This window comes from Pseudomonas rubra (assembly GCF_028656935.1).
Classification (GTDB): Bacteria; Pseudomonadota; Gammaproteobacteria; order Pseudomonadales; family Pseudomonadaceae; genus Aquipseudomonas; species Aquipseudomonas rubra.
In genome coordinates this window covers 1-55,884 of sequence record NZ_JAMDGZ010000054.1, presented here as the reverse complement: position 1 = coordinate 55,884, position 55,884 = coordinate 1, and the positions used below count along the sequence as shown (strand labels likewise).

General features: G+C 62.8%; 47 protein-coding genes and 3 pseudogenes. 29 read left to right on the top strand and 21 right to left on the bottom strand.

The window, feature by feature from the left end; translation table 11 throughout:
- Positions 1-255: 255 nt before the first annotated feature.
- The 10 genes from M5G17_RS22950 to M5G17_RS22905 all read right to left on the bottom strand — a co-directional run bounded on the left by M5G17_RS22950 (position 256) and on the right by M5G17_RS22905 (position 14,008).
- The gene (locus tag M5G17_RS22950) at positions 256-1,608 is read right to left on the bottom strand and encodes an MFS transporter (RefSeq protein WP_273895179.1); all 1,353 of its coding nucleotides are present in this window, start codon (positions 1,606-1,608) and stop codon (positions 256-258) included.
- Positions 1,609-1,669: 61 nt separating this feature from the next.
- The gene (locus tag M5G17_RS22945; RefSeq protein ID WP_273895176.1) at positions 1,670-2,878 is read right to left on the bottom strand and encodes an acyl-CoA dehydrogenase family protein; all 1,209 of its coding nucleotides are present in this window, start codon (positions 2,876-2,878) and stop codon (positions 1,670-1,672) included.
- 26 nt (positions 2,879-2,904) lie between these two features.
- Positions 2,905-4,566: a dipeptide ABC transporter ATP-binding protein gene (locus M5G17_RS22940; RefSeq protein WP_273895175.1), complete on the bottom strand. Its 1,662-nt coding sequence runs from the start codon at positions 4,564-4,566 to the stop codon at positions 2,905-2,907.
- On the bottom strand, positions 4,563-5,453 hold the full coding sequence (locus tag M5G17_RS22935; RefSeq protein WP_273895174.1) for an ABC transporter permease: 891 nt from the start codon (positions 5,451-5,453) through the stop codon (positions 4,563-4,565). Before M5G17_RS22935 ends, M5G17_RS22940 begins: the two co-directional genes overlap by 4 nt.
- 23 nt (positions 5,454-5,476) lie before the next feature.
- Positions 5,477-6,532, bottom strand: coding sequence for an NADP(H)-dependent aldo-keto reductase (locus M5G17_RS22930; protein WP_273895173.1), 1,056 nt, complete (start codon positions 6,530-6,532; stop codon positions 5,477-5,479).
- Between the two features lie 28 nt (positions 6,533-6,560).
- Positions 6,561-7,904: an LLM class flavin-dependent oxidoreductase gene (locus M5G17_RS22925; protein WP_273895172.1), complete on the bottom strand. Its 1,344-nt coding sequence runs from the start codon at positions 7,902-7,904 to the stop codon at positions 6,561-6,563.
- A gap of 21 nt (positions 7,905-7,925) precedes the next feature.
- On the bottom strand, positions 7,926-9,209 hold the full coding sequence (locus M5G17_RS22920) for an acyl-CoA dehydrogenase family protein (protein ID WP_273895171.1): 1,284 nt from the start codon (positions 9,207-9,209) through the stop codon (positions 7,926-7,928).
- 22 nt (positions 9,210-9,231) lie between these two features.
- Positions 9,232-10,164, bottom strand: a complete 933-nt coding sequence (locus M5G17_RS22915; RefSeq protein WP_273895170.1) for an ABC transporter permease — start codon at positions 10,162-10,164, stop codon at positions 9,232-9,234.
- Entirely contained in the window at positions 10,161-11,876 is a 1,716-nt protein-coding gene (locus M5G17_RS22910) for an ABC transporter substrate-binding protein (protein WP_273895169.1), read from the bottom strand. The genes M5G17_RS22915 and M5G17_RS22910 overlap by 4 nt, the downstream gene beginning before the upstream one ends.
- Positions 11,877-11,920: 44 nt before the next feature.
- Positions 11,921-14,008, bottom strand: coding sequence for a TonB-dependent receptor family protein (locus tag M5G17_RS22905; protein WP_273895178.1), 2,088 nt, complete (start codon positions 14,006-14,008; stop codon positions 11,921-11,923).
- Positions 14,009-14,505: 497 nt separating this feature from the next.
- Here M5G17_RS22905 and fdnG point away from each other — a divergent pair, with 497 nt between their 5' ends.
- From fdnG to M5G17_RS22880, 5 genes are all read left to right on the top strand, one after another.
- Positions 14,506-17,556 carry a formate dehydrogenase-N subunit alpha gene (gene fdnG / locus M5G17_RS22900; protein WP_273895168.1) on the top strand — a complete coding sequence of 1,017 codons (3,051 nt, stop codon included), beginning with the start codon at positions 14,506-14,508 and terminating at the stop codon, positions 17,554-17,556.
- A 17-nt stretch (positions 17,557-17,573) separates the two neighbouring features.
- Positions 17,574-18,464: a formate dehydrogenase subunit beta gene (gene fdxH / locus M5G17_RS22895; RefSeq protein WP_273895177.1), complete on the top strand. Its 891-nt coding sequence runs from the start codon at positions 17,574-17,576 to the stop codon at positions 18,462-18,464.
- The gene (locus M5G17_RS22890) at positions 18,461-19,108 is read left to right on the top strand and encodes a formate dehydrogenase subunit gamma (protein ID WP_273895167.1); all 648 of its coding nucleotides are present in this window, start codon (positions 18,461-18,463) and stop codon (positions 19,106-19,108) included. Before fdxH ends, M5G17_RS22890 begins: the two co-directional genes overlap by 4 nt.
- A complete protein-coding gene (gene fdhE / locus M5G17_RS22885; protein ID WP_273895166.1) occupies positions 19,105-20,016 on the top strand; it encodes a formate dehydrogenase accessory protein FdhE in 912 nt (303 codons plus the stop codon). Before M5G17_RS22890 ends, fdhE begins: the two co-directional genes overlap by 4 nt.
- A 124-nt stretch (positions 20,017-20,140) precedes the next feature.
- Positions 20,141-20,368 (top strand): hypothetical protein, encoded by a 228-nt coding sequence (locus tag M5G17_RS22880; RefSeq protein WP_273895165.1) that lies wholly within the window; start codon positions 20,141-20,143, stop codon positions 20,366-20,368.
- Here the strand turns inward: M5G17_RS22880 and M5G17_RS22875 are convergent, their stop codons facing one another.
- Both M5G17_RS22875 and M5G17_RS22870 read right to left on the bottom strand, forming a co-directional pair.
- The gene (locus M5G17_RS22875; RefSeq protein ID WP_273895164.1) at positions 20,369-21,019 is read right to left on the bottom strand and encodes an RES family NAD+ phosphorylase; all 651 of its coding nucleotides are present in this window, start codon (positions 21,017-21,019) and stop codon (positions 20,369-20,371) included.
- Complete coding sequence (locus M5G17_RS22870) at positions 21,012-21,680, bottom strand: antitoxin Xre/MbcA/ParS toxin-binding domain-containing protein (RefSeq protein WP_273895163.1); 669 nt, start codon at positions 21,678-21,680, stop codon at positions 21,012-21,014. Before M5G17_RS22870 ends, M5G17_RS22875 begins: the two co-directional genes overlap by 8 nt.
- 149 nt (positions 21,681-21,829) lie before the next feature.
- Between M5G17_RS22870 and M5G17_RS22865 the strand changes: the two genes are divergently transcribed.
- The 7 genes from M5G17_RS22865 (at position 21,830) to M5G17_RS22835 (ending at position 28,792) form a co-directional block, all read left to right on the top strand.
- A complete protein-coding gene (locus M5G17_RS22865) occupies positions 21,830-22,444 on the top strand; it encodes a LysE family translocator (RefSeq protein WP_273895162.1) in 615 nt (204 codons plus the stop codon).
- 12 nt (positions 22,445-22,456) lie between these two features.
- The gene (locus M5G17_RS22860) at positions 22,457-23,980 is read left to right on the top strand and encodes an FAD-dependent oxidoreductase (RefSeq protein ID WP_273895161.1); all 1,524 of its coding nucleotides are present in this window, start codon (positions 22,457-22,459) and stop codon (positions 23,978-23,980) included.
- Between the two features lie 94 nt (positions 23,981-24,074).
- Positions 24,075-24,317, top strand: coding sequence for a YceK/YidQ family lipoprotein (locus tag M5G17_RS22855; protein WP_273895160.1), 243 nt, complete (start codon positions 24,075-24,077; stop codon positions 24,315-24,317).
- A 1-nt stretch (position 24,318) separates the two neighbouring features.
- Positions 24,319-24,654 carry a hypothetical protein gene (locus M5G17_RS22850; protein WP_273895159.1) on the top strand — a complete coding sequence of 112 codons (336 nt, stop codon included), beginning with the start codon at positions 24,319-24,321 and terminating at the stop codon, positions 24,652-24,654.
- An 82-nt stretch (positions 24,655-24,736) separates the two neighbouring features.
- On the top strand, positions 24,737-26,497 hold the full coding sequence (locus M5G17_RS22845) for a DEAD/DEAH box helicase (RefSeq protein WP_273895158.1): 1,761 nt from the start codon (positions 24,737-24,739) through the stop codon (positions 26,495-26,497).
- Complete coding sequence (locus M5G17_RS22840) at positions 26,494-28,518, top strand: DEAD/DEAH box helicase (RefSeq protein ID WP_273895157.1); 2,025 nt, start codon at positions 26,494-26,496, stop codon at positions 28,516-28,518. The genes M5G17_RS22845 and M5G17_RS22840 overlap by 4 nt, the downstream gene beginning before the upstream one ends.
- 13 nt (positions 28,519-28,531) lie before the next feature.
- Positions 28,532-28,792, top strand: coding sequence for a YceK/YidQ family lipoprotein (locus tag M5G17_RS22835; RefSeq protein WP_273895156.1), 261 nt, complete (start codon positions 28,532-28,534; stop codon positions 28,790-28,792).
- 65 nt (positions 28,793-28,857) lie between these two features.
- Here M5G17_RS22835 and M5G17_RS22830 read toward each other — a convergent pair whose 3' ends face one another.
- Entirely contained in the window at positions 28,858-30,036 is a 1,179-nt protein-coding gene (locus tag M5G17_RS22830) for a sugar transporter (RefSeq protein WP_273895155.1), read from the bottom strand.
- Positions 30,037-30,262: 226 nt separating this feature from the next.
- Here M5G17_RS22830 and M5G17_RS22825 point away from each other — a divergent pair, with 226 nt between their 5' ends.
- From M5G17_RS22825 to M5G17_RS22795, 7 genes are all read left to right on the top strand, one after another.
- Entirely contained in the window at positions 30,263-30,835 is a 573-nt protein-coding gene (locus tag M5G17_RS22825) for an NADAR family protein (RefSeq protein ID WP_273895154.1), read from the top strand.
- A 63-nt stretch (positions 30,836-30,898) separates the two neighbouring features.
- The gene (locus M5G17_RS22820) at positions 30,899-31,123 is read left to right on the top strand and encodes a hypothetical protein (protein WP_130265225.1); all 225 of its coding nucleotides are present in this window, start codon (positions 30,899-30,901) and stop codon (positions 31,121-31,123) included.
- Positions 31,124-31,142: 19 nt separating this feature from the next.
- Positions 31,143-32,642, top strand: a complete 1,500-nt coding sequence (glcD, locus tag M5G17_RS22815) for a glycolate oxidase subunit GlcD (protein WP_273895153.1) — start codon at positions 31,143-31,145, stop codon at positions 32,640-32,642.
- Positions 32,642-33,700 (top strand): glycolate oxidase subunit GlcE, encoded by a 1,059-nt coding sequence (glcE, locus tag M5G17_RS22810; protein ID WP_273895152.1) that lies wholly within the window; start codon positions 32,642-32,644, stop codon positions 33,698-33,700. The genes glcD and glcE overlap by 1 nt, the downstream gene beginning before the upstream one ends.
- 3 nt (positions 33,701-33,703) lie before the next feature.
- Entirely contained in the window at positions 33,704-34,939 is a 1,236-nt protein-coding gene (gene glcF, locus M5G17_RS22805; protein ID WP_273895151.1) for a glycolate oxidase subunit GlcF, read from the top strand.
- Positions 34,940-34,981: 42 nt separating this feature from the next.
- Positions 34,982-35,245 (top strand): PepSY domain-containing protein, encoded by a 264-nt coding sequence (locus M5G17_RS22800; protein WP_273895150.1) that lies wholly within the window; start codon positions 34,982-34,984, stop codon positions 35,243-35,245.
- Between the two features lies 1 nt (position 35,246).
- A complete protein-coding gene (locus tag M5G17_RS22795) occupies positions 35,247-35,774 on the top strand; it encodes a cytochrome b/b6 domain-containing protein (protein ID WP_273895149.1) in 528 nt (175 codons plus the stop codon).
- Between the two features lie 91 nt (positions 35,775-35,865).
- Here M5G17_RS22795 and M5G17_RS22790 read toward each other — a convergent pair whose 3' ends face one another.
- Positions 35,866-36,345, bottom strand: a complete 480-nt coding sequence (locus tag M5G17_RS22790; protein ID WP_273895148.1) for a copper chaperone PCu(A)C — start codon at positions 36,343-36,345, stop codon at positions 35,866-35,868.
- Entirely contained in the window at positions 36,345-36,956 is a 612-nt protein-coding gene (locus tag M5G17_RS22785) for an SCO family protein (protein WP_130265232.1), read from the bottom strand. Before M5G17_RS22785 ends, M5G17_RS22790 begins: the two co-directional genes overlap by 1 nt.
- Before the next feature lie 519 nt (positions 36,957-37,475).
- Here M5G17_RS22785 and M5G17_RS22780 point away from each other — a divergent pair.
- The 5 genes and pseudogenes from M5G17_RS22780 to M5G17_RS27720 all read left to right on the top strand — a co-directional run bounded on the left by M5G17_RS22780 (position 37,476) and on the right by M5G17_RS27720 (position 43,986).
- Positions 37,476-39,419, top strand: a complete 1,944-nt coding sequence (locus tag M5G17_RS22780; protein WP_273895147.1) for an autotransporter outer membrane beta-barrel domain-containing protein — start codon at positions 37,476-37,478, stop codon at positions 39,417-39,419.
- Between the two features lie 87 nt (positions 39,420-39,506).
- Positions 39,507-40,121, top strand: coding sequence for an START domain-containing protein (locus M5G17_RS22775; protein WP_273895146.1), 615 nt, complete (start codon positions 39,507-39,509; stop codon positions 40,119-40,121).
- A 274-nt stretch (positions 40,122-40,395) separates the two neighbouring features.
- Positions 40,396-41,784, top strand: a complete 1,389-nt coding sequence (locus M5G17_RS22770) for an APC family permease (protein ID WP_273895145.1) — start codon at positions 40,396-40,398, stop codon at positions 41,782-41,784.
- Positions 41,785-41,859: 75 nt separating this feature from the next.
- Positions 41,860-43,128 (top strand): annotated as a pseudogene (locus M5G17_RS27725) (cache domain-containing protein); the annotation flags it as partial.
- 102 nt (positions 43,129-43,230) lie between these two features.
- The gene (locus M5G17_RS27720; protein WP_420793364.1) at positions 43,231-43,986 is read left to right on the top strand and encodes a methyl-accepting chemotaxis protein; all 756 of its coding nucleotides are present in this window, start codon (positions 43,231-43,233) and stop codon (positions 43,984-43,986) included.
- 165 nt (positions 43,987-44,151) lie between these two features.
- Here the strand turns inward: M5G17_RS27720 and M5G17_RS22760 are convergent, their stop codons facing one another.
- The 4 genes from M5G17_RS22760 to M5G17_RS22745 form a co-directional block, all read right to left on the bottom strand.
- The gene (locus M5G17_RS22760) at positions 44,152-44,484 is read right to left on the bottom strand and encodes a YdcA family protein (RefSeq protein ID WP_273895143.1); all 333 of its coding nucleotides are present in this window, start codon (positions 44,482-44,484) and stop codon (positions 44,152-44,154) included.
- A 175-nt stretch (positions 44,485-44,659) separates the two neighbouring features.
- The gene (locus M5G17_RS22755; protein WP_273895142.1) at positions 44,660-45,532 is read right to left on the bottom strand and encodes a hypothetical protein; all 873 of its coding nucleotides are present in this window, start codon (positions 45,530-45,532) and stop codon (positions 44,660-44,662) included.
- Positions 45,533-45,550: 18 nt separating this feature from the next.
- On the bottom strand, positions 45,551-45,988 hold the full coding sequence (locus M5G17_RS22750) for a hypothetical protein (RefSeq protein WP_273895141.1): 438 nt from the start codon (positions 45,986-45,988) through the stop codon (positions 45,551-45,553).
- Entirely contained in the window at positions 45,985-46,893 is a 909-nt protein-coding gene (locus M5G17_RS22745) for an Ssp4 family T6SS effector (protein WP_273895140.1), read from the bottom strand. Before M5G17_RS22745 ends, M5G17_RS22750 begins: the two co-directional genes overlap by 4 nt.
- Before the next feature lie 284 nt (positions 46,894-47,177).
- On the opposite strand from M5G17_RS22745, the gene M5G17_RS22740 reads away from it, so the two are divergent.
- Both M5G17_RS22740 and M5G17_RS22735 read left to right on the top strand, forming a co-directional pair.
- Positions 47,178-48,512, top strand: a complete 1,335-nt coding sequence (locus M5G17_RS22740) for a hypothetical protein (protein WP_273895139.1) — start codon at positions 47,178-47,180, stop codon at positions 48,510-48,512.
- Between the two features lie 104 nt (positions 48,513-48,616).
- Positions 48,617-51,864: pseudogene (locus tag M5G17_RS22735) on the top strand (DEAD/DEAH box helicase).
- Positions 51,865-51,927: 63 nt separating this feature from the next.
- Here M5G17_RS22735 and M5G17_RS22730 read toward each other — a convergent pair.
- Positions 51,928-52,215, bottom strand: coding sequence for a DUF3077 domain-containing protein (locus tag M5G17_RS22730; RefSeq protein WP_273895138.1), 288 nt, complete (start codon positions 52,213-52,215; stop codon positions 51,928-51,930).
- Between the two features lie 81 nt (positions 52,216-52,296).
- Positions 52,297-52,524 (bottom strand): hypothetical protein, encoded by a 228-nt coding sequence (locus M5G17_RS22725; protein WP_273895137.1) that lies wholly within the window; start codon positions 52,522-52,524, stop codon positions 52,297-52,299.
- A gap of 373 nt (positions 52,525-52,897) precedes the next feature.
- On the opposite strand from M5G17_RS22725, the gene M5G17_RS22720 reads away from it, so the two are divergent.
- The 3 genes and pseudogenes from M5G17_RS22720 (at position 52,898) to M5G17_RS22710 (ending at position 55,556) form a co-directional block, all read left to right on the top strand.
- Positions 52,898-54,076 carry an HNH endonuclease gene (locus tag M5G17_RS22720; RefSeq protein WP_273895136.1) on the top strand — a complete coding sequence of 393 codons (1,179 nt, stop codon included), beginning with the start codon at positions 52,898-52,900 and terminating at the stop codon, positions 54,074-54,076.
- 275 nt (positions 54,077-54,351) lie between these two features.
- Positions 54,352-55,189 (top strand): annotated as a pseudogene (locus tag M5G17_RS22715) (IS5 family transposase).
- Between the two features lie 76 nt (positions 55,190-55,265).
- Complete coding sequence (locus M5G17_RS22710; RefSeq protein WP_273895135.1) at positions 55,266-55,556, top strand: hypothetical protein; 291 nt, start codon at positions 55,266-55,268, stop codon at positions 55,554-55,556.
- The last annotated feature ends 328 nt before the right edge of the window (positions 55,557-55,884 follow it).

Genomic DNA, 55,884 nt, shown 5'->3' with positions numbered 1-55,884 from the left:
GCCGGCAAGCCGGCTCCCACATTTGTCGCAACGTACCATGGCCTGTAGGTTCGGCGTTGTCAGCCTTGGTGCAAGGCGAGAGTGCGTGTCGAGGCAAGATTGTTTCCACTCTGGATTTTGCCAAAACACTCATAATGGCGCGCCTTGCGCCGAGGCGAACAACGCCGCTCTCACAGGCCATGGGTGGGAGCCGGCTTGCCGGCGATGCGCCGCGCGAGCGGCGCTCGATCTCAAAAGCACTACAAGCCTTAAGGTCTACAGGTATGTCTGTGCGCCGGCATCGGGCGCCAGCCTCAAGAACACCAGCGCCGAGGCCATGCACGCCAGCGCACCCACAGCAATCACCAGGGCGATATCCGCCACCGCCACCTGCTGCTCACCTTTCAAACTCATCAGCAGGCTGAGCAACGAAGCCGCCACCCCCACCGACAAACTCATGGTCAACTGCACCGTCGCCGCCGACAGGCTACTGGCGCGGCTGTGCAGCTCGACGGGCACGTCGGCATAGGTCAGGCCGCCCATGGCGCTGAACTGCAACGAGCGGATCAGGCCGCTGGCGAACAGGATCAACACCACCAGCCAGTACGGCGTGTCGAGGTTGAAACTGGCGCAGGCGCCCAGGCTCAATCCGGTAAACAGCGCATTGCAGCTGAGCGTGCGGCGAAAGCCGAAGCGGCGCAGGATGCGCACGGCCAGCAGTTTGACCACAAAGGCGCCAACGCCACCAGTAAAGGTCAGTAAACCGGCATGCAAGGGGCTCAGGCCAAAGCACAGCTGAAACAGCAGGACCATCAGGAACGGCTGCGCCGCCGTGCCCAGGCGGAACAGGTTGCCTCCCCAGAAACTCAAGGCAAAGCTGCGCACGCGCAAGGGCGAAAAATCCAGCAGCGGCTGGGCGCAGCGGCGGGCATGGCGCACATACAGCACTGCCGTCAGCAAGCCGAGCAGCAACAACAGCAGCACCCAACGCCGCGCCAGCAAGCCATGGCCCAGCGCCTCGAAGCCGAACACCAGTGACGCCAAGGCCACACTGGCCAGCAGCAAGCCGCGCAGGTCCAGGCGTTGCTGGCTGTCGCCGGGATAATCGGGAATGTGCCGCAGCACAAGGTAAACCCCGAGCACGCCGATGGGCAGGTTGACCAGAAAGATCCATTGCCAGGACAACAGCGTCACCAGCAACCCGCCCAGCGGCGGCCCGAGCATCGGCCCCAGCAACGGCGGAATGGTCAGGTAGGACATGTTGCGCAGCAGCTGTTCGCGGGGCGACCAGCGCAGCAGGATCATCAACCCCACCGGCACCATCATCGCCCCCGACGCACCCTGGCACAGCCGCGCCAGGCACAGCTGCAGCAAGGAGCCGGCCAGGGCGCAGGCCAGCGACGACAGGGTGAACAGCACGATGGCGAGAACGAATAACCGCCGAGGCCCGTAGCGGTCCGCCGCCCAGCCGCTGACCGGTACCGCTAACGCCGCCGCGAGCATGTACAACGACACCACCAGGTTCATGCGCACGCTCGGTGCGCCGAACTCCAGGGCCATCTGCGGCAAGGCGGTCATCACCACCGTGGCGTCGATCAACTCCATCAACAGCGCGCAGCCGATGATCATCGGGACCCGCCGCGATTGGCGGATGCTGTCGCCGAGTGCGGGCGTCTGCAGGCTGCTCAAGTCAGAACAGCCCCGAGGTGGGCGGCGGCGTGCCGGTCAGTTGCCAGGCGCCCACTGCGGCGGCTTTCCAGTGCCGTGGGTTGTGGTTGGCAACGGTGCGCGCATTGCGCCAGTGGCGGTCGAGGGTGTGGCTGCGGCCGGGGGTCGAGGCGCCGCCAACATCAAACAGCAGCTCGGCAGCCTTGAGCGCCGACTCGGCGGCAATGTACTGGGCCTGGGCGACATCGATGGCGGCCTGATCGACCAGTTGCGAGTCAAGGCCGGCGGCCCAGGCGCGGTCGATCGAGGCGGCAGCACGCAACACCACCGCCTCGGCGGTGAAGGCGCGGGCGGCGATGTCACCGACGCTGAGCTGCACATAGGGGTCATCCACCGAGCGCGTGGCGCTGCTGTGCTTGATCGGCCGGGCGTGCTCACGGGCAAACAACGTGGCATCGTCCAGGGCATTGCGGGCAATGCCGGCCTGCACCGTGGCCAGAAACAGCTGCAAGAACGGCGTGACGATGGTGCGCTTGCCCTCCTCCACGGTGCGGGTGCGGATCTCGTCGGCGTACACCACGACATCGTCCAGGCGCGTGGTGCCGCTGGCAGTCAGGCGCTGGCCCATGGCGTCGAAATCATCGAGCAGTTCCAGGCCCTTGCGGTCACGCGGCAGTACGAACGACACCGGCTGGTCATGTTCATCCAGGGCCACGGCGCTGACCCAGTCGGCATAGAGGGAACCAGTGCTGTAGTACTTGCTGCCACTGGCGCGATAGTGCTCGCCGTCACGCACGATACGCGCACTGATCGCGCCATTGGCGCCACCCACTTCCCAGCCGGCATTACCCAACACCGCGCCTTGCAGGTAACGGGCGAACCAGCGCTGGCGCTCGGCCTCGGCGCCGTCGGCAGTGGAAGACAACAAACCTTCGATAAAACCAAAGCCGGGGCGCAGCGCCTGGGCGACGTTGGAGTCCACCGAGGCGATACGCAACAACAGGCCGATCACATCGCTGACGCTGCCACCCGGTCCGCCATAGGCCTCGGGGATGCGGCAGGTGTAAAGCCCGGCCTGGGCAATCTGGCGCACGGCTTCATAGGGCAATTGGCGCTCGCGCTCGCGTTGCGCAGCGCCGGCAGCAATCAGTGGCAACAGGTTCTCGGTATTGCCCTTGAGGTCGTCAAGGTTGCGCCGTTCAGCGCGGGGTACTGCGGATAAACCAGGCATGGGCTTTCCTTGAAGGAATCAGGCGATCAGATCGCCAGGCGGAGAAATTCGAAACTGACCCGACGGCCGCTTTCCAACTGCGGGATGGCGTCGAGCAAGGCACGGGTATAGGGGTGTTGCGGGCGGTCGAAGACCTCGCGCACGGCGCCGCTTTCCACCGCCACGCCGTCTTTCATCACCAGCACCTGGTCGCTGACATGGTTGATCACCCCCAGGTCGTGGGAGATGAACAGGCAGGCCAGGCCCAGGCGTTGCTTGAGGTCGTCGAGCAGCTCGAGGATTTGCGCTTGCACCGACACATCCAGCGCCGACACCGGCTCATCGCACACCAGGATCTGCGGCTGCGCAGCCAGGGCGCGGGCGATGGCGATACGTTGCCGCTGGCCGCCCGACAACTCGATCGGGCGTCGCTCCAGCAGTGCTTCGTCCAGGCGCACCAGGTGCAGCAACTCGACCGCCTGCTGGCGCCACTGCGCGCGCGCATGCCCGGCCACCTCCAGCGCCTCGAACAGCACGCGCTGCACGGTGTAGCGTGGGTCGAAGGAACTCAGCGGGTCCTGGAACACCACCTGGATGCTGCGGCGCAGCTGGCGTTTGTCCTGGTCATTGAGCTGCAACCAGGGCCGGCCATTGATCTGGATCTCGCCGCCGTCGGGTGTTTCCAGGCCGAGGATCATCCGCGTCAAGGTGGTCTTGCCCGAGCCCGACTCGCCGACGATCCCTAAGGTGCGTCCCTTGTGCAGCTGCAGCGAGACCTTGTCGACCACGGTGCGCAGCTTGCCGTCCGGGCCCTTGAAGGCCTTGCTCAGTTGCTGCACCTGCAACAGCGGTGCACTGGTTTCCACTACAGGCGTAGCAACGGCGGCCAGTGCCGGCACCTGCGGGCGGCGAAAATGCACCGCCGCCCCGGCCTTGAGCAGGTACTGGGTGTAAGGGTGCTGCGGGTCCTGCAGCACGGCCTCGACACTGCCCTGCTCGACGATCACGCCGTTGTGCATCACCGCCACACGGTTGGCCAGGCGCGAGACCACCGCCAGGTCATGGCTGACGATCAACATCGCCGTGCTGTCGCCGCGCAGCGACTCAAGCAGGCTCAGCACCTGGGCCTGCACCGTGGCATCCAGCGCCGTGGTCGGCTCGTCGGCAATCAGCAGGCGCGGGTTGCAGGCAATCGCCGAGGCGATCAGGGCGCGCTGGCGCAACCCCCCGGAGAGCTGCCAGGGATACTGGCGGGCGCGCAGCTCAGGCTCCGGCACGCCGACGGCGCGCAGCAGTTCCAGCACGCGCGCCTGGCGTTGTTTGGCGTCCAGTTCGGTGTGCAATTGCAGCGGTTCGGCAATCTCCTTGCCCACTGGCCGCAGGGGGTCGAGCGCGCCCAAAGCGTCCTGCATGACGAAACCGATCTGCGCGCCGCGCACCCGGCGCCAGGCATGCTCGTCGAACTGGCGCAGGTCTTGCCCGGCAAAGGCCAGGCGGCTGGCCTGCACCTGTGCATGGGCACCGGTGAGCCCGGCCAGGGTCCGCGAGGTGACGCTCTTGCCCGAGCCGGACTCGCCCACCAGTGCCAGGCATTCGCCCTGGCGCAGGCTGAAGCTGATGCCCTTGAGCACCGGCGCGGCCTGGCCAAAGCGCACCTGCAGGTCGCTGACCTCGATCAGCGGCGCGGGGTGTTGGATAACAGCGTTCATAGGCGTTTACCTTCGTTGCGGCGCAGCAGTTCGCGGCCGATGGCGGTGATCGAGACCACGGTGAGGGTGATCGCCAGCGCCGGCCAGGCCACCAGCCACCAGGCGTTGGCCAGGTAGTTGCGGCCCATGGCAAGCATGCCGCCCCACTCCGGCGCTGGCGGTGGCGCGCCAAAGCCGAGAAAGCTCAGGGCCGCGCCGGCGACGATGGTGCTGCCGATGCCGATGGTGGCGAGAATCAGGATCGGCTTGATCGCATTGGGCAGCACATGCCGCCAGATCACCTGGCGCCGTGCCAGGCCGAGGGTGGTGGCCGCCTCGACATAGCCTGCGTTGCGCACCACCAGGGTTTGCGCGCGCACCAGGCGTGCATAGCGCGGCACGCTGGCAACGCCGACGGCGATGATGGTGTTGACTGCGCCCTGGCCAAAAAAGGTGATGATCACCAGCGCCAGCAGCAGGTCGGGAAACGCCAGCAGCACATCGACCAGGCGCATCACTGCGCCGTCCAGCAGCCGTGGGCCGAGCCCGGCCGCCAGCCCCAGTACGGTGCCCAGCAGCAGCCCCACGGCGGTGGCGCTCAGGCCCAATAGCAGCGACGGGCGCACCGCGTAGACCAGCCGCGCGAGGATGTCGCGGCCGTTCTCGTCGGTGCCCAGCCAGTGCAGGCTGCTGGGCGGCTGGAAGGCCTGGCGGGCACTGGCCTCGAGCGGGTCGGCAGACACCAGCCAGCCCGGCTGCAGCGCCGCCAGCAGCAAGAACACGACGAACAGCGCCGCCAGCAACAGCCCCGGGCGCAAGGCCAGTTGCCGGCGGCTGGCAAAGCGCGCCTGGGCCTGGATCAGGCCACTGGCGGGCAGCACGGCGGTGGTTGAATTGATCGGCGCCATCGGGCACCTCCATGATCTGAACGTTAGGGTGCAGGGTTGGGGATCTGCCGGTGGATCTGCTCGATACGCGCCAGGGCCTCGCTGTCGAGCCTCACCTCAAGGGCGCCGAGGTTGTCGGCCAGTTGCGCAAGGCTGGTCTGCCCGGTCAGTGCGCTGCTGACAAACGGCTTGCTGATCACATAGGCCAGGGCCAGTTGCGCCGGGCTGATCCCCAACTCCTGGGCCAGCGCTACGTAAGCGCCGATGGCCTGATGGGCGCCTGGGCTGTCGTAGCGATTGAAGGTGCGGTACACCGACGACAAGCGCGAACCTTGCGGCAAGGCGCCGTTGAGGTACTTGCCGGTCAGCGCGCCGAAGGCCAGCGGCGAATAGGCCAGCAAGCCGATGTTGTCGCGCTGGCTGAACTCCGACAGGCCACCCTCGTACAGACGATTGAGCAGGCTGTAGGGGTTCTGGATGCTGACGATGCGCGGCAGGTTCTGCTCACGCGCCTGGCGCAGGAACTCGGCCACGCCCCACGGGGTTTCGTTGGACACGCCAATGTGGCGAATCTTGCCGGCGGCCACCTGTTCGGCCAGCACCTGCAAGGTTTCGGCGATGCTCACGGTCTCGCGGTCATCGGCGACATAGGGGTATTCACGCTGGCCGAATATATTGGTGGTGCGGTCCGGCCAGTGCAGTTGGTAGAGGTCCAGGTAATCGGTTTGTAGGCGCTTGAGGCTGCCGTCCAGGGCGGCGACGATATTGGCCCGATCGTGGCGCGTACGGCCCTCGCGAATATGCGCCCCGGCCCCCGGTTGGCGAGCCGGGCCGATGATCTTGCTGGCCAGCACCACCTCGGCGCGCCGCCCGCTTTTCGCCAGCCAACTGCCGATAAAGCGCTCGGTGCTGCCCCAGGTTTCTGCCTGGGTGGGTGTGGGGTACATCTCGGCGCTGTCGATCAGGTTGATGCCGGCGGCCAGGGCCGCGTCGAGCTGGCGATGGGCATCGCTTTCGCTGTTCTGGTGGCCCCAGGTCATGCTGCCCAATCCCAGCACGCTGACCTGGATGTCGCTGTGGCCCAATGGACGTTTGATCATGCTTGCTTCCTCTGGAAAGTGAAACGCGTCAAACCGCTGCAGCGGCGCGCTGGTATTGGCTGGCCGGGTACGGCAGGCCGAGGTGGTCGCGCAGGGTGCTGCCCTGGTATTCGTGGCGGAACACCCCGCGCTTTTGCAGCAGCGGCACCACCTCGTCGACGAACACCTCGACGCCTGAGGGGAACATGTCCGGCATGATGTTGAAGCCGTCGGCGGCACCGGCGCGGAACCAGTGTTCGAGGGTGTCGGCGACCTGTTCCGGGGTGCCGACGATCAGCCGGTGGCCGACCAGGATGCGGCGCGACAGCTCACGGATTGTCAGGTTCTCGCGCCGCGCCAGGTTCAGCTGGGCTTCGAGAAAGCCGTGGGAGCCGCGCTCGAACTCCGCCACCGGGCCGATCCGTTCCCAGGGCAAGGGTGCATCCAGCTCCAGTTCGCTGACCGCCAGGCCCACCCGCGCTGCGACCTGGTTGATCAGCCCTGCTTCGCCGTAATAGGCGTTGAGTTGATCAAAGCGCGCCTGGGCCTCGGCTTCGCTGCTGCCGATCACCGTCGACAGCCCCGGCATGATTTTCAGGTGCTCGGGGTTGCGCCCCCACTGGCGGGCACGCTGCTTCATCTCCTGGTAGAAGGCCTGGCCGTCGACCAGGGTGGTCTGGGTGGTAAAGATCGCATCGGCATAGCGCGAACCGAGGGCCTTACCGCCTTCGGAAGACCCGGCCTGGACCAACACCGGCCGGCCCTGGGGCGAGCGCGGCAGGTTGAGCGGGCCCTTGACCGAGAAGTGCGCACCGACAAAATCGATGGCGTGGACCTTGGCCGGGTCGGCAAAGCGCCCGCGCTGGGCGTCGCCAATCACCGCGTCATCTTCCCAGCTGTCCCAGAGCTTGAGGGTGACGTCGATGAACTCATCGGCGCGGGCATAGCGGTCAACGTGGCGCGGTGCTCCGGCCAGGCCGAAATTCTGCGCAGCAGCATCCCCCGCATTGGTCACCACGTTCCAGGCCGCCCGGCCGCCGCTGATATGGTCCAGCGAGCTGAAGCGCCGGGCCAGGTTATAGGGGTCGTTGTAGCTGCTCGACGCGGTGGCGATCACGCCGATATGGCGGGTCGCCAAGGCCACGGCGGTGAGCAGCACGGTCGGCTCCAGGCGCGCGGCCGGGTGTTCGGCGATATCGCCGAACAGCGCCGGGCCGTCGGCGAGGAAGATCGCATCGAGCTTGCCGCGCTCGGCAATGCGCGCGATGTTGCTGTAATACGCAGGGTCCAGGTAAGCATTGGCCGGCACCTCGGCCTGGCGCCAGGCGCCGGAATGGGCGCCGAAGCCGAGGATGTTCATGCCGATGCTCATGTGTTGTGCAGGCTGGCTCATGGCAACTCCTAAAGGTGAGGGTCAGACCGCGCTGGCTTCGTCGCGGGCGCTGTTGTCCTGGGCGTGCAACTGGCGCCAGGCGGCGCCGGGGCTGACGCCGTTGAGGTAGTAATTGCCCAGCGCCTGTTCGCGGTAGATCGCCGGGTTGTGCGAGGCCAGGGTGCGGGCATTGCGCCAATGCCGGTCGAGGCGCCGGGCTTGGCTGGTGGCCGAGGCGCCGCCGACTTCAAACAGCAAGCTGGTGGCTTGGAGCACCTGCTCCAGGATGATCTGCTGAGCCTGGTAGGTGCGGATGTCGGCCTCGACGTAGTGGTCTTCACCGACCGTGCCGTCGAGCTCGGCCTCATGCACCCTCTGCAGCACCTGGGCGACGTCGAGCACCAGGGCCTGGGCGGCGTAGGCCAGGCTCGACAGGCGGCCGATCACCCGCTGCACCAGCGCATCGTCCTTGGGGCTGGACTGGCCCGGTACGCCAAAAGCGCGGGTACGGCCCTGGACGAAGGCCACCGCATCGCGCTGCACCGCGCGGGCGATGCCGGCCAGGGTTGCCAGGTGATACAGCTGATAGAACGCCGACAGGTAGGATTCGGCGCGCAACTCGCCGGGCTTGAAGCGCCGCAGCACCTGCTCCGGCGGCACTGCGACGTCGGCAAAACGGGTGGTGCCGCTGCCGCTCAGGCGCTGACCGAAACCGTCCCAGTCATCCTCCAGGCTGACCCCAGGCGCGGTGGTCGGCACCACCACGCTGACAAAGTCCTCGTCGAGCATGGCCACCGCCGCCACCCAATCGGCGTAAATGGCGCCGGTGCAGTAGTACTTCTCGCCTTGCAGCAGCCAGCCGGCCTCCGGCGCCTGCGGGTCGGCCGGGCTGAGGCGTACCGAGTTGCCGGTGGTGTCGGTGCGTTCGGCCATGGCCGCGCCCCACAGCTGCCCCGCCACCACCTTACCCAGCCAATGGCGCTGGGACGCGGCATCGCCACTGGACAAGCGCCCTTCGACAAAACCGAAGTGGGCGCGGAAGATCTGCGGCAGATTGGAGTCAGCTTCGGCCAGGTCGATCAGCAGGCGAAACAGCACCGGCAGGCTGACTTGGGCGCCATCCAACGCCTGGGGTACACGCAAGGCGCCGAAGCCTGCCTCGCGCAGCCAGTTGACCGGCTCATGGGCCAGTTCGCGGTGTTGTTCACGGCTGATCGCACCGTCGGCAATACGGGCAAAGAGTGGGGCAAAGCGCGCCTGCAAGTGCGCGTAGTCCTGGCCTGCGCTGCTGGCGGCCAGAGGGGTTGGCAGATCATGGGCACTCATGGCTTGTCCTTGAAAATCGGGTTCATACGCTGGTGCTGCGTGGGTCGACCCAGTGGTTGATCAGGTCGACGAGAAAGTTGACGACCACATAAATCGCCGCCGCCAGCAGGGTGATGCCCAGCAGCAAGGGCATGTCCTTGGTCACGGCGGCGTCGAGCATCAAGCGGCCGATGCCCTGGCGGGCGAACAGCATCTCGATGATCACCGCACCGCCCAGCAGGCTGGCGAAGACAAAACCCGACAGCGTCACCAGCGGCACCAGGGCGTGGCGCAAGGCATGCTTGAGGCGCACACCGGTTTCCGACATGCCGCGGGCCCTGGCCATGGCGATAAAGGGCTGTTCGAGAATCTCCTCCAGCGCCTGGCGCAACACCTGGCTGAGCACCGCAGCAATCGGCAGGGCCAGGGCCAGGCTCGGCAAGATCAGCGCCTGCCAACTGTTGGAGCCGGACGGCGGCAGCAGGTGCCAGCCGAACGAGAACAGCAGCAACAGGACGATGCCGATCACGAACGACGGCGCCGACGACAGCACCAGCTCGCTGCCGGACACCAGCGAGCGCACCCAGCGCGCCCGGTTGGCGGTGAGCACGGCGCAGGCCACCGCCAGCAGGATTGCCAGCAAGGCGGCGGCCAGCGACAGTTGCACCGTGGCGCCCAGTTGGCTGCTGATCACCTGCAGCACCGGAATGCGCAAGCGGTACGACTCGCCCAGATCGCCCTGGGCCAGGCGCCCAAGGTACTGGCCGTATTGCACCCACAACGGCTGGTCGAGGCCGTATTCGGCACGCACCTGGGCGATCAGCTCGGCGCTGGGCATGGCATCCGGGCCGCCGAGAATCGCCAGGGCCGGGTCGCCGGCACTGAGGTTGATGGCCAAGAAGGTCAGGGTCGCCGCGCCCCAAAGCACGCCGATGCCGGCCAGCAGGCGCCAGGCCAATCGCTGCAAAGTCATCATGTGCCCTCCGGGTCGAGCCAGACGCTGGTGAAGAACGGGGTGTTGTGCGAGGTATCGAAAATCAGCCCCTTGACCTGCTTGCGGTAAGCCAGCAGCACATGGCTTTCGAACACCGGCACCGCTGGAATGGTTTGCGCCAGGCGCTGTTGGGCGATGCGGTAGAGGCCGGTCAGCGCCTGCGGGTCGGTGGTCTGCCGGGCAGCGCTGAGCACCCGATCAAGCTCGCCATCGCGAAAGCGCCCGGCGTTCTGGCCGATCAGCTTGGCGGTGCTGATCGCCTGGCTGTGGTAGAGGATGAACAGGCCATCGGGGGTGTTGGTGTGCCAGTAGCCGCCGCCGATCACCTGAAAGTCGCTGGCGTAGCGGCGCTGGGTGACCTGGGCCAGGGGCAGCAGGTCGATGTCGAGCTGCAGGCCGATCTTCTTCAGGCCCGCCTGGATGGCCACGGCAATGCTGCTCGGGTAGGCGGCGGTTTCGTAGGTCAGCAGGTGCGCGGCCAGGCGCTGGCCGCTCTTGACCCGGTAACCCTGGGCGTCGCGTTCGCTCCAGCCGGCCTGGTCGAGAATACGGTTGGCCTCGGCCACATCAAAAGCCAGCTCGTCCTTGAACGCCGGGTCGTAGTAGCGGGTGTTGGCGGCCAGGAAATCGCCCTTGGCCAGGTACTCGCCAAAGCCGGTGATCCAGGCCAGGCCGTCACGGTCGATAGCCTTGGCCACGGCGCGGCGCACCTGCACATCGTCAAAGGGAAAACGCTCGACGTTGAAGGTCAGGCTGCGAAACGGGTTGGCCTTGCGGATGCGGCTGTGCATCTGCAAATCCGGATTGGCGCGGATGGCCCGGGCATTCTGGGTGGGTGCATCGACGGTGAAGTCCGACTGGCCGGATTCCAGGGTACTGAAGCGAATCATCGGCTCGGGGACGATGCTCAGTTCCAGGCGGTCGAGGTAGGCCTCGCCCTGGTGCCGGGTGACCGCAGGTGCCCAGTTGTAGCCCTTGCGCTTGACGAAATTGGCACCCTGGTCGCGGGTGTAGCTTTCCAGCACGAAGGGCCCGGAGCCGATCGGGTGTTCGGCGATGGACTTCGGCGCTTCGAGGATCTGCCGTGGCGAGATCATACTCAACCAGGATTGCGCCAGCACATCGAGGAACGGCGAATAAGGCTCGCGCAGGTGCGCCTCGAAGGTGTACTCATCAACGATACGCCCGTCCACATAGGGGGCGATGTAGGCGGCGGCCAGCGGCGATTTGGTTGCCGGGTCGCGCATGTGTTCAAGGTTGACCTGCAGGGCGCGGGCGTTGAATTTCTCACCATCGCTGAAGGTCACGTCATCGCGCAGATGAAAGGTGTAGGTCTTGCCGTCGTCAGAAATCTCCCAGGACTTGGCCAGCCACGGCGAGATATTGCCCTGCTCGTCCTGGTACAGCAGGCAGTCGAACAGAATGCGCCCCAGCCACTGCACATTGCCGTGGGAAATCGAATGCACGTCGAGGGTGGTGGTGTCCGACGCCGTGGACACCCGCAGGGTGCCGCCGGGCTTGCCCGGGGCAGCCTCGTAATAGTCTTGCGCGGCGTAACTCAAGGTGCCGTTGGCCAGCGTGCCGTCGATGCCACTGCTGCCCTGCCCCGCAGCCGGCTCCACCGGCTTGCAGGCGCCCAGGGCCAGCAACGCACCAAGCATGGCGGGCGGGCCCAGCCTTGCGATTCGTCTCATGCAGTTCTCCTGCAGGTGCCGCGCGAACGGCACCCGCCCCTGGCTCAGAAGTTGTAGGCAATACCGGTGTAGGCACCGAAGCCGTCACCCGGGTACAGCGCCGCAGTGTCCTGGCCCTTGGCGTCGTAGCTGGGCGCCAGGGCGGTGACGTAGTCCTTGTCGGTGAGGTTCTTCAGGTCCAGGTACACCTGCCAGGTCTTGTTCGGCGCGTCGTAACCCAGGCGTGCACCCCACAGGGTGTAGGACGGGGCGTAGAAGCTGTTGGCGTAGTCCACTGCCGTGCTCGACGCCGAGCGCACATTGACCCCGGCGTAGAAACCGTTGGCGTACTGGTAGAACAGCTCGCCCTGGTAGACGTGCTTGGGCAGGCCCGGCAGCTCGTTCTTGGCGAACAACGGGTCGTTGCGGTAGTGGAAGTCGTTGAGCGTGTAGGCCTGGCGCCAGCTCAGCACATCACCGTTATCGCGCTGCCAGAGCTTGGTGGTCAGCCCCGCCTCGATGCCCTGGTGAATGGTCGGGCTGGCGTTGGAGGTCGAGACCACCGCCGCCGAGGTGGTGGTGGCCGGGAGGATTTCGACGTTGAGCAGCTCGTCCTTGATCCAGGATTTGTACAGGGTCAGGCTGCCATCGAAGATCTCCGAGCGCCCGCGAATACCCAGCTCGACGGTGTTGGCGCTTTGCGGCACCAGGGTCTTGGCGAAGTTGGTGGTGACTCCGGAGCCTGAACTCGACCAGGAGCTGGGCGGGTCGATCGAGCGGCTGACGTTACCGAACACTTGCACGTCCGGGGTCAGGTAGTAGCGCAGGCCGAGCCGTGGCGCCAGCTTCCACTCGTCATAGCGGTAGTGGCTGGGGATACCGCTGGTGTTGGCCCGGTCGCTGAAGCTGACGTCGACGTTGCGCTTGACCTCGATGGCCGACAGGCCGGTGGACAGGTACAGGTTGTCGCTCAGGCCCAGGTCGTTGCCCAGCGACAACACATGGTCGAAGGAGCCATCGTACTCGACCTGTTTCTGCAACCGGCCCAGGTCCTTGTCGCCGTTGTAGGTGCGCACCCCGGAGCGGATGTGCTGGGTGCTGTTCCAACCCAGGGTGGTGGTGCTTGGCAGGCCGAACAACTGGTCGCTGCGGGTGTACTTGAGCGAGTAATTGATGTCGCGCCAGTCCCAGTAGTTGGGGTTGACCGTACTCTTCTTGCTGAGGATCTGCGGATAGTTGTGATAGACCAGGCCGGCCACCAGGGTCGAGTCGTCGTCGAAGGTGTAGGTGGTCTTGCTGCCGACCCAGGTCGAGCCTTCCTTGGTCGAGTCACCACGGGTGGCGCGGGTGCTGGGGTTGGTCTGCGACGAGTTCTTCTTCAGTTGCGCCAGGGTCAGGGCCCCGGAGTTCTCGTGGTATTCCTCGCGGTAGCGGATGTACAGGCGGGTTTCCAGCTTGGGGTTGAAGCGGTAGCCAAAATTGGTCACCACGCCCTTGGCCTTGGTGAAGGTGAAGTCCTGGTAACCGTCGCGCTTGGAGTTATCGACGCTGACGAAATAGTCGGCGTTGCCGGCCACGCCACCGGTGCTCAGGGTCTGTTTCTGCCAACCGAAGCTGCCGCCTTCGAGCTTGATGCGGTTGCCCGGCGCAGTCAGCCCGGAGTTGGTCACGAAATTGATCGCCCCACCCAGGGACAACGCGCCGTACTCGAAGGCGTTGGCGCCGCGCAGCACTTCGGTGTAGTTCAGGCCCTGGGTGTCGAGCAGTTCATAGGGCGTGCCGCCAGCGCCGGTCAGGGCCAGGCCGTCGAAGAGGAACTTGGTGCCTTCACGAAAGTAACCCGGCGAGGTGTTGGCGCCTGAACCCCGGATGGAAATCTTGATGGCATCGTTGCCGCCGGCAGCCTGGGCATACACCCCCGGCTGATAAGCCAGGGTGTCTTCCAGGGTGGCCGAACGGCCCTTCTCCACCTCGGCCTGCTGGACCAGCCCGGTGCCGCCAGGGATCTCGTCCAGTTGCGCCTGCGCAGCTTCTACCGGGGTGGCTTTGGCGGCCTGGACGGTGACCGTCTCCAGGCGTTGTTCAGTTTGTTTGGCATCATCGGCCTGGGCCAGCGGTGCCAGGCTCAACAGGGCTGCGCCGACGCTGGCCAGCTTCCAGTCCCTGCCTACTACTTTGGTCGAATAATTGGATAAAACGGCTGTTTCCCGAGGCACGAAATTCAAGGTCTTGCTCCCCACCTGATTGAAAAATAGGCGAGTTTCTATTGGTATAGTCAATCTCGAGGGAAGCTATTGCAGCCTCCGTGCCAACCTGAAAAACCCCTGTATCTCCTGTGCTTGACGCCTCGCCGAGGTTTAAACAATTGTTCGAAATCCAGGCATCTGTGGAACTGCTGTTGCCTGGCAAACAGTTGATCATGCACCCGCCACTGATAGATACGCTCGATAGACCTATCAACAAGGTCGATTAGTCCCACATTCCGTAGGGGAATACACTAGCGCGCATACGTCCGCTAAAACCCTGCGTCAGACAGGGACCTGCGACACACCGTGCTTACACACCCCAGCCAACTGCGCTTGCGACGCCTTGTTGCCGGGCATGCCTATGCCCGCAGCTTTGTGCAGCCGATAAGAATGAGGAGATACCCATGGGACTTGGCAGACGACAGTTCTTCAAGCTCTGTACCGCCGGCGTCGCCACCGCCACCTGCGCAAGCCTCGGCTTTGCCCCCGGCGTGGCCCAGGCGACCCAGTCGCGCCAGTACAAGCTGCTGCGCGCCAAGGAAACCCGCAACAACTGCACCTATTGCTCGGTCGGTTGCGGGATTCTCATGTACAGCCTGGGCGATGGTGCAAAGAACGCCAAGGCGCGCATCTTCCATATCGAAGGCGACCCCGATCACCCGGTCAGCCGCGGCTCGCTGTGCCCCAAGGGCGCCGGCCTGGTCGACTACGTGCACAGTGAACAGCGCCTGCTCCATCCCGAGTACCGCGCGCCGGGCTCGGACACATGGCAGCGCATCAGCTGGGAGCACGCCATCGAGCGCATCGCCCGGTTGATGAAGGATGACCGCGACGCCAACTTCATCGAGAAGAACGCCAAGGGCACTACGGTCAACCGCTGGCTCAGCACCGGCATGCTCTGCTCCTCGGCGGCCAGCAGCGAAACCGGCTCGCTCGACCAGCGCTTCACCCGCGCCCTGGGCATCCTCGGCACCGACAGCCAGGCGCGGGTCTGCCATGCGCCGACGGTTGCCGCGCTGGCGCCGACCTTTGGCCGTGGCGCCATGACCAACAACTGGGTCGACATCAAGAACGCCAACGTCGTGCTGATCATGGGCGGCAACCCGGCCGAGGCACACCCGGTAGGCTTCAAGTGGGTGATCGAGGCGAAGATCCGCAACGGCGCCAAGGTCATCGTCGTCGACCCGCGCTTCAACCGCAGCGCCGCAGTGGCCGACATCTACTCGCCGATCCGCGCCGGCTCCGACGTGACCTTCCTGATGGGCGTGGTCAACTACCTGATCAGCCACGACAAGATCCAGCACGAGTACGTGCGCCACTACACCAACGCCAGCCTGATCGTGCGCGAGGACTACCACTTCGACGACGGCCTGTTCAGCGGCTACGACGAAAAAAAGCGCAGTTACGACCGCAGCTCCTGGAGCTACGAGCTCGACAGCAAGGGCTACGCCAAGCGCGACCTGACGTTGCAACACCCGCGCTGCGTGTGGAACCTGCTCAAGGCCCACGTCAGCCGCTACACCCCGGAGATGGTCACCAACGTCTGCGGCACGCCCAAGGACGACTTCCTCAATATTTGCGCGATCCTCGGCGAAACCAGCGCCCCGGACAAGACCGCGACCTTCCTCTACGCCCTGGGCTGGACCCACCACACCAACGGCGCGCAGATGATCCGTGGCTCGGGGATGATCCAACTGCTGCTGGGCAACATCGGCATGGCCGGTGGCGGGGTCAACGCCCTGCGCGGCCACTCCAACATCCAGGGCTACACCGACCTGGGCCTGTTGTCGCTGCGCCTGCCCGGTTACATGAACCTGCCGTCCGACGAGCAGACCACCCTGGCCAGCTACCTCAAGCAGACCACGCCGACAGCGCTGCTGGAAGATCAGGTCAACTACTACAAGCACACGCCGAAATTCTTCGTTAGCCTGATGAAAAGCCTGTGGGGCGACAAGGCCACCAAGGCCAACGACTGGGGTTTTGACTGGCTGCCCAAGTGGGACGACAGCTACGACGTGCTCAACTACAGCAACCGCATGTACGAGGGCAAGGTCAACGGCTACATCGCCCAGGGCTTCAACCCGGTGGCGGCCTTCCCCGACAAGAACAAGGCCCAGGCGGCACTGGCCAAACTCAAGTTCCTGGTGATCATCGACCCGCTGGCCACCGAGACCTCGAGCTTCTGGCAGAACCACGGCGAGCAGCACGATGTCGACACCGCCGCGATCCAGACCGAAGTGTTCCGCCTGCCCTCTTCGTGCTTTGCCGAAGAAGACGGCTCGATCGTCAACTCCGGGCGCTGGCTGCAATGGCACTGGGCCGGTGCGGCGCCGCCCGGCGAGGCCTGGCACGACGGCAAGATCCTCGGCCACCTGTTCCTGAAAATCCGCGAGCTGTACGAAAAGGAAGGCGGCGCCAACCCGGCACCGATCCTCAACATGGCCTGGGACTACGCCGACCCGCTGGACCCCAAGCCCGAAGAAGTGGCCAAGGAGTCCAACGGCCGCGCCCTGGCTGACCTGCACGACGAGCAAGGCAAGCTGATCCTGCGCAAGGGCCAGTTGCTCAGCGACTTCTCGCAACTGCGCGATGACGGCAGCACCCAGTGCTTCAACTGGATCTTCGCCGGCTCCTGGACCGAACAAGGCAACCAGATGGCCCGTCGCGACAACGCCGACAGCGGCCTGGGCTGCACCCCGGGCTGGGCCTGGGCCTGGCCGCAGAACCGGCGCATCCTCTACAACCGCGCATCAGCCGACCCGCAGGGCCAGCCGTGGGACCCCAAACGCAAGCTGATCGGCTGGGACGGCGAACGCTGGAGCGGCGTCGATGTGCCCGACTTTGCCGTCAGCGCCGCCCCTGGCGGCAAGGTCAACCCGTTCATCATGCTGCCTGAAGGCCTGGGCCGGCTGTTCTCGGTCGGCGCGATGAACGACGGGCCGTTCCCCGAACACTACGAGCCGACCGAAAGCCCGCTGGCAAGCAACCCGCTGCACCCGAACGTGACCTACAGCCCGACCGCACGGCTGTACGAAAACGATCGCCAGCGCATGGGTAACCGCGAAGAGTTCCCCTACGTGGCGACCACCTACTCGATCACCGAGCTGTTCCGCCACTGGACCAAACACGCGCGCCTGAACGCCATCGTCCAGCCCGAGCAGTTCGTCGAGGTCGGCGAGAAGCTGGCGGCCGAAAAAGGCATCGTCCAGGGCGATATGGTCAAGGTCAGCACCAAGCGTGGCTACATCAAGGCCAAGGCGGTGGTGACCAAGCGCATCCGCCGCCTGGCCGTCGATGGCCAGGACGTCGACACCATCGGCATCCCCTGCCATTGGGGTTATGAAGGCAGCACGCGCAAGGGCTTTCTGGCCAACACCCTGACCCCGGGAGTCGGCGAGTCGAACACCCATACGCCGGAGTACAAGGCGTTTCTCGTGAACATTGAAAAGGTCTGAGGGCGAACACCATGTCCATGCAATCCCAAGACATCGTCCGCCGCTCGGCCACCAACGTGCTGACCCCGGCGCCACACACCCGCGATCACCAGGCCGAAGTGGCCAAGCTGATCGACGTGAGCATCTGCATCGGCTGCAAGGCCTGCCAGGTGGCCTGCAACGAATGGAACGACCTGCGTGATGAGGTCGGCCATAACGTTGGCGTGTACGACAACCCGGCCGACCTGTCGGCCGAGACCTGGACGCTGATGCGTTTTGATGAAGTCGAAGACGAAAGCGGCAAGCTCGAATGGCTGATCCGCAAGGACGGCTGCATGCACTGCGCCGACCCCGGCTGCCTGAAAGCCTGCCCGCAACCGGGGGCGATCATCCAGTACGCCAACGGCATCGTCGACTTTCAGTCCGAGCACTGCATCGGCTGCGGCTACTGCATCGCCGGCTGCCCGTTCGATGTGCCGCGCATCAGCCAGAAAGACAACAAGGCCTACAAATGCACGCTGTGCGTCGACCGGGTTTCGGTCGGCCAGGAGCCGGCCTGCGTCAAAACCTGCCCGACCGGGGCAATCAACTTCGGCAGCAAAGCGGACATGCTGCACCAGGCCGGCGAACGGGTCAGCGAACTGCAAGGCCGCGGCTTTGCCGGGGCCGGCATCTACGACCCGCAAGGCGTCGGCGGGACCCACGTGGTCTACGTGCTGCAGCACGCCGACAAACCGCAGCTGTACCACAAGCTGCCCACCGACCCGCGCATCAGCAACGCCATCCAGGGCTGGAAAGGCTGGATGAAACCGGTGGCCGCGGCGGCGTTCTTCGCCACCCTGGCCGGCACCCTGTTCCACTACATCGGCGTCGGCCCCAATGAAGTCGACGAACAGGATGAGAAGATCGAAGAGGATACCCACGCATGAACAAGGACAAACTGATCCTGCGCACGCGCTTCATCGAACGCGCCAGCCACTGGTTCATGGTGATCTGCTTCTTCGCCGTGGCGCTGTCGGGGCTGTCGTGGTTCTTCCCCTCGCTCAACGGCCTGAATGCAGTGTTCGGCACCCCGCAGCTGGCGCGCATCCTTCATCCGTTTTTCGGTGTGGTGGTGTTTTTGCTGCTGATGTTCCTGTTCGTGCGCTTCGTGCGCTACAACCTGCCCGAGCGCGAAGACCTGCAGTGGTTCAAGAACCTCAAACAGGTGCTGGCCGGCCAGCATGAACCGGCGCTGAACATCGGCAAATACAACGCCGGTCAGAAGATCCTGTTCTGGGGCATCATGGGCCTGATCAGCCTGCTGCTGCTCAGCGGCGTGGTGATCTGGCGGCCGTACTTCGCGCCGCTGTTCAGCATCCCGACCATCCGTATCGGCCTGCTGGTGCACGCGCTGGCCGGGATCAGCCTGATCCTGCTGATCATCGGCCATGCGTACCTGGCGTTCTGGGTCAAAGGCTCGATCCGCGGCATGGTCACCGGCTACGTCAGCCGCCGCTGGGCCAAGACCCACCACGACCGCTGGTACCGCCAACTCAACAGCAAGCAAAGCAAAGCCGGGAGCGACAAATGAGCAGCATCCAGATGACCCCGGTGCAGACGCCCAGTGGCGGCGTCAACGAGATCGTCGCGGTGCTGCTGCCGTCGCTCAAGGACCGCTACCGCAAACGTGCCGCACGTCTGCGCCAACTGGCCGATGGGCATGCCATGGGCGATTACCTGGGCTTTTGTGCCAGCATCGCTGATGCCCAGCAGCAACTGCTGGCTACGCTACCGCTGCCTGAGGCGCTGGCAGCCGGACTGGCTGCGCGTTTGAGCGAAGGCCGGCCGCCGCTGGCGAGCGCCGAGTACCCGCGCGACGGGTACTGGCAGCAGTTGCTCAGCGGCTTGATCGATGCGCTTTACAGCGACGCCAACCCGACCGTGCGCAGCACCCTGGACACCTTGCGCGGCTACTCGGCGGCGCAGCTGGAAGTACTGGCCAGTGCCCTGCTCGCCGCTGACTATGAGCAGGTCGACAGCGGCCAGGCGCTGTTTCTCTGGAGCGCGCTGGCGTTGTACTTCACCCAACTGGCCAATGCCCTGCCCGCCTCGGCCAGGGCCGGCCTGGGCGAACAGCGCCAGCATTGCCCGGTGTGCGCCAGCGCGCCGGTGGCCAGTGTGATCATGACCGGCGCCCAGTCCGGGCTGCGTTACCTGCATTGCGGCCTGTGCGAAAGCCGTTGGCACATGGTTCGGGTAAAATGCAGCAACTGCGAAGCCACCGGCGCCCTGGACTACTGGTCGCTGGAACGGCAGGATGCGCCGATCAAGGCCGAGAGCTGCAACGACTGCCACAGCTACCTGAAAGTGTTGTACCCGGAAAAGGACCGCGACCAGGACGTACTGGCCGATGACCTGGCTTCCCTGGCGCTGGACGCCGAGGTGGAGCGCGAGGGGTATGGGCGCAGTGCTGTCAGTCCGTTTCTGTTCCCTGGCTGACAGCATCGCTGGCAAGCCAGCTCCCACAGTGGTTAGGTGCGCACCTTACCTGTGGGAGCTGGCTTGCCAGCGATGGGCTGCACAGCAGTCCTCTCTCAGGCACCATCCCATCAAGAGACTCCCCATGGGCATCAAGAAATCCTCCACCGAACTCAAACGCGACCTCAAAGGCGTCGCCAGCAACCTGGAACGCACCGCCGGTGAAATCAGCAAACTGGCCGAACGCATCGACGGTGTCGACGTGGTCGCCGTGCTGCACCTGATGAATCGCCTGTACAAGGACTCCGACAAGCTCAAGGCCTACGCCGACGAGATCAAGGTCGGGCGCATCGTGCGCGGCAAGGCCGAGTAATCAGCCCACGCGCCCGGCAACCAGCAGCACCCCGATCTGCTCGGCCAGGTGCAGCAGCTCGGCGTACGCGCCGCTGTCGTGCAGCACGCTGCGCGATTGGCCCTGGGGCCTGAGCATTGTCCCCGTCAGCCGATCGCCAAACAGCATCATTGCCCGTGCGCTGTCATCCTGTCGTGAAGTCCAGCACAGGCCCTGCACCCCAGGGTTCTGCCGGTAAATCGCCTCGGCCCACAGGCGGGTCTGCGGGTATTGGTCCTTCTCGGTATCGATCAACTGGTTGCGCGGCACCCCGAGCTTGCGCAACGCCTTGCTGCCCAGGTCCACCAACAGCAGGTCCTGCGCACTGAGCAGCACCGAGTGCAACTGCCCGTGCAACTTGAGCGTGTCGCAGGTCTTGAGGCCGGCGGCAAAAGGCACGTCGTGGAACACCGTTTCCAGCGCCGCACAATCAAAGCTGGTGCCACCGTACAAGGTCGGGATCGGCTGGCCGCGGGCATCCCTGATCGGGCTGAAACGGGCATTGCCCTTAAGCCCGGGGTTGAACTGGCCGGGGCCGTACTGATCCAGGTGAACACGGTGGATCGGCGTACCCTTTGCCCAGGTCAGGGTCGATAACTGCAGCACACCGGCAGGCGCCGGTGTATCAACCATGAGCGATGCCCTGCAGTTCGTCTTCGGCGGCGGCCAGCACCTGCTCCGGCGCACTGCCGAGCAGATCGAGCGGGCGCTTGCCACCCAGGAAACTGTTGGCCGACATGAACCAGTAGCCCAGGCCCCAGCTGTCCTTGGCCTCGGCAAAGCGCGCCAGCACCGGCGCCATGGCCTTGAGCGGCCGGTAACCGGCATCCAGGCCGTAAGCCGGGAAGTAATCGACACCATGGTGGCGCAGGGCGAAGATCGCCCCTTCGCGCTTCCATTTGTTCGGTTGGGCGCTGGGGTTGCTCGGGCTGAAACCTGCCAGCCCGGCAATCTGCGCGGCAGTCAACCAGTCGCCGCTCTGCAGCACCGCCGTGCGCGCCTGGGCCAGCATCGCTGCCTCCTTGAGCGCATTGGGCGTTGGCGGCGCCTTGGGCACCAGGGCTTCGACGATGGACTCAAGGGCTTGCTGCTGTTGCCGGCCCATCAGGCTTTTGACGAAACCGGCAACGCTGGCGAAGGTCGCAGCAATGGCATCGACCTCGCCCGGGCTGGCATCGGCCAGGGCAACCGCCACCACCTGCTCGGCCTGTTGGCGGCTCTGGCGCTTGCGCACATCCTTGGGCGAACCGGCCAGGGCGGCCAGCGCTGGGCGCTGATCGGAAGCACGGCGCATACAACCCCCTTTCGATTAGATCGGATATCTGTATTTTATAGTAATCCAGATAACCCATGAGCACCAGCCGTGTGCCGACGAGCGACTAGCAAAACCTGCCAATGCTCTTACACTTGCTCTGAATGATTGACGAGCGGGAGCCTGTCGCGATGCCGAGCCTGGATTTTCTCATTACGTCACTGATCGTCGTGCTGATTCCCGGCAGCGGCGTGATCCTGACCATCTCCACTGCCCTGGTGGCCGGCAAGCGCGCGAGCCTCTACACCGCGTTGGGCTGCACGGCGGGGATCGTCCCGCACCTGCTGGCCTCTGTCCTGGGCCTGTCGGCGATCCTGCACACCAGCGCCCTGGCCTTCCAGGGCCTGAAGTTCGTCGGCGTCGCTTACCTGCTGTACCTGGCCTACGCCACCTGGCGTGACCGCTCGGCCTTCGCCGTCGACAGCAACAGCGCGGTCGGTAGCCCTGGCAGCCTGATCCTGCGGGCCTGCCTGTTGAACATCCTCAATCCGAAGCTGACGATTTTCTTCCTGGCGTTTTTGCCGCAGTTCATCAGCGCCAAGGGCGGCTCGGTAACCGGGCAGATGCTCAGCCTGAGCACGGTGTTCATGCTCATGACCTTCGTCGTGTTTGTGCTGTATGGCCTGCTGGCCAACCTGTTCCGTCGCGCGGTGATTGAATCGCCGCAGGTACAGAACTGGCTGCGCCGCAGTTTTGCTGCCTCTTTTGCCGGCCTGGGCCTGAATCTGGCGTTCGCCCAGCGCTGAGGAGCGCCTGCGATGAACCGCTGTGACGTGCTGATCATCGGCGCCGGCCCCACCGGGTTGGTACTGGCCCTGTGGTTGAGCAAGCTGGGTATCAAAGTGCGCATCATCGACAAGACCGCTGGCCCTGGCACTACCTCACGGGCCCTGGCGGTGCAAGCACGGACCCTGGAGCTGTATCGCCAACTGGACCTGACCGAGGCGATTCTCGAGCAGGGCCACCAAGTGCCGGCGGCCAATTTGTGGGTCAAGGGCGAAGCCGCCGCGCGCCTGCCATTCAGCGCCATTGGCAGCGACCTTACGCCCTACCCGTTCCTGCACATCTACCCGCAGGACCAGCACGAGCAACTGTTGATCGAACGCCTGCTGGGCTTTGGCGTTGCCGTCGAACGGCAAACCGAGCTGCTCGACTTCAGCCAGGACGCCGAGGGTGTCACTGCTCGCCTGCGCCATGCCGATGGCGTCGAGCAAGTGTGCGCAGCCGACTACCTGGCCGGTTGCGACGGCGCCCGTTCGACGGTGCGCAAGGCTCTGGGCATTGGCTTTCCAGGCGGCACCTACGAGCAGCTGTTCTATGTCGCCGATGTCGACGGCGCGGGCCCGACGTTCAATGGCGAACTGCATGTGGACCTCGACGAGGCGGACTTTCTCGCCGTGTTCCCGCTGGCGGGCAGTGGCCGCACGCGGTTGATCGGAACGGTGCGCGACGCGCGGGCCGAACACCCGGAGCACTTGAGTTTCGAGGATGTCAGCCGCCGCGCCATGGAGCACCTGAAGGTCGAGATCACCCGGGTCAACTGGTTCTCCACCTACCGCGTCCACCACCGCGTGGCCGAGCAGTTCAGCCGCGGCCGCGCCTTGCTGCTGGGTGACGCCGCCCACGTGCACAGCCCGGCCGGTGGCCAGGGCATGAACACCGGCATCGGCGACGCCATCAACCTGGCCTGGAAACTGGCGGCGGTGTTGCAGGGTTCGGCCACCCAGACCTTGCTCGACACCTATGAAATCGAGCGCAGCGCCTTCGCCCGGCGCCTGGTGTCGACCACCGACCAAGTGTTCAATTTCATCACCGCCGATGGCCGCCTGGCGACCCTGGTGCGCACACGGGTGGCGCCACTGTTGATCCCGCGGGTGGCCGCATTCAAGGCCGCGCGGGAGTTGCTGTTTCGCACCGTCTCGCAAATCACCCTGAACTACCGCGACATGCCCTTGAGCGTCGGCTGCGCCGGCCAGGTGCATGGCGGCGAACGTATGCCCTGGGTCAGCGACGGCGGCCACGACAACTACGCGGGGCTGGCGCGCATGTGCTGGCAGGTACAGGTCTACGGCGCCGCCAGCGGCAGCCTGGTGGCCTGGTGTGCCGAACGCGGCATGCCGCTGGAGGTCTTCGAATGGCGCGACACCCATGCAAGCTCCGGCTTGCAGCTCGATGGCGTGTACTTGCTGCGGCCGGACAGCTACGTCGCCCTGGCCCAGGTCGGTGCCGGGCCGCAGGTGCTGGAAGATTACTTCAGCGCACGCGGGATGCACGGGTACTAGCCTGATTGTGCGAGAATGCGCGCTCGTCTCGAATGTTTATCTGCTAAGGAATGGCATCATCAAACTCCCCAGCGTTTTTCTCCTGGCCTCGACCTTGCTCCTGACCAGCTGCGGCACCCTGATCGCACGCACCCCCAACGGCCACAGCAGTGCTGACTACTACAAAGGCACCCAGGCCAACTTCCAGTTGCTGACCATGCATGGCTCCACGGGTTATGACGGCTACGCCACCGTGTTCTGCTGGGTGACCATCGTCTGCCCGGTGTTTGCCATTGCCACCCTGCCAGCGGACATGGTGGTCGACACCGCCCTGCTGCCTGTTGATGCGATGAACTGAAATGCCGCAACTCGAATACAGCCGCGTGGCGTTTCTGAACATCTACATCAATGACTTCAGCATCTATATCGGCGCGCCCTTGATGGTGCTGACAGTGTTCGACTGGATGCCCAAAGGCATTGCCGCAACCTACATGCTGGTGGTTTTCGGCCTGTGCTTTCTGAGCTTTCCACTGGCGATGCTGGTGCGCTGCCCGCTGTGCAACGCGGCGATGCTGCACCTGTACAAAGACGAACCCGGCACCGCACTGTCACGCCGGGTCGGCTTTAGCGAAGTGCGCGGGTTGAAGAAGGTACGTTGCCTGAAGTGCGACGGGCTGCTGAAGATTCGCGATTGATTCGCGGGGTGGGTGGGCTTGCCCCGGCTCGCCTCGAAACACACATTATGTGACACTTACCCGCAAACTCAAGAATGTGCGGATGCAGACCATGGATGGAACACCTTGCGGGTCAGCCCCTTCAGAGCTGATGCAGTTTCTGTATGACTTCGTCGAGGCGGAGAAACAGGCAAACCTGGCACAGCTACTTCAAGTATGGGCCCAACCACTGGCAGGAAAGCTTGCAAAGGGTTGGACGCAAGGATTCACTCGGCTTGAACGTGGCCCCTGCGGCGATGAGATCTGGGCGTACACTGATCAAAGCGAGTCGCGCTTTCGAATCAATGACCTCCTGCTTTTACATAGCGGACAAGCTGATCAGGAGCGCCTGTGCGGACAACTGAAGTTTGTCGCCGAAGAAGACGGCCGCTGGCTGCTGAAGGGAAAATTTGCAAGTCTACTCTGGGAGCTTTACCACTCTGGTCCCTGTTATGCCGACCCGGACGGCATTGACCTTTCCGACTATTACCTGCGTGCCCTGGATGAGATCAACACCTCCCCAAGGGGTCGGCAGCGTATTTTGCCGCTGCTGGTAACCGAGCCTGCAATCAACTTCATTACGCAGGACATCAAGGACGGCGAAGCTTTCGCTAAAGCGCATGGCTGCAATGATCGCCAGGCTGAGGCGGTTGGCATGGCTCTGGGCGCCGAGCACATCGCCTGTATTCAGGGACCGCCGGGGACCGGGAAAACCCGGGCATTGGCGCTGATTGCCGAACGCTTGGTGGCGCGTGGCGAGCGTGTGCTAATGACCTCGCACACGCACATGGCGATCAACAATGCGTTGAACAAGATCGCTGCACGTGGTGTACCTACGGTAAAGGTTGCCGGGTCCAGGGAAGGCCTGGCCGCTAACGTTTCGTATGTCGAAGACCTGGCCAACTGGGAGGACCTCCCGGTCGACGGTGGCTATGTTGTCGGCGCTACGCCCTTTGCCACCTGCAGTCGACTTGAAGCCTATAGCTTTGACACCGTCATCTTTGATGAAGCCAGCCAGATCACGCTGCCTTTGGCCCTGATGGCCATGCGCAAAGGCAACTGCTACATTTTCATTGGCGACCAGAAACAGTTACCCCCGGTGATGTTGTCGCGCTCGGTGCTTGCCGACGACTCGCTGTCGATCTTCAGCAGGCTCACCTCGCAGCGGGCCGAACATACGGTGATGCTCGACCAGACCTACCGGATGAATCAATGGCTGACCGACTGGCCCAGCAGGATGTACTACAAACAGCGGCTCATGGCAGCAGGCTCCAACCAACAACGGCAGTTGCAACTGCGGGATGTGCCTGAGCGCTTCGCAGAGATTTTTGACCCACAGGCGAGTGTGGTCTTCATTCCCACAGGGGATCGGACGGCAAAAACACGCAACCCTGTTGATGCTCAATGGGTTTGTGACATCTGCCAGGCAGCCCACGCCAGTGGCTTGCCTCTGGCGCAGATAGGTATCGTGACACCCTACCGCGCCCAGGGCCGTGCGATTCAACAACTGTTGATCAAACAGTTCGGCCGTGAATCGGCGAAGCAGGTCGTGGCCGATACCGTCGAGCGCATGCAGGGACAGGAACGGGAGCTGATCATCTTGTCCATGGCCAGCGGTGATGAGGTCTTCATCGGCGCTGTGGCGGAGTTTCTCTTCCAACCCGAACGGTTGAACGTATCGATTACCCGGGCCATGACCAAACTGATCATTATCGGTCCGCACCTGCGTGCTGAGCCCGTCCATGCCCGCGAGGAAGTCCAGGCATGGTTCGCCCAGTATCAATCGCTGGTTGACCACGCCCGGCTGGTAAGGCTGACCCCATGACCACCTACATTCCCGAATGGGCCAATGTTACCGGGCGTCAGATGCAACTAAAGCGCGTTTTCAACAAACTGGATGACAGCTTCGTTCTGCGAAAATGCATCGCACCCGACGTGTGGGTCCCTGACTTTTTCCTGCATCGCAACGGCTGCTGCTGGCTGGCCATCGTGGTTTGCAATGCGGATTTCGAAAGCCTCTCCCCCGACCAACTGATCGAACCGGCGGGGCTTGCAGACTTTTCTACCCTGGCGAACAACCTGCGGGCTCTGGACGGCCTGCTCGACAACGCACCCGCGATAAGCAAGCTCATGCTGATGTGGGGCTGCACGGCAGAGCAGACTGCGCGGCTGGCCAAGGCTTACCCGCAGAACATCGCCGGCATTCGCTTGATGTCCCGGCAAACGTTCATGGACGAAGGTGAGCAGCACCTGCCGAAAATACTCGTCAACCAACCCGATGAGCTTCAGCAAGCCTGGCTCGGACGACTGTTCCCGGAAACTGAAATTCCGGCGCAGTGCACGACCCGACGCAGCTTGCGTCGCGACAACAGCGCCAAGACACTGCCCTACTTCCTCGATACCCAACAGGAGTGGGCAGCCAAGCTTGACCTGGACTTGCCCGAGGAGCAGTCGCAAACAGCCACAGACTGCTCGATTCGCCTGGTCAATGGCGTCGCGGGCAGTGGCAAGACCCTGATCGCGGTCAGCCGTGCGCTGCTCCTGGCCAGGACCCACCCCGAGCAACAGGTATTGATGCTGATCCACAACAAGCCTGTGGTGGTCGATCTCAATCAACGGCTCAAACAGGTCTATGGACGTATTCCGAAAAACCTTCGAATCATGAGAGCCTTTGCCTGGTTCAGGGAGCAATGGGTCCGACAAAACAATAGTCAGCCGGCGATGGCTGCCAATAGGGAAGTGGCTGAACTGATTGCCGAGGCGCGTAAACGCTGGCCACAAATCAAGCCCGACAACAAGCAACTGCAAGACGAGCTGGATTTCATCAATGATGCAATGATCACTAGCCAAACGCATTATCTCGAAGTAGACCGGGCCGGTCAGGGCTTTGCCCTGCGCGCCGCAGAGCGCGTACAGCTCTGGGAACTGTTCGAGATGGTCAAGCAGGGCCTTGCTAGCAAAGGCAAGCGTCTGTGGAGTTCGCTGCCGCGAGATATCACCCTGGCACCCCAGGATGGCACGCTGAACCTCTACCGACACATTCTCATCGACGAAGCACAATTCTTCGCACCGTCCTGGTTCCAAGTCGTCAAACGCTCGCTTGAGCCACTGCAAGGTAGCCTGTTCCTGTGTGCCGATCCCAACCAGGGTTTCATGAAAAGCCGGCTGAGCTGGAAGCGTGTCGGCCTGGATGTCGCTGGCAAGACGAAAAAACTGCGCCGTTCCTACCGCACAACCCAACGAATCCTGGAGGCGGCCAACCAGGTACTGGTGGAGTACACCGACGCTGACGCAGAAGATTTTCTGACACCCGACTTCGAGGGCATGACACCAGGACACCCCCCTCTGCTGGTCATTTCCGATTCGCCGCAAGATGCTGTATCACAACTTTGTAACGAAATTAGGGAGAGCTCGAACCAACTGGCCGTCCCCCTATCCAGTATGTTGGTGGTGTACGGGCTGGGGGTCAACGAACGACTTCTGGAAACACGCCTGGGCCAAGCACTGGGCACGGAGCGCTTGTGGAACCTGAGTACAGGCCAAACCACGCCCCATGCCCAGGCGGCGGATTACTTGCGCCTGGCCCGACTCGACACGGCCACGGGACTTGAGGCCAACACGGTTTTCCTGGTCGGCCTTGAGCCATTGCTTGCAAGCGGCTTCGAAAATGCAGCGGGTAGCGCAGGCAACGCCCAGGCAATCGAAGAAAGCGCGCGAAAGCTCTACATGGCCATGACACGGGCCGGGCAACGCCTGATCATGGTCAACTCGCAACCGATCCCGGCGACATTGGCCAGACTGTTTGAACAGCCCCATACGGTCGTTGCTAAGGAATGGCATCATTAGAATCTTCACGTCTTTGCTCCTGGCCTCGACCCTGACCCTGGCCAGTTGCGGCACTTTTCTCGCCCGTGGCATCAGTAACTACAGCAACCACGATTACTACACAGGCACCCAGACCAACATCGAGCTACTGACCTCGCACAATAGAGAAGGTTACGACGCTTACGCCACTGTGGTCTGCTGGGTGACCATCGTCTGCCCGGCAGTTGCCATTGTTACCTTGCCGGTGGATATGGTGGTCGACACCGCCCTGCTGCCCGTTGATGCGATGAACTGAGCTGTCACGCCGGGTAGGCTTTAGCAAAGTGCGCGAGCTGAAGATTCGCGATTGATCGCAAGGCCTCATCGCGGGGCAAGCCCGCTCCCACGGCTGGTCACCGCGCACAGCAGCAGCCCGGCCAGGGCCAGAGAGCCACCGACAAAGCCGATGTTGCCCAGGCCCATGTGCACGCTGACCAGGCTGCCGATCAACGCGCCGGCGCCAATGCCGATGTTGTAGATGCCGGAGAACATGGCCATGGCCACGTCGGTGGCATCCGAGGCCAAAACCAGCACTTTGGATTGCAGCGCCAGGCTGAAGCACATGATCGCAACGCCCCAGAACACGCTCAAGCTGCCCAGCAGGCGGAAGTCGCCGGACAACGGCAGCAACAGCAGCAGACAGGTCGCCAGTATCGCAATCGCACCAATCAGAAAACCCCGGGGGAAGCGCTCGCTGTAACGGCTGAACAACACCGAACCAAACACTCCGGCGCCGCCAAACAGCAACAGCAGCACCGTGGTCATCTCACCGCCGATCTGCGCCACATTCAACGCGAACGGCTCGATGTAGCTGTAGGCCGTGAACTGCGCGGCAATCACCAGCGCCACCAGCATGTACACGGTCACCAGCGCCGGGCGCTTGAACAGTATCGGCACGCTGCGCAGCGAGCCGGAGTTCTGGCTGGGCAACAGCGGCAGGGATTTGACCAGGCACAACAAGGTTGCCAGGGCCACCCCGGCAATCGCCAGGAAGGTGGTGCGCCAGCCCAGGGCCTCGCCCACCACCCGCCCCAGGGGGATGCCCATGACCATCGCCAGGGTAGTGCCGGTCGCCAGCAAACCCAGGGCCTTGGCCTGTTGCCCCGGCGGCGCCACGCGTACCGCCAGCGAGGCGGTGATGGCCCAGAACACCGCATGGGCCAGGGCGATGCCGATACGGCTGACCAGCAGCATGGCGAAGCTCTGCGCCACCCCCGAAAGCAAATGGCTGAGGATGAACAGGGCAAAGACGATGATCAGCAACTTGCGCCGCTCGATATTGCGCGTCAGCAGCATCATCGGCAACGAGGCCAGGGCCACCACCCAGGCATAGATGGTCAGCATCAGCCCGACCTGGGCGGTGGACATCTCAAAACTGCGGCCGATGTCGCTGAGCAGCGCCACCGGGACGAATTCAGTGGTGTTGAAAATGAACGCCGCCAGGGCCAGGGCGATGACACTCAGCCAGCTGCCGGTTCGCGCCTCCACGGATGTATTCATGAGTAAAGCCTTGCTCCGAGTCGTTTGCGGTTGCCGGGAACGAAAGACGCGCCCAGCGCCAGGCACTCCTGCCGGTCGGGCCTGAGTGAAGCGTGTGCGCTGAGGAAGAGTTATAAGTCTGCGGGGTATCGCTTGCTGGCAAGGATAGTACGTCAGCACCGACGCTGTCACAACCGCGCAGGCCTGGAGTACCATGGCGCGATTCGTTCATGGAAGACTCCCCGCTATGTCACTACCGTCCCAGGCTTTGGCCAATATCCTCGACAACGCCAGCCTGATCGCTGCTATCGAGCAGGGCCAGGCGCCCGCCTACCTGTACTTCTGGGGCCACCGGCAAAAGGTCGACGGCACGCCGGACAAAAGCTGCTTCAGCCAGTGGTTCGAAGCCGGCTTCAAGGAACAGGGCATCCTCTACCCCAGCGCCGAGCACTACATGATGGCCGGCAAGGCGCGGCTGTTCAACGACCCGGCAACCCTTGCGAAGATCCTCGCCGCCTCCACACCCGCCGAAGCCAAGAAGCTTGGCCGCGAAGTCGCCGGTTACGATGACGCGGCCTGGGTGGCCGAGCGCTCGGCCATTGTCGAACAGGCCAACCTGCTCAAGTTCGAGCAGAACCCGGGGCTGCGCAAGTTCTTGCTGTCCACCGATGGCCAGGTGCTGGTCGAAGCCAGCCCGGTGGACCGCATCTGGGGCATCGGCCTGGACGCCAAGGCGCCGCAGGCGGCCGATCCGCGCCAGTGGCAGGGCCTGAACCTGCTGGGCTACGCCCTGATGCGCGTGCGCGAGCGCCTGGCCTGAGGCGCCAGCGCAGGATTTTTCTGCGCTGCTACACTCTTATTCGCGCAGATGGAGGATTCCCTCATGTCCGATAAAGAGATCACCACAGCCCTTAACCTGATCAACCAGCGCCAAGCCCGGCTCGCCTCGGCGTGCAAGGAGATTGCCGACTGGATCGACCGCCAGGGCGACGTGCCGGTGGCCGGCAAGATCCGCGACACGCTCAAGGCGGTCGAGGCCGACGATCAGCTGGTCAGAAAGACGCTCACCTCGCTGAGCATCGAACGCCCTCTGCCGCGCTTCCGCTAACCCGGCGGCCTGGGGCGGGATGAGTATCCTCTACGACGAACGCGTCGACGGCGCCCTGCCCCCGGTGCAAAAGCAGGCACTGTTGCAGGCCTTGCAGGCACAGCTGCCGGGCCTGGACATCCTGCACACAGAAGAAGACCTCAAGCCCTACGAATGCGATGGCCTCTCAGCCTACCGCTCAACACCGATGCTGGTGCTGTTGCCGCACACCCTCGAGCAAGTTCGCGGCATCCTCGCCCTGTGTCATGCCCGCCAGGTGCCGGTAGTGGCTCGCGGCGCCGGCACCGGCCTGTCGGGCGGCGCCTTGCCGCTGGAGCAAGGCGTGTTGCTGGTGATGGCGCGCTTCAACAAGATCCTCGCCATCGACCCTGCGGCCCGCACCGCCCGGGTTCAGCCGGGGGTGCGCAACCTGGCGATTTCCCAGGCCGCCGCAGCCTATGGCCTGTACTACGCGCCCGACCCATCGTCACAGATTGCTTGCTCGATTGGGGGCAACGTCGCCGAAAACGCCGGTGGTGTGCACTGCCTGAAGTACGGCCTGACCGTGCACAACCTGCTCAAGGTCGAGGTGCTTACCATCGAAGGTGAATCCCTGACCCTCGGCGCCGACAGCCTCGATGCCCCGGGCTTCGATTTGCTGGCGCTGTTTACCGGCTCTGAGGGCCTGCTCGGGATCATCACTGAAGTCACGGTCAAACTGCTGCCCAAGCCCCAGGTGGCCAAGGTGCTGCTGGCGGCCTTCGACTCGGTGGCCAAGGCCGGACGTGCGGTGGGCGAGATCATCGCTGCCGGGATCATCCCCGGCGGCCTGGAGATGATGGACAACCTGGCGATCCGCGCCGCCGAAGACTTCATCCATGCCGGTTACCCGGTGGAAGCCGAAGCGATCCTTTTGTGCGAACTCGATGGTGTCGAAGCCGACGTGCACGACGACTGCCAGCGGGTCCGCGCCCTGCTCGAACAGGCCGGCGCCACGCAAGTACGCGAGGCCTGTGACGAGGTGGAGCGGGTGAAGTTCTGGGCCGGGCGCAAGAACGCCTTCCCGGCGGTGGGACGGATTTCTGCCGACTATTACTGCATGGACGGCACCATCCCGCGCCGCGAACTGCCGCGGGTGTTGCAGCATATCGCCGCGCTGTCGCGCAAATATGGCCTGCGGGTGGCCAATGTCTTTCATGCCGGCGACGGCAATATGCACCCGCTGATCCTCTTCGACGCCAACCAGCCCGGTGAGCTTGAGCGGGCCGAAGCCTTTGGCGGCGAAATCCTCGAACTGTGCGTGAGCGTCGGCGGCAGCATCACCGGCGAGCATGGCGTGGGCCGGGAGAAAATCAACCAGATGTGCGTGCAGTTCAACAGCGACGAGCTGACCCTGTTCCACGCGGTCAAGGCGGCCTTCGACCCCCGTGGCCTGCTCAACCCCGGCAAGAACATCCCGACCCTGCACCGCTGCGCCGAATTCGGCGCCATGCATGTGCACGCAGGGCAACTGCCATTCCCCGAACTGGAGCGTTTCTGATGCCCGTTGGCTGCGACCACGATGCTAGCCAGGCGCTGCTCGAACAGGTCAACCTGGCCCGCGCCGAGGGCAGCTCGGTGCAGATTCGTGGCGGTGCCAGCAAGGCCTTTCTCGGCCGCCCGGTTGCCGGGGTCGAGCTCGATACCCGGGCGCACCGGGGCATCGTCAACTACGACCCGAGCGAACTGGTCATCACCGCCCGCGCCGGTACGCCCCTGCGCGAATTGTCCGCAGCCCTTGAGGCCGCCGGGCAGATGCTGCCCTGCGAGCCACCGCACAGCAACGACGGTGCCACCCTCGGCGGCATGGTCGCTGCCGGCTTGTCCGGGCCACGGCGGCCCTGGGCTGGCTCGGTGCGCGACTATGTGCTCGGCACCCGGGTGATCAGCGGCCTGGGCCTGCACCTGCGCTTTGGCGGCGAGGTGATGAAAAACGTCGCCGGCTACGACCTGTCGCGCTTGATGGCCGGCAGTTTCGGCTGCCTGGGGCTGATCACCGAAGTGTCGCTGAAGGTGCTGCCCATACCGCGCTGCGCAGCACACCTGGCCCTGCACATCGACCCGCAACAGGCGTTGCAGAGACTGGCGCAATGGGGCCAGCAAGGGCTGCCGATCAGCGCTGCCTGCCATGACGGCAGCGCATTGCGCCTTCGCCTGGAGGGCGGCGAAGGCTCGGTCAAGGCCGCCCGTGACCAGCTTGGCGGGGAGCCTTTCCAGGCCAGCTGGTGGCAAGACCTGAATGACCGCCGCCTGGCTTTTTTCGCAGGCTCCACTTCGCTGTGGCGGCTGTCGCTGCCCAACCACCGGCCGTTGCTGGCGTTGCCCGGCGAGCAGTTGCTGGACTGGGCCGGTGCGCAGCGCTGGCTCAAGTCCGAGGCCCCGGCCGAGACCATTCGCGCCGCCGTCCAGCACCTGGGCGGCCATGCCACCTGCTATAGCCCCAGCGATACGCCGTTCCAGGCACTGCCTGCGGCCTTGCTGCGCTATCACCAGCAACTCAAGCAGCGCCTTGACCCGCAACGGATCTTCAACCCCGGGCGGATGTACACGGAGATTTGAGCCATGCAGACCACCCTCAGCGATGCCGCCAAGCGCCTGGCCCGCGCCGAAGAGGCCGAAAGCATCCTGCGCAGCTGCGTGCACTGTGGCTTTTGCAATGCCACCTGCCCGACCTACCAATTGCTCGGCGATGAACTGGACGGCCCGCGCGGGCGCATCTACCTGATCAAGCAGGTGCTCGAAGGCCACCCGGCCAGCGCCAAGACCCAACTGCACCTGGACCGCTGCCTGGCCTGCCGCAACTGCGAAACCACCTGCCCGTCCGGGGTCGATTACCACAACCTGCTGGACATCGGCCGCGCCGTAGTCGACCAAGCTGTGCCCCGCCCGCCCCTGCAACAGGCCTTGCGCAGCGGCCTGCGCCAACTGGCCGGGCATCCGGCGACCTTCAAGCGCCTGGTACAACTGGGACGCCGCGTCGACAGCCTGCTGCCGGGGCCACTCAAAGCCAAGCTGCCGCGCGGCACGGCTGACGCACAATTACGCCCGCCCGCGCGCCATGCCCGGTGCGTGCTGTTGCTCGAAGGCTGCGTGCAGCCGGGCCTGTCGCCCAACACCAACGCCGCCACGGCGCGGGTCCTCGACCGCCTGGGCATCAGCGTCACCCCGGCGCCTGCGGCCGGCTGCTGTGGCGCGGTCGATTACCACCTGGATGCGCAAGCCACCGGCCTTGAGCGCGCCCGGCGCAATATCGACGCCTGGTGGCCCACCATCGAGGCCGGTGCCGAAGCCGTGGTGCAGACCGCCAGCGGCTGCGGCGCCTTCGTCAAGGAATACGCCAAACTGCTGCAGGGCGATCTGCGGTACGCCGCCAAAGCCCGGCGGGTCAGTGAACTGGCCAGGGACCTGGTCGAGGTCATCGGCGCCGAGCCCCTGGAGCCGTTGGCCTGCCACAGCAGCCAGGTGCTGGCAGTGCATTGCCCCTGTAGCTTGCAGCATGCCCAGAAGCTGGGCGGCAGCCTTGAAGCCCTGCTCCGGCGCCTGGGTTTCAACCTCAGCGAGGTGCCCGATGGCCACTTGTGCTGCGGCTCGGCGGGCACCTATTCACTAACCCAACCGGCGCTGGCCCGGCAGTTGCGCGACAACAAGCTCGACGCCCTGGAAAGCGGCCAGCCGGACCTGATCGTCACCGCCAACATCGGTTGCCAGGCCCACCTCGACGGCGCCGGGCGTACGCCGGTGCGGCACTGGATCGAGCTGCTGGACCAGGCGCTAGCGAAGTCGCCAAGCCTGGCATAAGCTCAATCGGCCAGACCCTGTTCGACAACCCGAGGACTCGTCATGCGCACTCTTCTGCTTGTCTCACTGCTCATCATCAGCCCCGCCGTGCTGGCCAAGACTGAATGCAGCACCGCCGAAAAGAACCAATGGCAGGACCAGAACAACTTTCAGGAAGAACTGAAAAAGCAGGGCTATGACATCAAGAAGTTCAAGGTCACCGATGGCAACTGCTACGAGATCTATGGCAAGAACAAGGAAGGCAAGAAAGTCGAGATCTACTTCGATCCGGTCACCGGCAAGAAGGTGAAAGAAGAGATCGACTGAGGTGCGCGGCGAGAGCCTGCGCCTGTGGGATCCAGTGGTGCGCTGGTGCCACTGGTCGCTGGTGGTGGTCTTTGTCGGCGGTTACTTTTTTACCGAAGAAGGCGATGGCTGGCACCGCTGGCTAGGCTACTACGGCCTGGCCATCGTACTGCTACGTAGCCTGTGGGGGTTTATCGGTACCGGCGCGGCGCGCTGGGCGCACTTTTGGCCGACGCCAACGCGCCTGAAGTGGCACCTGCAGGCGTTACTCAAGGGTGAAGACTATCACCGCCTGGGGCACTCGCCGCTGGGTGCGCTGGTGATGGTGCTGATGTTGCTGCTCATGGCCGGCCTTGGGGTCAGCGGCTTCATGATGGAAGAGATTTACTACTTCTGGGGCGAGGATGGGCTGCGCGATGTCCATGAGTTCATGGCCGATGCCCTGCTTGCCCTGGTGTGCCTGCACCTTGCGGCGGCGCTGTTCGAGAGCTGGCGCTTGAAGGAGAATTTGCCGCTGTCGATGGTCACTGGCAGGCGGCGTCGGCGCTGAAGCCATCGCGGGGCAAGCCCGCTCCCACAGGGATTACACTGCCTTTGTGGGAGCTGGCCTTGCCAGCGATGGGCTGCAAAGCAGCCCCCTATCAGTGCTTCATATGCTGGTGATCATGCCCCTGAGCTTGAGCATTCAGCGCCCGCACGGGTGCACTCACTTCGATGGTCTGCTTGACGCCCTTGGCATCCTCGACCACCAGGGTCAGCGGCACTTGCTCGCCTTCCTTGAGCTGCTGGTTCAACCCCATGAGCATCACGTGATAGCCATTGGGATCAAGGCTGACGGCCTTGCCGGCCGGCAGCGCAACGCTTTTGACCTCACCCATTTTCATCACGTCGTCTTTCATGGACATCTCGTGCAACTGCACAGTCTTGGCCACCGGCGAGGCGACGCTGAGCAGCTTGCTGTCGGTGCTGGCGGTGAGGGTCATGAAGGCACCGCTGGACTGCTGCTGTGGCACGGTGGCGCGCGCCCAGGCGTCACTCACGGTGGTTTCGGCTACGGCCGGCAAGGCCAGGCCGATCAGGGCCAGCGCGGCCAGGGTACGTTTGACAGGGTTGCGAAGCATTAACACACCTCCATAACAGTGAGCAGGTCTTCTGCGCACTCTTTTGCATTGAGCGAATGGGACAGGCCCAGGCGCAACTGGCCGCGGGAATCGAAGACGTAACTGGTCGAGGTGTGCGAGATGGTATAGGTATCGCCGGCTGGCACCTTCTCGTAGAACACCCCGAACTCCCGGGCGGCTGCCGCGGTTTCTTCAAGGGTACCGGACAACGCCACGAACGACGGGTCGAAGGCTTTGACGTAGGCGTCGAGCACCTCGGGGGTATCGCGCTCGGGGTCGAGGCTGATGAATACCACCTGTAAAAAGCCTGCGTCGCGGCCCATCAGCTTCTTGATCTGCGCCGCACGCGCCAGGGCAGTCGGGCACACCGCAGGGCACTGGGTGAAACCGAAGAACACCATCGGCATCGAACCCCAGAAACTCGAGAGGGTACGGACGTTGCCTTGAGGGTCCTTGAGCTTGAATGAACGGCCGAGGATCTTGTTGCTCATGTCCTTGCCGTACTTGAAGTCCAGCGCGCCACCGGAACGGGGGTCGCAACCTGCAAGGGCGCCGAGGCCCAGCAGGCTGATCCCGGCAACAACCTGGCGCCGGGTCAGTAAATCAGTCATGTAACCATCCTTTTGGGAAGGTGCCAGCCCTGGATAGAGGGCATGTCGAGAAACCTTCGCATTTTGTCACGGCGGTGGACGCAGGTTCCAGCGCGCAGCGCCCCGTACGTCTGTATCCCAGTATTTACGGGGTGCGGCCTGTTGTCGCAGGTGATGGCAGGAAACGATTCAATCGCGTGATGGCGGTATGGTGCAGTCGTTGAGGTGGGGGTAAAGCCTACCAGGTGTACGCCGCAAGGCTTGTTGCGCCCTTGAGATCGAGCGCCGCGCGGGCGGCGCTCGATCTCAAGAGCGCTACAAGCCTTAAGGCGTAAACCTGGCAGGGACTACCCCATCTGAAGTCCTGCGCCTTCGCGCCATCACCCAATCAAGAGATGTGTAGACACCTATGCCGCGATGAAGCCGGTCCAGCCCTACACTAATTTCCAAGACCTTCCACAAAACGGTACACATCCTGCTTGCTGCGAGCCGGCGCATCCCGTGATGCGCTTTTCGTAACGACACATAAGGAAAAGTGCCGTGTTCAAACCGTTAGCAGTCGCTGTAAGCCTGGGTTGTGCAATGTTGTCATCCGGCGCCAATGCCTATGAATATGGGGAGTATGCCGGGCAAACCCTGGACCGGCTGATCAACGATTACCCCGGACGTTACCGTGGTACCGCAAGCTTCGAAGGTGCTACCGCCCTGATGCAATCGCAACTGGGCTTTGGCTACCAGACCCGCCGCCAGGACTTCACCTGGGCCGGCAACCGCAGTTCGCAAAACGTCATCGCATCAGCCCCCGGCCAGAACAGCACCTATGTAGTGCTCGGCGCCCACTACGACACCTACTTCGGGCGCCCGACCCTGCAAGGCCTGGACGACAACGCCTCGGGCGCGGCGGTGCTCACCGAGATCGCCCGCAACCTGGGCGGCGTGGCCCTGGAGAACGGCCTGGAAGTGGTCGGTTTTGGTGCCGAGGAAGAAGGCCTGCGCGGTTCGCGTGCCTATGTCGCGGCCTTGAGCGACAGCCAGCGCGCCAACCTGCTGGGCATGATCAACCTCGACAGCCTGATCACCGGCGACAAGATGTACGCCCACGCCGCCAGCACCAGCGTCGCCAACCCGGCCCTGGGTGCCTACCGCGACCAACTGCTGCGCATCGCCAGCGAGATGAACATCGCGCTGTTCACCAACCCTGGCCTCAATGCCGAGTACCCAGCCGGCACCGGCTGCTGCAGCGATGGCGACAGCTTCAAGAACCTCAATGTGCCGGTGCTGTTCATCGAGGCGACCAACTGGGAGCTGGGCGAACTGGACGGCTACGAGCAGACCGCCAACCCGGCGATCCCCGGCGGCTCGACCTGGCACGACCCGGCCGAAGACAACCAGCAAGTGCTGACCAACGCCCTGGGCCAGGAGCGCATCGACCAGCGCCTGCGTGATTTCTCGCGGCTGCTGACCCGCCTGGTGCTGGAGCTGACCAACGCCGACCTGCTCGCCTCCACCGCCTCCGGCGGGGCCATGGCACGGCAGATGGAAGACCAGCTGCAACGCCAGCACCAGGCCCTGACCCGCCTGCATGACCGCCGCTGGCTGAGCCTGCTGGATGCTTCACGGGCGGTGGGTAGCGTTGAGGGTGAAGTGGCTGTGGAGGGCGAAGTCTCGCCAGACAGCGGTTTCGATGCTCCGGGCAACCCGGAGTCAAAACGCGTGGGCGTCTATGGCGTCGCCGACTACCGCCTCAACGAATCCATGAGCCTTGGCGGCAGCCTGAGCTTCCAGCGCAGCCGCGACAGCCTCGACCACGGCGGGCGCGTCGAAGGCGATGCCTGGCAGGCCGGGCTGTTCGCCCTGCTCAACGACGGCGGCCCGCAATGGCTGGCCGGCGAGCTGAGTGCCGGGCATACCCGCTTCGACACCGAGCGTTCGGTGTACATCCAGGCCAACAATGGCCCGGTGTTACTCGACCAACGCCTGTCCGGCGACACTTCGGCGTGGTTCTGGGGTGCGCGGGTCGACGGCGGTTACGACTTCAGCTTCGGCGCCTTGAAGACCGGCCCGGTGGCGGGCCTGGACTACATGCACTACCGCATCGACGACTTCGACGAAGACGCCAACCTGCGTACCGCCCTGGGCTATGAGCAGCAGAACTACGACGCCCTCGAAGCCAGCCTCGGCTGGCGCTTGCACGGCACTGTCGGCCTGGGTGCGAAGATGGCCCTGCAACCCTACGCCAGTGTGCGCTGGGTCCGCGAACTGGCCGATGGTCGCCTGGATGAAATCGACCTCAGCAGCCAGGCCGACGGCCGCGTGCGGGTGGCGGACATGGGCAGTGTCGACAAGGACTTTGGCCGGGCGCAACTGGGCGCGCAGTTGATGTTCACCGAGCAGTTGGGCGTGTTTGCCGAGGTCAACAGCCGCTTCGCCCACAGCGAGGGCAACCAGGCCGGGTACTCGCTGGGCGTGCAGTGGCAGTTCTGACCGGCTAGGCGCAACCGCCCAGGGCCAGTCCAGGTGTGAAACCAGGCACTATGCTTTTGATCATTGCCCCCCCGCTGGAGCCTATTCATGAGCCTTCGCCTTGTTTTGTGCCTGTGGCTGGCCATCGCCACCTGCGCCAACGCGGCCGAACCGTGGCACCTGGCCCAGGATGAAGACGGCATCAAGGTCTACCTCAGCGCGGTGCCGGGTTCGCCTTACCAGCAGTTTCGCGGTGTCGCCCTGATCAAGGCCAGCGTCTCCACCCTGAACGACCTGCAGGAAAACCTGCGGGTCGCCTGCAAATGGCTGTATGGCTGCGCCGACATGCGCCTGCTCAAGGTCGAGGGCGAGCGCACCTGGGTCTACCTGACCACTGCCCTGCCCTGGCCGGCCAGCACCCGCGACATGGTAATCCTGGTACACAGCGAGCGCCGCGACGACGGCAGCCTGGTGCGCCGGCTCAAGGCGGTGCCGGGCATGGTCGAGCATGTGCCGGGGCAGATCCGCGTGCGCCAGCTCAAGGGCCTGTGGACCTTCGTGCCCAAAGGCGAACAACTCACCGAAGTGACCTACGAACTGCAGGCCGACCCTGCGGGGGATATTCCCTCGTGGCTGGCCAACCAGTTCGTCCTCGATGCGCCCACCGTGTCGTTACGCACGTTGCGCGCGGTTGCCGAGCGCCAGGGTGGGGCGGCGCCCTGAAACAGGATAAGCATGGGCGGTGGGGATTAGCCTACTCGGATAAAAATCGAAAAATACTCAAAGCCTAAAACCATGCGTCTATTTTAATAGACAGTCGATTTTCACAGAAAAAGCCTAAATAGAGCCTTTAAATCATATTTACCTGGCAAAACCATCGTTCGCCCATACACATCTTGTGAAAATTTAATTGACACGCCTCTGTCACTCTTCTTATTTTCCCTCCCTGCCTCACCTTCCATAAAAATAATTCCAAACCTATGGGCAAGCGCCATCCATGCCAGTCTCTTCGCGTGCACCTCACCAGCAGAACACAGGATCCGTTCTCGACTCAGCACCGGACGCACAGTTCAAAAAGACCCTGAAACTCTGGCAGGTGGTCATCATCGGCCTGGCCTATATCGCGCCCATGACCGTGTTCGACACCTTCGGCATCGTCTCCGGCATTACCGAGGGGCATGTGCCCAGCGCCTATGTGCTGGCCTTGTTGGGCATCCTCTTTACCGCCATCAGCTATGGCGTGCTGGTGCGGCGTTTTCCCGAGTCCGGCTCGGCCTACACCTACACCCGCCGGGCGATTAACCCACACGTGGGATTTCTGGTCGGCTGGTCGTCGCTGCTCGACTACCTGCTGCTGCCGATGGTCAACGCCCTGCTGGCCAAACTCTACCTGTCGGTGATGTTCCCTGAAGTCCCGGCCTGGGTCTGGGTGGTGGGTTTTGTCACGGTGATGAGCCTGATCAACATGCGCAGCATCAACCTGGTGGCCAACTTCAACACCCTGTTCGTGGCCATTCAGGCAGTGATCATCGGCGTGTTCATCTACCTCACCGTGCGCGGCCTGCACAACGGCGAAGGCCTGGGCACCTCGTGGAGCCTGCTGCCGTTTGCCGACCAGGGCACCCACTTCAACGCCCTGGTCGCCGGCGCGACCATCTTGTGCTTCTCGTTCCTGGGCTTCGATGCGGTGACGACCCTGTCGGAAGAAACCGAGAACGCGCAGAAAGTCATCCCACGGGCGATCTTGCTGATTGCCCTGATCGGCGGCCTGGTGTTTATCACCGTGTCCTACTACATCCAGGCCTTTTTCCCGAACATGGAGCGCTTCCAGGACCAGGAAGCGGCCCTGCCGGAAATCGCCCTGTATGTCGGCGGCAAGCTGTTCCAGTCGATCTTCATCTGCTGCACCTTCATCAACACCCTGGCCTCGGGCCTGGCGTCGCAAGCCAGCGTGTCGCGCCTGCTGTACGTCATGGGCCGCGACAACGTCATCCCGCGGCGCTATTTTGGGCGCCTGCACGGCACCTGGAAAACCCCGGTAATCAACATCGCCATCGTCGGCCTGATCTCGCTGTCGGCGATCTTCTTCGACCTGGTGACCGCCACCTCGGTGATCAACTTCGGCGCGCTGGTAGCATTCAGCTTCGTCAACCTTGCGGTGATCGTGCACTGCTACCTGCGCGAAGGCTGCAACAAGACCCTGGGCGACAAATTCAAGTATCTGGTGCTGCCGACGATAGGCTTTTGCATCACCGCCATTCTCTGGCTGGACCTGGACAGCCACTCGCTTCTGTTTGGCGGTGTGTGGGCAACGCTGGGGGTGCTGTACCTGGCGTACCTGACCAAAGCCTTCAGGGTTGCCCCGCCCAGTTTCATCGCCGAGTAAATGCCCGTAGGACCCAGCCCGTCGATACCGACGGGCTTTGTCTATTGAAAAAACCGACACCACAAGGACGCCCCCATGCTGCTGCGCCGCCTGCTCATTCAATGGAAGATCACCCTGCTCGCCGGCCTGTGCCTGCTGGCCATCGTGGTGGTGCTGATGGCGGCCACGCTGATGCAGTCGAGCCGCAGCGCCGCCCTGGTCAACAGCGCCAGCACGCAAATGCTCGACCACAACGCGCGGCTGCGCCTGCACACCTCGGCGCAACTGCAAGCGGCGAACATTCAGCGCTACTTTCGCGATGCCTACCTGTATGGCGATGGCATCGCCCAGTTGGTGATGTTCCTCAGGGGCCAGGGCCGCGACAACCTGCGCCAGGACCTGACCCAGCAAACCCGCCAGGCCCTGGGCAAAAAACCCGACCTGCTCGGCCTGTACCTGGTGTTCCTGCCCAACGCCCTGGACGGCAAGGACGCAGGCTTCGTCGACCAGGCCGCAGTGGGCAGCAACGACAGCGGGCGCTTCTCGCTGTACTGGTCGCAGCCCAACCCCGGGGAGCTTGAGTCCGAGGCCATGCCCGAGTCGATGCTGGCCGACACCAGCCTGTCGGCCAACGGCTCGGCCTACAACCGCTGGCTCACCTGCCCGCTGGAAACCGGTGCAGCTTGTGTAGTCGATCCCTACTTCGACAGCGTCGGTGATCGCAATCCACTTATGACCAGCATCGCCTTCCCGCTCAAGCAGGACGGCAAGATCATCGGCGTAATAGGCCTGGACATCGCCCTCGACAACCTCCAGCAACTGAGCCTGGACGGGCGCAAGGAGCTGTTCGACGGCAACGGCCAGGTCAGCATCGTCAGCCCCGCCGGCTTGCTGGCCGGGCATAGCCGCGACGCCACGCAACTGAGCAAGACCTTCGAGCAGGTGTTCGGCCAGCAGGCCAGCGCCGTGGCCGAGCAGATGCGTGCCGGCAAGGCCGCCGAGTTCAGCAACAACGGCGTGCTGCAGGTCAGCCAGGCGTTCGCCCCGGTGCCTGGCGCGCTGCCGTGGAGCGTGCTGCTGGAAGTGCCCGAACAGGTCCTGCAGGCCCCGGCCATCGAACTCAATGCGCGCCTGGATGAACACAACAGCAGCGCCAACCTCAGCAGCCTGCTGATGGCCCTGGCGGCCGCCGTGGTGGGCCTGGTGGTGATCTGGCTGACCGCCCGTGGCGTGACCCGGCCGATCCTCGGCGTGGCAGCGATGCTCAAGGACATCGCCAGCGGCGAAGGCGACCTGACCCGACGCCTGGACTACGCCAACCAGGACGAACTTGGCGAGCTGACCAACTGGTTCAACCGTTTCCTCGACAAACTGCAACCGGTGATCGCCGACGTCAAAGCCTCGGTGCAGGACGCGCGCAGCACCGCCGACCAATCGGCGGCGATTGCCAGCCAGACCAGCGCCGGCATGCAGCAGCAATACCGCGAAGTCGACCAGGTGGCCACCGCCTCCCAGGAAATGAGCGCCACCGCCCAGGACGTCGCCCGCAACGCCGCCCAAGCCGCCGAAGCGGCCCGCGGCGCGGACCTGGCCAGCCGCGAAGGCCTGAGCATGATCCGCCACACCACCCAGGCCATCGAGCAACTGGCCAGTGAAATGACCGCCGGCATGGCAGAAGTCCAGCACCTGGCCAGCCGCAGCGAACAGATTGGCTCGGTGCTCGAAGTGATCCGCGCCATCGCCGAGCAGACCAACCTGCTGGCCCTCAACGCCGCCATCGAAGCGGCGCGTGCCGGTGAAGCCGGGCGCGGCTTTGCCGTAGTGGCCGATGAAGTGCGCAACCTGGCCAAACGCACCCAGGACTCGGTGGATGAAATCCGCGTAGTGATCGAAGGCCTGCAACAAGGCACCCGCGAAGTGGTCGACGCCATGCACAGCAGCCACCGCCAGGCCCAGGACAGCGTCGCCCAGGCCGAACAGGCGCTACCGGCGTTGCAGCGTATTGGTGAAGCGGTGACGGTGATCACCGACATGAACCTGCAGATCGCCTCGGCGGCCGAAGAGCAAAGCGCGGTCGCCGAAGAAGTGAACCGCAACGTCGCGGGGATTCGGGATGTGACCGAGTCGCTGTCGGGGCAGGCACAGGAATCGGCACAGATCAGCCAGGCACTGAACCGACTGGCCAATCATCAGCAGGGGTTGATGCAGATGTTCAGGGTGTAGCATTGTCCTGCACATCCGGCGCGGCCTGAACTACGACCGCTTCGCGCTCGATCGCTGGCAAGGCCAGCTCCCACAGGGTATGCATGCACTGATCCACTGTGAGAGCCGGCGTTGCCGGCGATGAGGCCAGAACAGTCAACCAGGATCCCGCCCCATCAACCACCCTCACCGCCGCCGATAACTCTTCTTGCCACTAGGCGTCAGGCAATAAACCCCACCCCGCGGCCCGGTGCAGAAGTTCCCCGATCCGCACCCACAGCCCTCGCTGGCCCCGCGCAACGGCTGCACCGCAGGCCGTGCGGCACTGCTGTAAATGGACGCCGAGCAGCTTTTTTTCGAAGCACTGATCGACCCGTCATTACACAAAAACAGATCGCCATCACAGCCGGCAACCCCGCCCTTGCGCCCGGAGCAAGGCTTGTTGGCCGCCAACGCCGAAGACGTCGCCAACACCAGTACCAGGGCCAACCCTACCCGCCCGGAAAAACAACGTGCCACAGCATTCCCTCCCTAGAATATGGCTCAATGCTATCAGCGTTGATCGAATCGAGGAAAGTGGGAGCGGGCTTGCCCTGCGACGCCGGCTCCCACATTGGTTGCAACGTGCCATGGCCTGTGAGAGCAGCGTTGTCAGCCTTGGTGCATGGCGAAAGTGCGTGTCGGGCCCTTTAGGTCACCTGCCAGCCTTCCGCAACCGCAACCGCCGCACCACCGCCAAGCGCTTACAAAACTGCCGATGGTGATGACTGTTCAGCAAAACCAGCACCACCGATGGCAGAGCAACGGACGAAACTGAAAACAGCAGATTGATCCCTGCGCCAAGACTTGCAATCGCCATCAGCAAACTCGTCGCCGCAACCGCAACCAGACACCATACCCCCCAGGCAAAACCGCTGGCGATCAGGCCGGCGCCAACGCTACACACCGCCGCCCCGAGCAAAATCACAATCAGCACATACCCCATGTTCTCAAGATGCTGGGCAAAATAGGCGTACTCCACCTGCACCGTTGCCAGCGCAATGGAGGCCATGGCCAAGAAAAATGCGGCGCAGAAGCGGCCCATGTAACGCCTTAAGAACGCCGCCATCCCCGGATAGCGCAGCACATCCACAGGCTCACCCGGCAAGCGCTTGGCTCGCGGAGCGTTGCTGATCTCAACAAACCTTGCATACATCCGCCGATAACCTCGACCGTTGAGCACCAGTAGGCCAACCAGGGGGCAGAAAAGCGCCAGGTAGTAAATCAAACCCGGTGGACGCTGGGTATACAGCCCCACAGTGACCAGCAAGCAACACACCAGCAATGTCACCAGCCACCAAATCAACCGCGTGCTCCCCCACACGAGCAACAGGTGCAGCATGGTCGGAATAACTACGCCGCTTTTCACACTGCTCAGGATGTCGGATGAACTCATGGCGCTCGGTGAGTTTGTTCCGTTAATCACCAGCATCAGGCTTATGAGGGAAGCAACGGCCAGCAACCAGCTCAAGGTCAGGAGCGGGAAATTGCGGCGGAGGCAGGCGTTGATTTCGGCTTGGTGATTCATCCGTGAACCTTTGCTCTTTTATCGTTTGTCAGACACTGGCTTGAAACGCTTGCGACGGATATCGGACAGGGTTTTGCTCATCTCCCGATAACGGCGGCTGTTATACGCCAGTAACGCCAACAAGGGGGCGATTATTGAAACTACGGCCAGGAGTGCATCGCGTGAAAAGGGATAGGTCACCACGCCGGCAATCAGGCAACCGAGCAAAAGGCCAACCACTGCACGGTTCCCGGCTGAGTAGCCACGGATTACGACGAATTGGCCGATGCCGAGGGTGAATGAACCCAACATGATAAAAGCAACGATGTATCCCGGCTCGGCAGGGTTGCCTGCGAAGATGGTCTCACCTGCGCGTATGGATGCACAGGTGAGGGAGATAACTGCGAGGAAAAATCCTGTCAACAGCGCGGGGTAATAGCGACGTACAAAAGCCGGTAATTGATTGATGCTAATCACTCTTCCGTCTCCTCTACCAAACTGAAAGCGATACTTTGCACTGTATTGCTACCTGCAACGCTTAGAACGGCACCTAGTGAATCCCTGATGGAGGCGATCGTCGAGCTCCTGATTTCAGTGGGCGTGTAGCGCTTTGGTAATACACCGAGCTTTTGCTGAAGCTTGAGTTGCTTAGCTGTCAATGATGGATGCTTGATGGAGAGAACCTCTTTCATGAGGGCACTGCGTTGCTGTCGACTTAAAGCTCGGCCAAGATCGAACCAGCTATTTCTTGTGGCATTTTTTCGCACCTGCAGAGATCGGAACACATTGGTTAACGAAGCCGCAGCTCCCAGAAGGGAAATAGCATCCAGAAGCGGTGTCAACACTTGGTACCAGAGCTGCTCATCGAGCCAATCGTTTCTCTCAGGACGATGGCGCTCCGAATAGACCCTGAACAAGCCGAAACCACACTGGCCAACACCAGCTACTACAGCAGTAGCCCCAATGGCAGAAAGTGTGACCCCTACTGGCCCGGTAAACGGCGCTATCAATCCCCCAGTTAAAATCGCAACAATGCCAAAAATCGCACCCCCGCAGGCAAATCGCGCATTCGCGACTTCCTCCACCATCCGTGCTTGTCGAACATTGTGCTGCAATTTCAGGGCGTACTGCTCAGGTGTCAAATACCGCTTCACCTCCTGCAACACCACCCGCTTAGGCAACACACTACAAACCGGCCGAAACGCCCGCAACGTCACCACGTTGTAGTCCGCATCGATGTACACCACCCCCGCCCCAACAATCCCGGGGTCGGCATCAATCGCTGCAAACAACCTCGGCACATTGACCAGGCTCTCAATCCGCTGGCGCGCAAAGTACTGCGAGGGGCTTGCTCCAAGCCCGCTCATCCTTGAGTCGTTCATGGGGTCTCCTGAAACGTGAAAGCGCCTGCAAACCCGAGGGGTGCCGACGCCTGATCTGCCAAGTTTTAGCAGCTAAAAATCAACGTTTCAGAAGTGCATTTTTGCCGGTTATGTCGTCCTACCGCTCTAAAACAAGAATAAAAACAATAGCTTGTAGGAATAGTCCACGAGCATTCGCGGAGAACATGCTTGGCCCGGCCAATCAATGCCAGATTGCCACTACCGAACGATTAGCCCAAAATTCCGCCCCCTGCATGCCCAAACCGCCCCACAAGGAAACCGCCATGGCCCAGCTCGATGCCTTCATTGCATGGATGAGCGCCAACCTGGACAAAACCACATTCGCCCATCAGTACCAGAACCGCATGAGTGGCAAGCCCTGGCACTGCAGCAGCCTGTTCAATGCGTATGAAAAGTACCATTGGCCGCACCCGGCAATAGAGCATCTGGACGTCGACAAGGGCAGCAACATCACCAGCAACACCCGCGCGCTGGCGGCGCTCCAGCAGCAACTGCAACGCGCCCTCGCGCCCGCGCCCGAAGACCAGGCCACCAGCCGCGCAACCATCGATGTGATGATCTGGGGTGGCGTACAGAACGGTAACGTCAGCTGGCTGACCAACAACTGCGACGGCCTGGCCAACCTACTGGTCAGCACCCGCGACGCGATCGACAGCGGTGAATTGAACCATTCGGTACTGCTTGACCCCAAGCTGCGCTTCAATGCCGGCATGACCAAGGTCTACTCGCTGATCTGCAAGCAACTGGTGATCTACGACAGCCGCGTTGCAGCCGCGCTGGGTTGGGCAGTGGTGAAGTTCTGCCAGCAGGCGAACCCCAAACTTACCCAGGTGCCGCCTGAGCTGGCCTTCCCCTGGGCTGCGGCCAGGCCGACCAAGGGCATATCCAAGCAGCGCGATCCGTCCCAAGGCACCTTGCGGTTCCCATCGCTGCAGCCCGGTACAGTGCATGCGCAGTGGAACATTCAGGCCAGCCGGATACTGGCCGCCGTACTCACCCACGCCAATGCAAAGGACAGCGGCTTCAACAAGCACGACGACTCGGGTAGCAGCCCGTTGCGGCGTTTGGAAGCGGCATTGTTCATGATTGGTTATGACCTGGGCGGCGGCGCTGCGACCGCTATGGAGACAGAGGCCAGCCAAAGCGCGATGCCCGCGCCAACAGTTGGATGGGTCGAATGCTGGACGCCCAGCCATCGCAAGCCTTTTCACTACCGCGTGACCGGTCAGGGCTTCGAGACCCACGGCAAGAGCATCACCCGCTACCCGCTGCAGGTGCTCAACGAGACCCTCAACTACCTGTGGCGGCAGTTCGGGCGCGCAAAATTCCCCCTGGCCAACAGTGCCGACGGTGTTCCGGCCGGCACCAGCGAAGAAGGCATCGGTACCGCTTACTACCAGGCCATCAACCAGCAACAGCGAGTGCCGGAGTCGAGCCGCCTGACTGCCATCCTTGAGGACCTCGGGGTGATTCAGCTAGTGAGCCGTGGGAAAAAGCACTGGGTGTTGAACCTGCAGTTGCTGGACACCACCGTTAAAGGCACCCTGGATATCGAGCCGCTGTTGCTGCGCCTGCTCGAAGACCAAGCGCAGGACTGACCTCACGATATGCAACGGTGACCGGCCCCAGATGGCCGGTGACCCCGCTGCCCATGCTATTGGCAGCCAGGACAATCGAGCAGCTATTGCTCTCAAGGACGTTGATGAACCAGCAAAGCATTGTGCGGTACTGGCATGCGGTTGAACTGCTGCAACCGCAATCGGTCCTGAAGCTGAAAAAGCGCGACGACGACTATCAGCCTTATTACCAGGACATCCCCGCCACGGCCCGGGTACTGCCCTGGATGCCGGCCAGTGTATTGAGCACGCAGACGCTGCCGAAAAAGCGCGTCTGGAGCCACACCCTCTTTGCTCACCTGTACGACAACCTCGATGTCGCCAAGCAATTGGAAGCGCTCTACGGTGCCGACCAGGGGTACAAGGAGCCGCAGCGCCGCGAATCGGCTCTGTTTGCGCTGAAGTTCAGTGCCGACGGGATAATGATTGCCGACAGCCTGGTGCTCTCCAGCGAGGCCTGGTTCGTGGGTTGCGCCATCGCCGGTGAAGACTGGACCCGTGGTTTCGACGACGCCCAGGACCGCGCCCGTGAACAGGCCAATATGCTGTTGGGTGGCGTCGTAACGTCCGACAGCCTTGAGCGGATGACTGACTATATACGCCAAAGTCTCGGCCTCGATGGCTTTTTCGGCGACCTGAATCAACGACGCCACCGGTTTCGCTCGGCCCCCATCGACCCGAAGAAACCCGAGCAGGAGGACGATCCGCTCAACAGTTTCCTGCTGGGCGACCTGGCCGATGTGGCCGAGGCAATAGCCCGGGGCACGATCAGCCAACCGTTGGCGCACTACCTTCAGCAACATGACGCCGATAACCGCCTTCACCTGGATACTCCACAAGCCTCCCTGGCGCTGATTGATCGCCTGTCCCCTTCCCGCTACGCCCCCGGCTGCTGGCCCGCGGAACGGCACCTGGGTCTGGTGCACTCGCAACAGGTGGCGGTCAACAGCATCTTGCAGACACTGTCTGACGCCTCCGGCGTACTGGGCGTCAATGGCCCGCCTGGCACCGGCAAAACTACCCTGCTGCGCGACCTGATTGCCGCCGTGGTGACTCAGCGCGCCGATGTACTGGCGTCGTTCAACCGGGCCTCCGATGCCTTCGTCAAGGACGGTCGCGAAACGGCCAATGACAGTGGCCGCGAGCGTGCAGCCTACCGGCTGGTGCCTGAGTTGTTCGGCTTCGAAATGGTGGTGGCCTCCTCCAACAACGGTGCGGTCGAGAATGTCACCTTGGAGCTGCCGCAACGCGACAAGATCGACCTCTCGTGGCTGCCCGAAGCGGAGTACTTCAGTCACCTCGGTGAGCTCACCAGTGGCAAGCCGGCATGGGGCATGATTTCTGCCGCGCTGGGCAGCAAAGCCAAACGCACCCAGTTCGTCAAACGCTTCTTTTATGGTGAGCAGCCGGCCAAACCGACAAAACCCATGGCAGAAGCCATGGCAGAAGCCGCAGCCCAGGTTGACCTTGAAGAGCTCGATGCCCTGGCCCAGGACGAAGACCTTGACAACGCTGAGCACGAACAGACCAACGAAGAGCCTGTGGCCGATGCTGCAGAGCCGGCGCAAGTGCCAAAGGGCTTCCTTGGCTGGTTGATGAGCGCCGCAGTATCGCCCGAGGAACGCCCAAGCACCTGGCAGGCCGCCGTGCAGCAGTACAACGAAGCCAAGCGCTGCGAGCCCGCGCCTGCGCGATCATCGACCTGATCAAGGCAGTGATCAGCGCCAAAACCCGAATCGCCGAAAAGGAACAGCAACGCCTGGACCACTTGGCCAAACGCCAAGGCCTGGAAAGCGAACAAAGTGCCCAGGAAACCAAGACCCTGACGCCTGCACGGAACAAACTCGAAACCCAGCTCCAGGCCCTACAAGCCCACCTGAAAACCAAGCCTGGCTTCTGGGCCAACCTGTGCAGTTGCTGGGCGTCCCACCGCACCTGGTCGGCACAGCAGCGCTTGCTCGACGCCAGCCATGCTTTGGCCAAGGACGCGTTTGACACTGCCCAGCGTCAGGTGCAGCGCCTGGTTGCACAGGTGATTGAAGTGAACAAGCAACTGGCGAGCGACGAGCAAGCGCTTGCCGCCCTCTACCAGCACGCCGCCTTGCAGATTGACAACGCCCGACGCCTCGCCGAGGAAGGCCAGGCCGCGCACCTGTTAGCCTGGCTGGACACCGGCGAGATCGGCCGCGGTGATGCCATCGAGCTGCTTGAGCCCTGGGTCCTTGAAAACTGGCGCCAAGCCCGCGCCAAGGTGTTCATCGATGCCCTGAGCCTGCACCGCACCTTCTTCCAGATCGAAGCCAAACGCCTGACCGCCAACCTGTACTTCATCACCAGCGTACTCACCGGCGGACGCTACCAGGGCGTGTCACGCGAGCTCGTGCGTTCAGCCTGGGCTTCGTTGTTCATGGCCGTCCCGGTGCTCAGCAGCACCTTCGCATCCTTTGCCCGCTCGTTCGGCAGCCTCGGTTGCGGCGAAATCGGCTGGTTGCTGGTCGACGAAGCCGGCCAGGCCACTCCACAAGCCGCCGTCGGCGCCTTGTGGCGCGCACGCCGGGCCGTGCTGGTGGGCGATCCGCTGCAGCTCAAACCGATTGTCACCGTCTCCGACGCGGTGCTGGAACACATACGCTGTCGCTACCAGGTCGATGCCCATTGGCTGCCCAACCGCCAGTCCGCACAAACCTTGGCAGACCAAGCCACTCACTGGGGCAAAATGGCCGGCCCGCGTGGCCAGAAGTGCTGGGTGGGTTTACCGCTGGTGGTGCATCGTCGCTGTGACCGGCCGATGTTCACTCTGGCCAACCGCATCGCCTACGACAACGCCATGGTCTACGGCACACTCGCCCCCTCTGCAGCAAAAGAAACCCGTGCCAGCCTGTTGACCGGCTGGATTCAGGCCAGCGGCCCCTCCTCCGGCAACTGGGTACGCAACGAAGGCATCGCCCTCAAACAGCTGCTGGCCAGCCTCAAGGCCGATGGTGTACCTGAAGACAGCATCGCCGTGATCACCCCCTTCCAGGATGTGCGCCAACGGCTGAGCAGCTTTTTGCCACGCACAATCGTCTTCGGCACCATCCACACCATGCAAGGCAAGGAAGCCGCGGTGATCATCCTGGTGCTGGGCGGCAACACCCAAAGCCCTGGCGCCCGCGACTGGGCCGTGTCCGAGCCGAACCTGTTGAATGTCGCCGCTACCCGCGCCAAGCGGCGCCTATATGTGATTGGTGATCGCAACGACTGGCAAGGCCGCTCGTTGTTCTGCGATGTGATGCAGCTGTTGCCGACGCAGCAACAGGTGGTGCTGAGCCCAGCGGGCAATACGACTGTTTGATGAGCGCAAGGGGCCAGCGTGGTGGAGTGCCACGCTGGAGCGCTTCGAGCGTTGAGCCACTGACTACTGCTCAGCGCCCATTCCGTGCGCCACATCCTCCACCAGCGCCTTGGCCATGCCACTGAGGTAATGCGCCGCCCACACCAATGCAGCGTCCTGCTCGATCCCGGCCTGCAAGGTCAGCCGATGCACACAGCCCATCAACACCGCCGACTGCTCCAGAGCGAACACCGCACTGTGGCCGGGCTCGACGCGGAACAGCCTGTGTGTAGAACGCCCGCTTTCGCCTTCACCGAAGGCGGCGATGCCGGCTGTTTTGGCGGTGGTAGCGGGATTCAAATCCTCATCCATTGCCAGGTCCCCCTGCTGAAATCGCCAGCCCGCATTGCTGAGCGAAGTCGTCAGCAACGCGGGCACCTGCCGATTGGCCACTCAGTGGCGTGACTGAACCTTGCTCAAGGCCACTTCGACCAGAGCACGGGCGTGTTCGATTTCATGCATGGTCGCCAGGGTGAGCACCTGGCCGGGAGGTTTGCGATGGAGCAGGACGGTTTGCTGGGCAATGGTCAGGGCGCAGATCAGGTATTCGGATGTCTGGACCAGGAGGTCTTCGAGGGATGGGTTGGGGTGGTGCGGTGGGTCGGGGACGATTTTTAACATTGGGTATTGCTCCGTTTGGATGGAGCCGCCACACCCAAGCTGTCAAACAAAGAGGTGGCAGCTGTACGCGGGTTGACAGACCGGTAAACGAAGAAACCCGGCGCACACGAAGGTGCCCCACGCACAGCCGCCATTACGCGGCTGCACAGATGGTTTCATTTGATGCGGCCTGTCAAAACCGGTCGTTGAATTGGCAACGACTGGCGGAGACTAGAGCCCCAACGAAACCACTGCAATGGCTTAAAGGCGGCGGAAGTATGATTGGGAAATGGACTACATGGAATCAGGAATTTCTGCAGATTCACCCAGTGCTTTCCTTGCTGTTTGAGCCACTGACCGAGCTGGAGCAGCGACGAATCAGACTGATGGCCACTTGAAATCTACTCATAGGTTCTGCACCATCCTTTTCCTACACAACAAAGGGAAAGGTCGCATAGTGACAACGGCAACGCCGAAGGACCGGGTCCAGCGCGCACTGAGTGAGTTTGACGAGAAGCTTAGAGATCACCCCAATTGGGCGAACTGGGAAACCAATCGTCGCTATAGCTCCTTCATCACAATTGATGGCAAACGCTACCCTGCCAAAACCATTGTGGCTTTAGCGCAGAACATTGCTGAGGCTTCATTCTCCGGCGCTTTTGAAACTACGCGATACTTGCGCAAAGCAGGAATTAGTACCGAACCGCTTCAATGCCTACCCGCATCACTGCTCGATCTCCATTTCGAGCGCGAAGCAATATATGACCGAAAAACCGAAATCCATGGACCCTTTGGCGGAAGCCACCAATCAGGCATCGCCCCCTCTTCCACTTTCCCAGCAATTTTTATTTTTACTGGTGACACAGGGGCGCAGAATGGCTACGCGGACAAATGGGTGGATGGAGAGAATACCTGCCTGTACACCGGCGAAGGGCAGATAGGGCCAATGGCATTAACCAAAGGCAATCTAGCCATAGCTGAGCATGCGCACACTGGCAAATCGCTTCATCTGTTTCAGTCGGTGGCCAAAGGCAAAGGGCATCGCTACAGAGGTGAATTTGTTTGCGAGAGCTTTTTCACCGAAGAGCAGCCGGATCAAAAAGGCACACCTCGCAGTGCAATTGTCTTCCGCCTCACTCGGGTTGAAACGGTTCCTGACTGCGATCCAAGTCTTCCTCTGGAGGATAGTGAAACGCTCACACTGCAGGTCAGTTTGACAGCGGCTCGAGAGGCCGCCCTGGCAGTTACTCAGCGAGCACCGTCCACCTCGACTAAAGCGACTGCCCGAACCATCTATCAACGCAGCCGGGTGGTAGCTCACTACGTTTTAATGAGAGCCGCAGGAACGTGCGAAAGCTGCGAAAAGCCTGCCCCCTTTAACAAATCTGACGGTAGTCCATACCTGGAGCCTCACCATACCAACCGTGTTTCAGATGGTGGCCTGGACCACCCTCAGTTCGTTGCCGCTATTTGCCCAAACTGCCACCGAGAAATACATTCAGGGGAAGATGGCGCCAAAAAGAATCAGGCCTTGGCGCAAAAGATAAGAAGCTATGAGCTTTATCGTGCTTGAACTTCAATCCGACATTGACAGTTTCACAGCGTGAGCATTCCAGTTTTGCATGACCGCCTCGGACATATACCTCTGACGGGTGCTGTCAATGCCCATCCTGAGGAGGTCTGGGTGGGCGTCCAGCTTAAATCGCGACGCAATGCGTCGTGATTTTGGCAGGCTAGGCGACGTCGCTAATGGCTTAGGTTCTGTATGAAAACCTTTGAAATTTCGTCATGGCCCGTGGCGGTCTGATTTTTCGTAGAATTCTTGCCTTTTAGGCGAAGGACTTTGCCATGTCCAAGCGATACGAGCTTTCCGACGCGGAATGGGAGATAGTCGCAGACCTCTTCACCGCACATCGGCGTACCGGACGCCCAAGAATCGACGATCGTTTGATGCTCAACGGCGTGTTGTGGGTGCTGTGCTCCGGTGCAACATGGCGGGACATGCCTGATCGATTCAGGCCGTAGTCGACGGTCTATCAACGATTTCGAGACTGGCGAAACCAAGGCACCTTCAACAGTATGCTGAAGCGGTTACACCTTAGGCTCAATGCGCAAGGCCTGATCGACCTGAACACCTGGTGCATCGACTCAACAGCTGTGAAGGCCACGCGTGCGTCTTCCGGAGCAGGCAAAAAGGGGGGCTGAAGAACCGACGGACCACGCACCTGGACGAAGTCGGGGTGGGCTGACGACGAAATTCACATGGTCAGTGACGCCTCACTTCACGCTCTCAGGCGGCCAAGCAAGCGATATTTCAAATGCCCAGTCGCTGCTGGATGGCGTCCACATACCTTCTGGTCGTGGCTGGCCACGCAAACGCTGTCGCTGGCTCCTGGTGGACAAGGGTTATGACGCAGAGTCCTAGCGGCAGTATTGCGACCGCTACCGGATGCAACCGGTGATTCCGCTACGAGACATGAAACGCAAACCCAAACCGGGCTTGCCGAGGTTGTTTGACAAACCCAAGTATCGACAGCGGAACGCCATCGAACGGCTATTTGGATGGCTAAAGGAGCACCGCCGATTGGGAACTCGTTACTGCAAGCTGGCGAAAAGCGTTGCTGCGATGGTCACACTCGTTTGCTGGCGGCGGTGCTTACGACATTACTTTTCGTACAGTGCCTAACAGCACGCCAGCAAATCAGTCTGGAGCCGGGCCATAACCGCACTGACGTGATCGCAGCCTACATAGGAGGACGGCGATGACGAAGTCCTTCGACATGAGGCTTTTCCTTGAAGCCGTACTCACCGGTTCCCATGCCACGCGGCAGCGCCACATTAGGCAGGCCCAAACAATACAAACGGCCATTCGGAAACGCTTCGGCCAAGACAATCCGTGGAGTTGGCAGCTCAAGCATTTCTGGTGGTTTGAGGAGCAACACCTGGAGTCCCGCAGCCCGGCGACTAGGTATTACTACCAGCTAACCGAGTGGTTGATCATAAAGCGCCTTGGCAAACCTGGGCTTGCACAAGAAAAAAGCAAGAAGAACTGAGACCGCGCTGCCGGGTGATCGCAAACGGCGACGAGATGGAAAGCGCCTTCACAGCGCGAGGGGACACATTGGTGGCTCGAACCAGAAAGATGTATAGCGCGGCCCAGCCACCACGACTCCCACGCAGGTGTGATTAGTTATCTCAACGCGGGCCCGTCTATAGAGACTCTACTGAGAAAAAATATTTGACAGCAGGAGCAAACGGGGAGATATTGCTCTCGCCATCTACTCAGTACATCTTGTACGGAGAAAAATGAGGTGCGGCAGGTTGCACCCTGCCGCTATTGCAATAACTGACTCGTTAGGAGAGCTAGGGATTCTCCGATCA

Coding starts and splice junctions, on each gene's coding strand:
- M5G17_RS22950 (WP_273895179.1), bottom strand. CDS start 1,608: ATGATCATCGGCTGCGCGCTGTTGATGGAGTTGATCGACGCCACGGTG.
- M5G17_RS22945 (WP_273895176.1), bottom strand. CDS start 2,878: ATGCCTGGTTTATCCGCAGTACCCCGCGCTGAACGGCGCAACCTTGAC.
- M5G17_RS22940 (WP_273895175.1), bottom strand. CDS start 4,566: ATGAACGCTGTTATCCAACACCCCGCGCCGCTGATCGAGGTCAGCGAC.
- M5G17_RS22935 (WP_273895174.1), bottom strand. CDS start 5,453: ATGGCGCCGATCAATTCAACCACCGCCGTGCTGCCCGCCAGTGGCCTG.
- M5G17_RS22930 (WP_273895173.1), bottom strand. CDS start 6,532: ATGATCAAACGTCCATTGGGCCACAGCGACATCCAGGTCAGCGTGCTG.
- M5G17_RS22925 (WP_273895172.1), bottom strand. CDS start 7,904: ATGAGCCAGCCTGCACAACACATGAGCATCGGCATGAACATCCTCGGC.
- M5G17_RS22920 (WP_273895171.1), bottom strand. CDS start 9,209: ATGAGTGCCCATGATCTGCCAACCCCTCTGGCCGCCAGCAGCGCAGGC.
- M5G17_RS22915 (WP_273895170.1), bottom strand. CDS start 10,164: ATGATGACTTTGCAGCGATTGGCCTGGCGCCTGCTGGCCGGCATCGGC.
- M5G17_RS22910 (WP_273895169.1), bottom strand. CDS start 11,876: ATGAGACGAATCGCAAGGCTGGGCCCGCCCGCCATGCTTGGTGCGTTG.
- fdnG (WP_273895168.1), top strand. CDS start 14,506: ATGGGACTTGGCAGACGACAGTTCTTCAAGCTCTGTACCGCCGGCGTC.
- fdxH (WP_273895177.1), top strand. CDS start 17,574: ATGCAATCCCAAGACATCGTCCGCCGCTCGGCCACCAACGTGCTGACC.
- M5G17_RS22890 (WP_273895167.1), top strand. CDS start 18,461: ATGAACAAGGACAAACTGATCCTGCGCACGCGCTTCATCGAACGCGCC.
- fdhE (WP_273895166.1), top strand. CDS start 19,105: ATGAGCAGCATCCAGATGACCCCGGTGCAGACGCCCAGTGGCGGCGTC.
- M5G17_RS22880 (WP_273895165.1), top strand. CDS start 20,141: ATGGGCATCAAGAAATCCTCCACCGAACTCAAACGCGACCTCAAAGGC.
- M5G17_RS22875 (WP_273895164.1), bottom strand. CDS start 21,019: ATGGTTGATACACCGGCGCCTGCCGGTGTGCTGCAGTTATCGACCCTG.
- M5G17_RS22870 (WP_273895163.1), bottom strand. CDS start 21,680: ATGCGCCGTGCTTCCGATCAGCGCCCAGCGCTGGCCGCCCTGGCCGGT.
- M5G17_RS22865 (WP_273895162.1), top strand. CDS start 21,830: ATGCCGAGCCTGGATTTTCTCATTACGTCACTGATCGTCGTGCTGATT.
- M5G17_RS22860 (WP_273895161.1), top strand. CDS start 22,457: ATGAACCGCTGTGACGTGCTGATCATCGGCGCCGGCCCCACCGGGTTG.
- M5G17_RS22850 (WP_273895159.1), top strand. CDS start 24,319: ATGCCGCAACTCGAATACAGCCGCGTGGCGTTTCTGAACATCTACATC.
- M5G17_RS22845 (WP_273895158.1), top strand. CDS start 24,737: ATGCAGACCATGGATGGAACACCTTGCGGGTCAGCCCCTTCAGAGCTG.
- M5G17_RS22840 (WP_273895157.1), top strand. CDS start 26,494: ATGACCACCTACATTCCCGAATGGGCCAATGTTACCGGGCGTCAGATG.
- M5G17_RS22830 (WP_273895155.1), bottom strand. CDS start 30,036: ATGAATACATCCGTGGAGGCGCGAACCGGCAGCTGGCTGAGTGTCATC.
- M5G17_RS22825 (WP_273895154.1), top strand. CDS start 30,263: ATGTCACTACCGTCCCAGGCTTTGGCCAATATCCTCGACAACGCCAGC.
- M5G17_RS22820 (WP_130265225.1), top strand. CDS start 30,899: ATGTCCGATAAAGAGATCACCACAGCCCTTAACCTGATCAACCAGCGC.
- glcD (WP_273895153.1), top strand. CDS start 31,143: ATGAGTATCCTCTACGACGAACGCGTCGACGGCGCCCTGCCCCCGGTG.
- glcE (WP_273895152.1), top strand. CDS start 32,642: ATGCCCGTTGGCTGCGACCACGATGCTAGCCAGGCGCTGCTCGAACAG.
- glcF (WP_273895151.1), top strand. CDS start 33,704: ATGCAGACCACCCTCAGCGATGCCGCCAAGCGCCTGGCCCGCGCCGAA.
- M5G17_RS22800 (WP_273895150.1), top strand. CDS start 34,982: ATGCGCACTCTTCTGCTTGTCTCACTGCTCATCATCAGCCCCGCCGTG.
- M5G17_RS22790 (WP_273895148.1), bottom strand. CDS start 36,345: ATGCTTCGCAACCCTGTCAAACGTACCCTGGCCGCGCTGGCCCTGATC.
- M5G17_RS22785 (WP_130265232.1), bottom strand. CDS start 36,956: ATGACTGATTTACTGACCCGGCGCCAGGTTGTTGCCGGGATCAGCCTG.
- M5G17_RS22775 (WP_273895146.1), top strand. CDS start 39,507: ATGAGCCTTCGCCTTGTTTTGTGCCTGTGGCTGGCCATCGCCACCTGC.
- M5G17_RS22770 (WP_273895145.1), top strand. CDS start 40,396: ATGCCAGTCTCTTCGCGTGCACCTCACCAGCAGAACACAGGATCCGTT.
- M5G17_RS27720 (WP_420793364.1), top strand. CDS start 43,231: ATGCAGCAGCAATACCGCGAAGTCGACCAGGTGGCCACCGCCTCCCAG.
- M5G17_RS22755 (WP_273895142.1), bottom strand. CDS start 45,532: ATGAATCACCAAGCCGAAATCAACGCCTGCCTCCGCCGCAATTTCCCG.
- M5G17_RS22745 (WP_273895140.1), bottom strand. CDS start 46,893: ATGAACGACTCAAGGATGAGCGGGCTTGGAGCAAGCCCCTCGCAGTAC.
- M5G17_RS22740 (WP_273895139.1), top strand. CDS start 47,178: ATGGCCCAGCTCGATGCCTTCATTGCATGGATGAGCGCCAACCTGGAC.
- M5G17_RS22730 (WP_273895138.1), bottom strand. CDS start 52,215: ATGGATGAGGATTTGAATCCCGCTACCACCGCCAAAACAGCCGGCATC.
- M5G17_RS22725 (WP_273895137.1), bottom strand. CDS start 52,524: ATGTTAAAAATCGTCCCCGACCCACCGCACCACCCCAACCCATCCCTC.
- M5G17_RS22710 (WP_273895135.1), top strand. CDS start 55,266: ATGACGAAGTCCTTCGACATGAGGCTTTTCCTTGAAGCCGTACTCACC.